Raw genomic sequence first — 57671 nt, forward strand, 5'->3', positions numbered from 1 at the left:
TCGCCGAGGTGCTGTCGGCGCTGCAGCCGATCCGTGGCCGCATGAACCGCCTCGGCGGCGAAGACGGCCTGCCGACCGTGGTGGTCGATTACGCACATACCCCGGACGCGCTGGAACAGGCGCTGGACAGCCTGCACGGCCATCTGCAGGGCACGCTGTTCTGCGTGTTCGGCTGCGGTGGCGAGCGTGATACCGGCAAGCGTCCGCAGATGGCCGCGATCGCCGAGCGCCTGGCCAACCAGGTCATCGTCACCGACGACAACCCGCGTGGCGAGGACGGCGACGTGATCGTGGCCGACATCCTGGCCGGCTTCCAGAACGCCGATGCCGTGACCGTGCAGCGCAGCCGCGCGCGTGCGATCGGCCTGGCGGTGAAGCGTGCCGGTGCCGGCGACATCATCCTGATCGCCGGCAAGGGCCACGAGCCGTACCAGGAAGTGAACGGCGTGCGCCATGACTTCGACGACACCGAAGTGGCGGCAGCTGCCCTGGCGGCCAAGGCCGGTGTTCTAGCCGCACAGGCCGGGGAGGGCGCCGCATGAAGCGCACCCTGCTTTCGCTGATCGCACATTGGGCTGGCGGCGAGATCCACGGCGACGACGTGGCGATCGATGCGGTCAGCCATGACACCCGCAACCTTGGCCCGGGCAGCCTGTACGTGGCGCTGCGTGGCGAACGTTTCGATGGCCATGATTTCGCTGCCGACGCGCTGGCGCGTGGTGCCAGCGCGTTGCTGGTCGAGCGCCTGCTGCCGATCGAACTGCCGCAGGTGCTGGTGGCCGACAGCGAGCTGGCGCTGGCGAAGATCGCCACCGGCATGCAGCGTGACCGCGGCACCGAGGTGTTCGCGATCACCGGCAGCAACGGCAAGACCAGCGTGAAGAGCCTGCTGCTGTCGATCCTGCAGCAGGTGGCACAGCACGCGCACAAGGTGGTCTACGCCAACCCGGGCAACCGCAACAACGAGATCGGCCTGCCGCTGGCGGTGATCGATGCGCCGGAAGATGCCGACTTCGCCGTCTACGAGATGGGCGCCGGCAAGCCGGGCGACATCGCCTACCTGACCGACATCGCCCGCCCGCGCTATGCGCTGGTCAACAACATCGCCCCGGCACACCTGGAACGCATGGGCAGCCTGCTCGGCGTGGCGGTGACCAAGGGCGCGATCTATGCCGCACTGCCGGCCGATGGCGTGGCGGTGATCAACGCCGACGATGCCTACGGCCGCTGGTTCGAACAGCATTTCGTCGGCACCCCGCCGCGTTGCCGCGTGCTGCGCTACGGCCTGGAACATACCGCCGACGTGACCGCGCGCGACATCCGCGCCGGTGCGCAGGGCAGCCAGTTCACCCTGGTTTCGCCAGCCGGCGAAGCACGCGTAGTGCTCGGCCTGCCGGGTCGCCACAACGTCAGCAATGCACTGGCCGCCGCCAGCCTGGCGCTGGCCGCGGGCGTCGACCTGGCGCTGATCGCTGCCGGCCTGGCCGAAGCGCAGCCGGTGCCGGGCCGCCAGATCGCCCATCAGCTGCGCAACGGCGCGGTGCTGGTGGATGACAGCTACAACGCCAATCCCGGCTCGCTGGCTGCGGCCATCGATGCCCTGGCCGCCGCCCCGGAAGAGGGCTGGCTGGTGCTGGGCGACATGCGCGAGCTGGGCCCGGACGCCGAGGCGCTGCATGCGCAGGCCGGCATCCGAGCACGCGCTGCCGGCCTGAAGCGGCTGTATGCGCTGGGTCCGCTCAGCGCCGCTGCTGCGGCCGCCTTCGGTGAAGGCGGTCGCCATTTCGCTACCCATGGTGCGCTGTCACAGGCGCTGCAGGATGAGTTGCACGCTGGTGTGCGCTGCCTGGTCAAGGGTTCCCGTGGCAGTGCCATGGACCTGATCGTCAAAGCGCTGCTGGCGCAAGGAGAGGAATCCCCGCATGTTGTATGAACTGGCTCGATGGTTGCAGCAGTTGGAGAGCCTGTTCGGGCTGTTCAACTACCAGACGTTCCGCGCCATCCTTGCCGCGTTGACGGCGCTGTTCCTGTCGCTGTGGCTCGGCCCGGCGATGATCCGCAAGCTTGCCCAGTTCAAGGGCGGCCAGCCGATCCGCAAGGACGGTCCGCAGACCCATTTCTCCAAGGCCGGTACGCCGACCATGGGCGGTTCGCTGATCCTGCTCACCATCACCCTGTCGGTGCTGATGTGGGCTGACCTGCGCAACCGCTACGTGTGGCTGGTGCTGGCCGTGATGCTGTGCTTCGGCGCCATCGGCTGGTATGACGACTGGATCAAGATCGTCCGCCGTGACCCGAACGGCCTGAAGTCGCGCTGGAAGTACCTGCTGCAGTCGATCTTCGGCCTGGCTGCGGGCCTGTTCCTGTTCTACACGGCCGACGTGCCGGCGGCGCTGACCTTCTACATCCCGATGTTCAAGTCGATCGCGCTACCGCTGGCCGGCATCGGCTTCGTGGCCATCGCCTACTTCTGGATCGTCGGTTTCTCCAATGCGGTGAACCTGACCGACGGCCTGGACGGCCTGGCGATCATGCCGACCGTGCTGGTGGCCTGCGCGCTGGGCGTGTTCGCCTATGCCTCGGGCAACGTGGTGTTCGCCAACTACCTGCAGATCCCGCAGATCCCGGGGGCCGGCGAGCTGGTCATCATCTGCGCGGCCATTGCCGGCGCCGGCCTCGGCTTCCTGTGGTTCAACACCTATCCGGCCATGGTGTTCATGGGCGACATCGGCGCGCTGGCGCTGGGCGCGGTGCTGGGCACGATCGCGGTGATCACCCGCCAGGAACTGGTGCTGGTGATCATGGGCGGCGTGTTCGTCATCGAAACGCTGTCGGTGATGATCCAGGTCGCCTCGTTCAAGCTGACCGGCAAGCGTGTGTTCCGCATGGCGCCGATCCACCACCACTTTGAACTGAAGGGCTGGCCGGAGCCGCGCGTGATCGTGCGCTTCTGGATCATCTCCGTCGTGCTCGTGCTGATCGGCCTGGCCACGTTGAAGGTGCGCTGAGATGAACGACCTGTCCCGCCAGGCAACACGCCTTGAAGCCATCGAAGGCAGCTACGACAAGTGGCTGCTGGGCGCGATCATCGCGCTCACCGGCGTGGGCGTGGTGATGGTGGCGTCCAGCTCGATCGCACTGATGAGCAGTCCGTTCTACTACCTCAACCGCCACCTGATCTTCCTGGCGGTCGGTATCGTGCTGGCGGTCATCGCCGCCCGCACCGAGCTGAAGTCCATCGAGCAGTACAACCAGATGCTGCTGCTGGGCTGCTTCGTGCTGCTGCTGGCAGTGTTCACGCCGGGCCTGGGCAGTACGGTCAACGGTGCGCGCCGCTGGATCAACCTGGGCATCTCCAAGTTCCAGACGGTTGAAGCGGTGAAAGTGCTCTACATCGTCTGGCTGTCCAGCTACCTGGTGCGTTTCCGCGACGAGGTAAATGCGACCTGGCCGGCGATGCTCAAGCCGCTGGGCGTGGCCGGTGCGCTGGTGGTGCTGTTGCTGCTGCAGCCGGACTTCGGTTCGTCCACCCTGCTGCTGGCGATCACCGCCGGCATGCTGGTGCTGGGCGGCGTGAACATGCCGCGCATGTCGATGCCGGTGATCATCGGCCTGGTCGGCATGAGCGCGCTGGCGATCATCGAGCCGTACCGCATGCGCCGCATCACTTCCTTCCTGGACCCGTGGGCCGACCAGCAGGGCGACGGCTACCAGCTGTCCAACGCGCTGATGGCCGTGGGCCGTGGCGAGTGGACCGGCGTCGGCCTCGGCAATTCGGTGCAGAAGCTGTACTACCTGCCCGAAGCGCACACCGACTTCATCTTCTCGGTCACCGCCGAGGAATTCGGCTTCCTGGGCACCTGCGTGATCGTGGCCTTGTACGCGCTGCTGGTCGGCCGCACCTTCTGGCTGGGCATGCGCTGCGTGGAAATGAAGCGCCACTTCTCCGGCTACATCGCCTTCGGCATCGGCCTGTGGATCAGCATGCAGACCTTCGTCTCGATCGGCGTGAACCTGGGCATCCTGCCGACCAAGGGCCTGACCCTGCCGCTGATCTCCTCCGGCGGTTCGTCGGTGCTGATGACCTGCGTGGCGATGGGCCTGCTGCTGCGCGTGTCCTATGAACTCAAGCGCGCCGAGCGCCGCCAGGCCGTGCGCATCGGTGGCGCCGAAGACGTTGCTGCCGAGCCGAGCGACGAGCCGGCCGCGCCGGTGGCCGCCAGCGTACCGATGAGCGCCGAGCCGGTGGCGGCCACTGCGCCGAACGCTGCGCGTGGCACCAGCCGCCTGCAGTCGCGCATCGAACCGACCTTCGGGAGGCTGTCATGAGCAGCGCTTCCAACGCCCGCCCGGTGATGATCCTGGCCGGTGGTACCGGCGGTCATATCTTCCCCGGCCTGGCCGTGGCCCGCGTGCTGCGCGAGCGTGGCGTGCCGGTTACCTGGATGGGCGCCGAAGGCGCGATGGAAACCCGCCTGGTGCCGCAGCACGACATCGCGATCGACACGCTGGCCATCACCGGCCTGCGCGGCAAGGGCAAGCTGGCGTTGCTGGCTGCGCCGTGGCGGCTGATGCGTGCGCTGCGTGCGGCCGGCATGATCATCCGCAAGCGCCAGCCGCGTGCAGTGGTGGCCTTCGGTGGCTTTGCCTCCGGCCCCGGTGGCATGGCCACGCGCCTGCATGGCCTGCCGTTGATCGTGCATGAGCAGAACCGCGCACCGGGCCTGACCAATCGCATCCTGTCGCGCTATGCGCGCCGCCTGCTGACCGGTTTCCCGGGCACCTTCGCCGCGCGCGAAGAGTTCGTCGGCAATCCGGTGCGTGCGGAAATCGCCGCCATCGCACCGCCGGAACAGCGCTTCGCCGACCGCCAAGGCCCGCTGCGCGTGCTGGTGGTGGGTGGCAGCCAGGGGGCACGTGCGCTCAATACCGGCGTGCCGCAGGCCATCGCTGCGCTGGGTGCCGCGGTGCCGGTGCAGGTGCGCCACCAGAGCGGTGAGAAGCTGCACGCCGAAGCGGTCGAGGCGTATGCCAAGGCCGGCGTGCAGGCGGAAATCACGCCGTTCATCGCCGATATGGCCGAGGCGTTCGCCTGGGCCGATCTGGTCGTATGCCGCGCTGGCGCGTCGACCCTGGCCGAGCTGTGCGCGGTCGGTGTCGGCAGTGTGCTGGTGCCATTCCCCGCTGCCGTCGACGATCACCAGACCCGCAATGCGGAGTACCTGGTCGAGCGCGGCGCGGCGGTGTTGCTGAAGCAGGACGGAACGCTGGCCGACGGCATTGCCGCACTGCTGCGCGATCTGTCCGAAAATCCCGCCCGCCGCATGCAGATGGCGCAAGCCGCGCGTGCCCTGGCCAAGGTCGATGCCGCCGAGCGCATCGCCGATATCATTCTTGAGGAAGCTGTATGAAGAAGGCATGCCACCGCGCCTGCCCTGCGCGAGGCCGCGCATGATCCGCCGCCTGCACGACACCAACGACCTGGTGCGCGCGTTCCCGCGCGTGCATTTCGTCGGCATCGGCGGCACCGGCATGAGCGGTATCGCCGAAGTGATGCTGACGCTGGGCTATGAAGTGTCCGGCTCGGACAACGCCGACAACGGCGCGACCCGCCGCCTGGCCAGCCTGGGTGCGCGCATCATGCGCGGCCACTCGGCGGCCAACGTGCTGGGCACCGACTGCGTGGTGGTCTCCAGCGCCATCCGCGAAGACAACCCGGAACTGATGGAAGCGCGCAGCCAGCGCATTCCGATCATGCCGCGCGCAGCCATGCTGGCCGAGCTGATGCGCTTCCGTCGCGGCATCGCGGTGGCAGGCACCCATGGCAAGACCACCACCACCAGCCTGACCGCTGCGGTGCTGAGCGAAGGCGGCCTGGACCCGACGTTCGTTATCGGTGGCCAGCTGCTGGCGGCCGGTGCCAACGCCAAGCTGGGTGGTGGCCAGTGGCTGGTGGCCGAGGCCGACGAAAGCGATGGCAGCTTCCTGCGCCTGAACCCGCTGATGTCGATCATCACCAACATCGATGCGGACCACCTGGAGAACTACGGCAACGATTTTGCCCGCGTGCAGGCGGCGTTCGCCGAGTTCCTGCAGCGCCTGCCGTTCTACGGCCTGGCGGTGCTGTGCATCGACGACCCGGAAGTGGCTGCGCTGGCTGCCAAGACCCCGCGCCATGTGATGAGCTACGGCATGAGCCCGCAGGCCGACGTGCGCGCCGAGAACGTGGTGCAGGAAGGTTCGCGCATGCGCTTCACCCTGCGTCTGCCGCAGGGCACCAGCCAGGAAGTGGTGCTGGCACTGCCGGGCAAGCACAACGTGCTGAACGCACTGGCCGCCGCCGCAGTGGGCTGGCAGCTGGGCGTGGCCCCGGACGCGATCGCCCGCGCGCTGGAAGCATTTGCCGGTGTCGGCCGTCGCTTCAACGATCTGGGCGAAGTGACCACTGCCAGTGGTGCCAAGGTCCGCATCATTGATGACTACGGTCATCACCCGAGCGAGCTGGAGGCCGTGTTCGCCGCCGCCCGTGGTGGCTGGGCCGACAAGCGCCTGGTGGTGGCCTTCCAGCCGCACCGCTACAGCCGTACCCGCGACCAGTTCGACAAGTTCGCGGCGGTGCTGTCCAGCGTCGATGCGCTGGTGCTGAGCGAGGTCTACCCGGCCGGTGAAGAGCCGATTGCCGGTGCCGATTCGCACGCGCTGGCCCGTGCCATCCGTGCGCGCGGCCGCAGCGAGCCGGTGGTGGTGGGCAAGGCTGCCGAACTGGCCAGCGTGCTGCCGGATGTGCTGCAGGACGGTGACCTGCTGCTGATGATGGGGGCGGGCGATATTGGCGCCGTGGCCACCCATATCGCCGTGGAAGGCTTCAAGGGGGAGGGCGAGGCGTGAACACGCTGAACTTCCCGCCGCTGCGCGTGACCGACCCGGCCGGGTTCGGCCGCGTCGCCGTGCTGCTGGGCGGCAGTTCCAGCGAACGTGAAGTGTCGCTGGACTCCGGCCGCAATGTACTGGAGGCGCTGCAGTCGCGCGGTGTCGATGCGTTCGCGGTCGACGGCATTCCGGCGCTGGCCAAGGCGCTGGCCGCCGGCGGCATCGACCGTGTGTTCAACATCCTGCACGGCCACAACGGTGGTGGTGAGGACGGCATCGTGCAGGGCCTGATGGACGCCTTCGGCGTGCCTTACACGGGCTCGGACGTGCTGGGCTCGGCGCTGAGCATGGACAAGATCCGCACCAAGCAGGTGTGGCTGTCGCTGGGCCTGCCGACCCCGCAGTACCGGAAGGTCGATGCGTCCAACGTGCATGCGCTGGCGGCCGAACTGGGCCTGCCGGTGGTGGTGAAGCCGGCCAACGAAGGTTCAAGCGTGGGCATCAGCCGGGTGACCGATGATGCCGGCCTGGATGAGGCGGTGGCGCTGGCCGCGCGCTACGACGGCCAGCTGCTGATGGAGCAGATGGTGGTCGGCGACGAACTGACCGTGGCCATTCTCGGTGACGTCGCGCTGCCGTCGATCCGCATCGTGCCCAAGGGCCAGTGGTACGACTACAACGCCAAGTACATCGCCGAGGACACCCAGTACCTGTGCCCAGGCCTGGACGGTGGCGACGAAGAAGAAATCCGCCGCATCGCGCTGGCTGCGTTCCGCGCTGCCGGTTGCCGTGGCTGGGGCCGCGTGGATGTCATGCGTGATCGCAGCAGCGGCCGTTTCTTCCTGCTGGAAGTGAACACCGCGCCGGGCATGACCAGCCATTCGCTGGTACCCAAGGCGGCCGGCCAGGCCGGCATCAGCTTCGAAGAGCTTGTGTGGCGCGTGCTGGAACAGACCCTGGAGGCCCCGCACGCATGAACGCGGTGCTGCGCATCTTCGTCTGGCTGTTGGCGCTGTCGGTGGTTGCACTGCCGGTGGTGGCCGTGGTCAATGGCTGGGTCGGTGCTGAGCGCTGGCCGCTGGCGAAGTTGCGCGTGCATGGTGAGTTCAAGCGTGTACCGGCCGAACAGCTGCAGCAGGTGCTGCTGCCGTATGCGCGCGCCGGGTTCTTCGCGGTCAAGCTGCAGGATGCCCAGGACGCTCTGGAAAAGCTGCCGTGGGTGGAAAGCGCGCGGGTACGCAAGCAGTGGCCGGATGTGCTGGAAGTGACCCTGGTCGAGCACAAGCCATTCGCGCGCTGGGGCAACGATCGCCTGGTCTCCGAGCAGGGCAAGCTGTTCCCCACGCCGAAGAAGCTGGCCGACCTGGCGCTGCCCGAACTGGACGGTCCGGACAGCCAGACCGAAGAAGTGATGAAGCTGTACAGCGACTCGCGTGCATTGTTCGCACCGGCCGGCGTCGATGTGCGCCGGGTGACGATGGATGCACGCGGCAGCTGGTCGCTGGTGCTGAGCAACGGCACCGAAGTGGTGGTGGGCCGTGACGACGCGCGCTCGCGCATGCAGCGCTTCGTCAAGGTGCTGCCGCAGTTGAACCGCCAGGACGCGCCGATCGAGCGCGCCGACCTCCGTTACACCAATGGTTTCACGCTGAGCTGGGGTACCCCGGCCACGCCGGCGAAAACGCCGGCGACCCCGGCCAGCAGGACGCAGGAAAGGACATGAATCGCAAGGGTGACAAATCGCTGATCGTTGGCCTGGACATCGGCACCTCCAAGGTGGTGGCGCTGGTGGGCGAGTATTCGCCGGGCAACCCGATCGAAGTGATCGGCATCGGCTCGCACGAGTCGCGCGGTTTGAAGCGCGGCGTGGTGGTGGACATCGAATCGACCGTGCAGTCGATCCAGCGCGCGGTGGAAGAAGCCGAGCTGATGGCCGGCTGCGAGATCCGCTCGGTGTACGCCTCGATCTCCGGCAACCACGTGCAGTGCAAGAACTCGCCGGGCATCGTACCGATCCGCGACGGGGAAGTGACCTGGGGCGACCTCGATCGCGTGCTCGATGCGGCCAAGGCGGTGGCGATCCCGGCCGACCAGAAGATCCTGCATGCGATTCCGCGCGAGTACGTGCTGGACGATTCGCAGGAAGGCATCCGCAACCCGGTCGGCATGACCGGCGTGCGCCTGGAGGTGCACGCGCACCTGGTGGTGTGCGCGCAGTCTGCCGCGGCCAACATCAGCAAGTGCGTGCAGCGCTGCGGCCTGCAGGTGGATGACCTGGTGCTGTCGTCGCTGGCCTCCAGCGTGGCCGTACTGACCGCCGACGAGCGCGAGCTGGGCGTGGTGCTGGTCGACATGGGCGCCGGCACCACCGATATCGCCGTGTTCGTGCAGGGCGCGATCTGCCACACCGCGTCGCTGCCGATCGCTGGCGACCACGTGACCAACGACATCGCGCACATGCTGCGCACGCCGACCCCGGAAGCCGAGCAGATCAAGGTGCGCTACGCCTGCGCCCTGGCCCAGCTGGCCACCGCCGAGGAAAGCATCCAGGTGCCGTCGGTGGGCGACCGTCCGCCGCGCCGCATGCCGCGCCATTCGCTGGCGCAGGCGGTGCAGGGCCGTTACGAGGAAATCTTCGAGATGGTGCAGGCCGAACTGCGCCGCTCCGGCTTCGAGGAACTGGTGCGCGCCGGCATGGTGCTGACCGGTGGCGCTTCGAAGATGGAAGGCGTGGTCGAGCTGGCCGAGGAAATGCTGCAGATGCCGGTGCGCGTGGGCATTCCGCAGCACGTCACCGGGCTGGGCGAAGTGGTGGGCAACCCGGTGCACGCCACCGGCGTGGGCCTGCTGCTGATGGGCAGCCAGATCGAGCACCCGCGGCGGCCGTCGCTGCCGACCGGGCGTGCCGGAAGCATGTTCAAGAAACTCAAGACCTGGTTCCGCGGCGAGTTCTGACGCGGAACCCGTAATACCGGGCCTGGCCCGGTCGCAGTACCCGCAGTACCCGCATCACAACGCAACACCGGCAACACACAACCCACACAGCCGCAACGTCGGCATGCAGCAGGACGGCAGGACGCCCGAATGCCCATGCCAGCCAAAGCGGATACAACGAGGACACGGACATGGCGCATTTTGAACTGATCGAAAAGATGGCACCCAATGCGGTGATCAAGGTGGTTGGCGTGGGCGGCGGCGGCGGCAATGCCGTGGCGCACATGGTCAACTCGGCAGTGGATGGCGTGGAATTCATCACCGCCAACACCGACTCGCAGGCCATCAAGAATTGCGGTGCCAAGCTGCAGCTGCAGCTGGGTACCAACGTGACCAAGGGCCTGGGCGCAGGCGCGAACCCGGAGGTCGGCCGCCAGGCCGCGCTGGAAGACCGTGAGCGCATCATGGACGCCCTGCAGGGTGCGGACATGGTGTTCATCACCGCCGGCATGGGCGGCGGCACCGGCACCGGCGCTGCACCGGTGGTGGCGCAGCTGGCCAAGGAAATGGGCATCCTGACCGTGGCCGTGGTCACCAAGCCGTTCCCGTTCGAAGGCCGTCGCCGCATGCAGGTGGCGCTGAAGGGCATCGAGGAACTGAGCCAGCACTGCGACTCGCTGATCACCATCCCGAACGAGAAGCTGATCACCGTGCTGGGCCGCAACGCGACCATGATCCAGGCCTTCCGCGCCGCCAACGACGTGCTGCAGGGCGCCGTGCAGGGCATCGCCGACCTGATCGTGCGTCCGGGCCTGATCAACGTCGACTTCGCCGACGTGCGCACCGTCATGTCCGAAATGGGCCTGGCGATGATGGGTACCGGCACCGCCCGTGGCGATGACCGCGCCCAGGCCGCTGCCGAATCGGCGATCCAGAACCCGCTGCTGGACGACGTGAACCTGGCCGGTGCCAACGGCATCCTGGTCAACATCACCGCCGGCGCCGACTTCACCATGGCCGAGTTCGACGAGATCGGCCGCACCATCGACGGCTTCGCTTCGGAAGACGCGACCGTGGTGGTCGGCACCGTGCTCGACCCGGACATGCAGGACGAAGTGCGCGTGACCGTGGTTGCCACCGGCCTGAACCGCGTGTCGGCCAGCAAGACCCAGCGTCCGGGCGAGCGTGCGCCGATCAAGCTGGTCCGCAACGCCACCACCGGCCAGCCGGAGTTTGGCGACTTCGACAACGGCGGCGACGCCGTGTCCAAGGCCGTGGGCGGCATGGGCCTGGGCCTGCGTCGTGCCAGCAGCGACACCGCTTCCGCTTCTGCGCCGTCGGCTCCGGCCGCCTCGGCTCCGGCGGCCGCTGAACTGCCCAACGATTACCTGGACATCCCGGCGTTCCTGCGCCGCCAGGCGGACTAAGCGGGGCGGCCCGGGGTTGTCCTCCCCGGGTTGCGCCACCATGTCCTGAAAACGCGGGCGCCGGGCCAGGATGGGCCCGGCCGCCCTGCTTCATGTGCGTCCCATTGGCGCGCCGGTGTGTCCTGCCTGCCTTTCAGCCGGGGTAGGGGACCGTGCGTGTTAATCTAATGTGTCACTTCCGGTCCATCCCCCATGATCCAGCAACGCACCCTCAAGAACACGATCCGCGCCACCGGCGTTGGCCTGCACAGCGGTGACAAGGTCTACATGACCCTGCGCCCGGCACCGGTCAACCATGGCATCGTGTTCCGCCGCGTGGACCTGGACCCGGTGGTGGAAGTGCCGGCCAAGGCCGAGCTGGTCACCGAAGTGACCCTGTGCACCGGCCTGACCTGCAACGACGCCAAGATCCAGACCGTCGAACACCTGATGTCGGCGCTGGCCGGCCTGGGCGTTGACAACATCATCGTCGAACTGTCCTCGGCCGAGCTGCCGATCATGGACGGTTCGGCCGGCCCGTTCGTGTTCCTGCTGCAGTCGGCGGGCATCGTGGAACAGGATGCGCCCAAGCGCTTCATCCGCGTGCTGAAGACCGTGGAGGTGACCGAGGGCGACAAGGTGGCCCGCTTCACCCCGTACGAGGGCTACAAGCTGGGCTTCACCATCCAGTTCGACCACCCGATGATCCCGGCCAAGCAGTCGCGCCAGGAAATCGAGTTCTCGACGCTGGCCTACACCAAGGAAATCTCCCGCGCGCGTACCTTCGGCTTCATGCGCGACCTGGAATACATGCGCGAGCGCAACCTGGGCCTGGGCGGTTCGATGGACAACGCCATCGTGCTGGACGAGTTCCGCGTGCTCAACGAAGACGGCCTGCGCTACGCCGACGAATTCGTGCGCCACAAGATCCTCGACGCGATCGGCGACCTCTATCTGGCCGGTGGCCAGGTGCTGGGCGCCTACGAGGGCTTCAAGTCCGGCCATGCGCTCAACAACAAGCTGGTGCGGGCACTGATGGCCGACGCCACCGCCTGGGAATGGGTCAGCTTCGACTCGCCGGCCACGCCGGATCCGGTCGAATACGCCACGCCGGCCTACGCCTGATTCCTGCAGGTTGTTGAATTTAAAGACAAAAGCGCCGCCCGGAAGGGCGGCGTTGTCGTTTCCGCACCCCACATCGCATTCAGCATGCTTGACGGCCATCAAGGCCGGTTCGAGGTCACGGTTTTGTGAACCTGTTGGATCGGAAGCCTGAATTTAACGCGGTTTTAACAACAATCTAACGACAGGCCCCCGGATGGCAGCTAGGATGCGACCCGGCCCCCGAAATGTTTCACGCCGTGGTGACACGCGCGACGGGGAGCGGAGCCGGATGCTCCGTTGTCGTCAGGACCGCTTCTTCGGCTTCGAAGGAACGTCCTGCAGGCAAGCCAAGGCGTCGCGTAGCCCTTTGTGCGTGGCGGCTGAAACTGCGTGGGGGCCATTCCGGTTGTCGATCGCTGGGGAGCGTGAGGGAGTGGTGGACGCAGTCTTGATGGTCACCCTGGTGGCCTTCAGCCCGATGGAACGGGCCGCGTCGAGCAACTGGGCCTCGGCAAGCCGCAACTTGGCATGCCAGACCGGGGATTCGACGAGAAAAACGAGGTGTTCCCCGTCCACATTGGCCAGCCGGCAACGGCTGCGCAGAGGTGGCGGCAACTGGGGGCGCAACTGACGGTCCAGCGCGTCGAGCCACAAGGCACGCCGCAGCGGGTTCCCGCTTTTGTCCGCCATCACCGCATCCAGCGCCGGTTTCGGCACTGACGCGGGGCGAACGCTGGATTTCGGCTCAGACATGAAAACTCACTGATGGCATTCAAAAAGATCGTAATCAAAACGCGTGAAGGACAGGCCAAGTCGTCGCCGATCGCGCGTTTGCGGTTCTATTTCGAGGATCGCCCCCGTGCCCTGCTGGGCAGCGTGCTCGGGGTAGGCTGCATTATCGGCCTTGCTGGCGGCATTGGCGCCAGCGCGCTGAATGATTCCCGGCTGCAGGCCAAGGTCGAGCGCCAGGATGCGGAACTGGCCAAGGTCAAGCGCGATGCGCAGACCCAGGTCAACGCACTGGCGGCCCGCCTCGGCGAGCTGCAGGCGCAGGCCACCCGCCTGAACGCCCTGGGCGAACGGCTGACCCAGATGGGCAAGCTGGAAGACGGCGAATTCGACTTCAACGAGACCCCTGGCCTCGGTGATGGCGATGCCGGCGGCCCGACCAGCGACATCCCGGTCAAGGACGTCAACGCCGACTTACAGGTGCTGGAGCAGCGCTTCGCTGCTTCAGGCCGCCAGCTGTCGGTGATGGAATCGCTGATGTTCGACCACCAGCTGCAGCAGAACGCCGTGCCCTCGCGCATGCCGATCCGCAACAGCTACGTGACCTCCGGCTTCGGCACCCGCGCCGACCCGTTCGGCCGCGGTGCCGCCACCCACAAGGGCATGGACTTCCACGCCAAGGTCGGTGACCCGGTGATGGCCGTGGCCGAGGGCGTGGTCAGCTTCGCCGGTGTGAAGGGCGGCTACGGCAACGTGGTCGACGTCGACCATGGTAATGGCTACGTCACCCGCTACGCGCACAATTCGCGCCTGGTGGTGAAGGCCGGTGACCTGGTCCGTGCGGGCCAGGAAGTGGCCAAGGCCGGTTCCACCGGCCGTTCGACCGGCGCCCACGTGCACTTCGAGGTGTGGGAGAACGGCAACGTGGTCAACCCGCGCAAGTTCCTCGGCGACGGCGGCAACACGCCGGTCGGGCGGGTCAGCCGCGGTTGATCCCAGGCCTGGGGTCAGAGCCCATTCGCCATGGCGAATGGGATCCGACCCCGACCGCGCACGGGGTCGGATCCCTTCCGCAGCGCGGAAGGGCTCTGACCCCATCGCCAAAGGGTTGAAACCTCAGCCGCCCGTCCCAAGCTACAATGGGTGTTGCCATCGACAGGGCGCCAGGCGCCCTGTTTCGTTTGCGGCGGACGGATCCCAAGGGGGAGGCCGGGCGTCGTGTCCATCCAACCCGGTTCCTTCAATGATCAACAGCCTGCTTACCCGCGTATTTGGCAGTCGTAACGAACGACAGCTGCGCCAGCTCAACCGCATCGTCGCCAAGATCAATGCGCTGGAGCCGGAGATCGAGAAGCTTTCCGACGAGCAGCTTCAGGCCAAGACGCCGGAGTTCAAGCAGCGCATCGCCGACGGTGAAGCCCTGGACAAGGTGCTGCCGGAAGCCTTCGCGGTCTGCCGCGAAGCCGGCCGCCGCGTGCTTGGCATGCGCCACTACGACGTGCAGCTGATCGGCGGCATGGTGCTTCACCTGGGCAAGATCGCAGAAATGCGCACCGGTGAAGGCAAGACCCTGGTGGCGACCCTGCCGGTGTACCTCAACGCGCTGGAAGGCAAGGGCGTGCACGTGGTCACCGTGAACGACTACCTGGCCCGCCGCGACGCCGCGCAGATGGGCAAGCTGTACAACTGGCTGGGCCTGAGCGTGGGCGTGGTCTACCCGGGCATGCCGCACAGCGACAAGCGCGAAGCCTATGCCGCCGACATCACCTACGGCACCAACAACGAATTCGGTTTCGACTACCTGCGCGACAACATGGCGCTGTCCAAGGCCGACCGCTACCAGCGCGGCCTGCACTACGCCATCGTCGACGAAGTCGACTCCATCCTGATCGACGAAGCGCGTACCCCGCTGATCATCTCCGGCCCGGCCGATGACTCCCCGGAGCTGTACATCCGCGTCAACCGCGTCGTGCCGAACCTGGTCAAGCAGGAAGCGGAAGACGGCGAAGGCGACTTCTGGGTCGACGAGAAGGGCAAGCAGGTGCACCTGTCCGAAGCAGGCATGGAGCACGCCGAGCAGCTGCTGGTCGAAGCCGGCATCCTCGATGGCGAGACCGAAGGCCTGTACGCGGCGCAGAACCTGACCGTCGTGCACCACCTCAATGCCGCGCTGCGCGCGCACGCCATCTACCAGCGTGACGTGGACTACATCGTGCGCGACGGCGAAGTGGTCATCGTCGACGAATTCACCGGCCGTACCCTGGCCGGCCGCCGCTGGTCCGACGGCCTGCACCAGGCGGTGGAAGCGAAGGAAGGCGTGCCGGTCCAGCGCGAGAACCAGACGCTGGCCAGCATCACCTTCCAGAACCTGTTCCGCATGTACAAGAAGCTGTCCGGCATGACCGGTACGGCCGATACCGAAGCGTTCGAATTCCAGAGCATCTATGGCCTGGAAGTGGTGGTGATTCCGACCAACCGCCCGACCATCCGCAAGGACAGCCCGGACCAGGTGTTCCTCAACCGCAAGGGCAAGTTCAACGCGGTGCTGGCTGACATCGAAGAGTGCGCCAAGCGCGGCCAGCCGGTGCTGGTGGGTACCACCTCGATCGAAACCTCGGAAATGCTGTCCGAGCACCTGAGCAAGGCCGGCGTGAAGCACGAGGTGCTCAACGCCAAGCAGCACGACCGCGAAGCGACCATCGTCGCCAATGCCGGTCGTCCGGCCGCCGTGACCATCGCCACCAACATGGCCGGCCGTGGTACCGACATCGTGCTGGGCGGTTCGCTGGAAGCCGAGATCCACGCCCTGGGCGAGGACGCGACCGACGAGCAGAAGGCCGCGGTCAAGGCCGAATGGCAGAAGCGCCACGATGCGGTGAAGGCTGCCGGCGGCCTGCACATCGTCGGCACCGAGCGCCACGAATCGCGCCGTATCGACAACCAGCTGCGCGGCCGTTCGGGCCGCCAGGGTGACCCGGGTTCGTCCCGCTTCTACCTGTCGCTGGAAGACAACCTGATGCGCATCTTCGCCTCCGACTGGGTGCAGAAGGCCATGCGCATGATGGGCATGAAGGAAGACGACGTCATCGAGGACCGCCTGGTCAGCCGCCAGATCGAAAAGGCGCAGCGCAAGGTCGAGGCCCACAACTTCGACATCCGCAAGAACCTGCTGGACTTCGACGACGTCAACAACGACCAGCGCAAGGTGATCTACGCCCAGCGCGACGAGCTGCTGGACGCCGAGTCGGTGAAGGGCAACGTCGACGGCATCCGCGACGACGTGATCTTCGATGTGGTCGCCCGCTTCGTGCCGCCGAACTCGATCGACGAGCAGTGGGACCTGCGTGGCCTGGAGGCGACCCTGGAGTCGGACTTCGGCCTGCAGATGTCGCTGACCGGCCTGGTCAAGGAACACGAGGAACTGGACGCCGAAGCGATTGCCGCCAAGGTGCAGGAACGCGTGAACCAGCACTTCGCCGAGAAGGAAGCCGGCGTCGGCGAAGAAACCATGCGCGCGCTGGAGAAGCACGTGATGCTGACCGTGCTGGACCAGAGCTGGAAGGAGCACCTGGCGCGCATGGACTACCTGCGCCAGGGCATCTACCTGCGTGGTTACGCGCAGAAGCAGCCGAAGCAGGAATACAAGAAGGAAGCCTTCGAGCTGTTCTCGGACATGCTGGAGAACGTCAAGCGCGAAGTGGTGACCCTGCTGTCGCGCGTGCGCGTGCGCAGCGACGAGGAAGTGCAGGCGCTGGAAGCGGCCGAGCGCCAGCAGGTGGAAGCCCGCCTGCGCCAGTCGCAGTTCCAGCACCAGGACGTGGGTGGCTACAGCGCCGACGAGGAAGCCGCGCAGGTGCAGGCCGCCCAGCAGGGCGTGGCGCAGCTGCAGCGCGACGAGCCGAAGATCGGCCGCAATGATCCGTGCCCGTGCGGCAGTGGCAAGAAGTACAAGCACTGCCACGGCCAGCTGAGCTGATCCCGAAGAGCCCCGCGAAAGCGGGGCTTTTCTTTTCTGGTGAATGATCCTGGCCAGATCCGCGATTGCGCGGGCCGCCCTGTTCTGGGCATGCTTCCCCCATGCCTTCCCCCACCCGATCGATCCATGTCGTGGCCGCCGTCATCACCGACGCCCGGGGCCGCGTGCTGCTCAACCGCCGAACCGAGAACCGCGACATGGCCGGCCTGTGGGAGTTTCCGGGCGGCAAGCGGGAATCCGGCGAGACCTCCGAACAGGCGCTGGTGCGCGAACTGCGGGAGGAGCTGGGCATCGAGGCCGATGTCGGCGAGTGGCTGATGGACGTGCCGCAGCGCTACCCGGACAAGCACCTGACCCTGGAAGTGCGCCATGTGCGCAGCTGGAAGGGCACGCCACGCGGGCGCGAGGGCCAGGCGATCACCTGGGTGGCGCCGGACAAGCTGGGCCGCTATTCGATGCCGCCGGCCGACCTGCCGGTGGTGGCTGCCCTGCGCCAACCCGACCGCTACCTGATCACCCCGGCGCCGGCCGACGATGATGGCGGCGTACAGCAATGGCATGAGCAGCTGCAGCGTGCGGTGGCAGGCGGCCAGCAGCGCATCCAGCTGCGCCTGCCGCCGGCGCATCCGCAGCGGCAGGCGATGGTCGAGCAGGTCGTGCGTGCGCATCGCCGCAGCGGCGTGCAATGGTTGCTCAACCGCGATATCGAACTGGCGCGTGCGTTGGGCGTGGGCGTACACCTGGGCAGCGAACAGCTGCTGGAACTGTCGCAGCGTCCACTCCCCGATGGCCAGCTGGTGGCCGCATCCTGCCACGACCTGCAGCAGCTGCAGGCCGCACAGCAGCTTGGCTGCGACTTCGCGGTGCTTGGCCCGGTGCGGGCCACCGCCAGCCATCCCGATGCCTCGCCGCTGGGTTGGGATGCCTTTGCCGAACTGCGCGCGCAGGTATCGCTGCCGATCTACGCCCTGGGTGGCATGGGCAGCGGCCACATCACCGAAGCACGTCGCCACGGCGGGCAGGGCATCGCCGCCATTCGCGGGTTGTGGCCGGAGTAACGCCGCGTTGGTCGCCGGGCATGGCCCGGCGCTGCCCTGTGGAATGGAAGCAGTAGATCCACGCCATGCGTGGATGGATGCCCGCGATCACAACGTGATCCAGAAACACCCGTACTGCCGCCGCAGCCCAAGCACCGCCGAGGCACGCGCCACGCTGCCCGGCAACGTCTGCTCCAGGCGCAGGCCGACCGGATGGCGCACAGCCGGCGGCTCCGGGTCGGATCCCTGCACAGCAGGGCTCTGACCCTGCTCCTGCAAGGTGTCTGATTCCTGCCGCGGATACACCGGCACCACGTCCACCAGCGGCCGCCGTGCCAGCGATTCCAGCTGGCCGAGAATGCGCTGTGCGCCGGCGTCGGACACCGAGCCCCACAGGTACAGTGAAGACAGCCGATTGACGTCGTTGCTGAGGATGCCGTTGCGCAATGCGTCCACGAGCTCGCTCAGCCGGCGCGGGCAGCGTGCACCCAGCGTATCGCGCGGTGCGGTGTTGCCGGAGGGGGCGGGCGGCGGCAGCCGTGACCGTGCGCCCACGCTGTCACAGGGACGGTCGGTGTAGACACTCTGGCCCTGCGCATCGGTGCAGCGGTTCAGGCGCGAGGACTGCGCGTGGGCAACGTGGGCCATCGCGCATAGCGGCAACAGCACCAGCAGGAGGGAAAGGCGGATCATCAGCGAAGGGTAGCGCTGATCAGGTCCGCATGGCGTGCTTTCAGCCCCGCAGCAGTTTCAGCACTGAAGTGGTCGGCTTGGCCAGGTTCAATGTGTAGAAATGCAGGCCGGGTGCGCCGCCTTCGATCAGGCGCTGGCACAGCCTGGCCACCACTTCGGTGCCGAATGCACGCACCGATTCGGCGTCATCGCCGTAGGCCTGCATCTTGCGGCTGATCCAGCGCGGAATCTCCGCGCCGCACTGTTCGGAGAAGCGGCGCAGCTGGCTGAAGTTGGCGATCGGCATGATGCCCGGCGTGATCGGCACCTGCACGCCGAGCCGGCGCACTTCATCGACGAAGTGGAAGTAGGCATCCGGGTTGAAGAAGTACTGGGTGATCGCCGCATCGGCACCGGCATCGATCTTGGCCTTGAAGTGCTTCAGGTCGGCCAGTGCGTCGGAGGCCTGCGGATGCGTTTCGGGGTACGCACCCACTTCGATATGGAACGCATCGCCGTGCTCGGCGCGGATGAAGTCGATCAGTTCGGCGGCATAGCGCATGTCGCCGGGGAAGCCCATGCCCGAGGGCAGGTCACCGCGCAGCGCGACCAGGCGGCGGCAGCCGATGGCGCGGTACAGCTTGAGCAGTTCGCGGATCTCCTGGCGGGTGCCACCGACGCAGGACAGGTGCGGCGCGGCGTCGAACCCGTGGTGCTGGTTGAGGTGGCGCACGGTCTCGGAGGTATAGCTCAGGGTCGAGCCACCGGCGCCGAAGGTACACGACACGTATTCGGGGGCGTAGTCCTTCAGCTTGGCCGCGGCACGGTCCAGCTGGCTGCGCTGTTCGTCGGTCTTGGGCGGATAGAACTCGAAGCTGATGGCGGTCATGGCGCGGGCGGCGGCGGTCGGTGTGGAACAGTATATCTCTTCATCAAGATAGATGTTTGATGATCGCGTGAGGGCCCGCCATCCCCAGCCTGCGACCGTTCGCCCCGCCGTCCGGCCGCTGCTCCGAAATCGCAACCGGTATGTGTCGGCCGGGCCCACGCTGCTCCCATCCCGGCAACACCCACCCGATGAAGGAGCAGACGATGAAGATCTTCCTGGCACTCTGGTACGCAATGAAGGCGCTGGCCCGGCTGGCGATGATCGGCATGGCGATGGCCGTGCTTGGTTCCGGTTCGGCCCATGCGGCGGCCGCCACCGGCACCGGCAAGGTGCAGGTCGAGGTGGTCGGCAAGGGCCGCCCGCTGCTGATGATCCCCGGCCTCAACAGCAGCGCCGAGGTCTGGCGCGAGACCTGCCTGGCGCTGGAGAACGTGCAGTGCCACCTGGTGCAGCTGCCGGGCTTTGCCGGCGCCGTGCCCGCCGACCCGCGCCCGGCCGAATTCCTGCCGGCCATGCGCGGGCAGCTGCTGGCCTACCTGCATGACCAGCACCTGGGCCCGGTGGTGGTGATCGGACACAGCCTGGGCGGTCTGCTGGGCCTGCAGATGGCCCAGGCCGAGCCGAAGGCGGTAAGCGCGCTGGTGGTGGTTGATGCATTGCCGTTCCTGCCGGCGGCGCGTGACCCGAACGCTACCGCAGACAGCGTGCGGCCGATGGCCGATCAGCTGCGCAAGGGCATGCTCGCCGCCGATGCCGCGCAGTGGCAGGCGCAGCTGAAAGCCGGCCTGCCGGGCATGACGCGCGATCCGCAGCGGCAGGCCGAACTGGGCCGCTGGGGCGACGCCAGCGACCGCCAGACCACGGCTGACGCCATGCATGCGGTGATGACCACCGACCTGCGTGACAGCATCGCTTCGATCAGCGCGCCGACGCTGGTGCTGGGCAGCTGGGCCGGTTACCAGCCGATGGGGGGTACCGAGGAAAGCACCCGCGCGGTGTTCCTGGCCCAGTACGCCAAGCTGCAGGGCGTACAGGTGGCGATGAGCGCGCAGGGGTTCCACTTCCTGATGTGGGATGATCCGCGCTGGCTGCAGGCGCAGCTGCGTCGCTTCCTGGCCGCGCATTCCTGATCGCGGCCCACTTTCCTGCCAACCGCCAAGGCCCCATGGACGCCACCACCTCATCCGGCCGCTTCTGGACGCTCAATGCACTGGCATGGGCTGGCTATGCGATGTATGGGCTTTGGGTCGGGATGCGGATTGGTGGCGGCGTGGTGTTCAGCGGCATCGTGCTGATCACCGTCAGCGTGGCCGCCTGCCTGTGGTTGTGCAGTGGCGCGCTGCGCGCGGTTGCACTACGCCAGCACTGGTGGGAGGGCAGCCTGGGAAGCCTGGTGTTGAAACTGGCTGCCGGTGTGGTGCTCGGCGCCAGCGTCGCGCAGGCGGTAACTGCCGCGCTGCTGCTGCCGGCACTGGCGCTGGGCTGGGTGCAGCTGCCTGGCGGCCACGCGGATTACCAGTGGTCGTCGTTGCTGGTGTACTGGATGAACACCGCACTGTTCCTGCTGATGTGGACGGGCCTGTGGGCAGGTCTGCACGGTCTGCGCCGGGCCCGCCACAGTGAGCTGGCCCGCCTGCGTGCCGAGGCCGAGCGCAGCGCGTTGGAGCGCGATGCTCTTCGCGCACGGCTCAATCCGCACTTCATGTTCAATGCGCTGAACAACCTGCGCGCGCTGATCCTGGAAGATCCCGAGCGTGCGCGCGACATGGTCACGCGCCTGTCGCGCACGCTGCGCCAGGCACTGGCGCACAACCGCAGCGAGCAGGTCAGCCTGGCCGAGGAACTGACGGTGGTGGACGACTATCTGGCCATCGAGGCGATCCACTTCGAGCAGCGCCTGCAGGTAGGCCAGCACATCGATGCCGGCGCCCTGCAGGCACAATTGCCGGCGATGGCGCTGCAGTTGCTGGTTGAAAATGCCATCAAGCACGGCATCGCCAGTCGCCCCGGCGGTGGCGGGATAGAGATCCGGGCCACGTTGGACGACGACGTGCTGCGCCTGCAGGTGGACAACCCGCTGGGCAACGCCAGCGAGCCCACCCACGGGCATGGTGTTGGCCTGGCCTACCTGCGTGCGCAGCTCGGTTCGCGCGGGCGTTTCACCCTGCAGCCGGTCGGCGACCGCATGCAGGCCCTGCTGGAGATTCCGCAATGAGTCGCACACTGCGTGTACTGATCGTCGATGACGCACGGCTGGCACGGCAGGAGCTGCGCACGCTGTTGTCGGCGTTGCCCTGGGTGCAGTGCGTGGGCGAAGCCGACGATGTGCCCGCCGCACGCGAGGCGATCGCCACGCTGGCGCCGGACCTCGTGCTGCTGGACGTGCAGATGCCTTCCGGCAGTGGTTTCGATGTGCTGGACGGCCTGGAGACGGTGCCGGCGGTGGTGTTCGTCACCGCCTATGACACCTATGCCGTGCGCGCGTTCCAGGCCAATGCGCTGGACTATCTGGTGAAGCCGGTGGAAGCGCCCCGGTTGCTGGAGGCGCTGGAGCGGGCACGTCAGCGCGAAGTGGTTTCAGCCGAGGCGCCAGAGTTGCGTGGCACGCTGGGTGCACAGGACCAGGTGTTCGTGCGCGAGGGCGAGCGCTGCTGGTTCGTGGCGGTGTCCGAGATCCGCCGGCTGGTGGTGGATGGCAACTACACGCGGTTGTGGTTCCGCGACCAGAACGCGTTGCTGACCCGCAGCCTGAGCGCGCTGGAAGCACGCCTGCCGCAGGATCTGTTCTTCCGTGCCAACCGCAACACCCTGGTCAACCTGCGCCGCATTCGTGGCGTGACGCCCAGCATCGGCGATGGCTACGACCTGACGTTGGACGACGGCAGTGAAGTGGACGTGTCGCGGCGGCAGGCGCGGGAACTGCGCGAGCGGATGGCGTTGTAGCAGTCGCTACAGCTCGGCACTGACCGGGCTGGTGAGGAAGCCCCACAGCAGGCGCGCCATCATCGCTGGCGAGCGTGCCTGTGAACGCGCATAGGCCAGCAGGGCATCCAGCCGCGGGCGATCGTACAGGTGGCCGGCCAGCAGCACCGCGTGGATGCGACGGGTGTTTGCGGTGTCCTGCAGCGGGTCGCCATCGAGGAGCACAAGGTCGGCGGCCTTGCCGACCTCGACGCTGCCATGTGATGCCTGCAGCTGCAGATGGCGCGCGGCCTGCAGCGTGGCGGCACGCAGTACGTCGGCCCGGCTCATGCCGGCGTGCCGCAGCCACTGCAGTTCATCGTGGTAGCGGAAGCCGCCCAGCCCGGTATCGGTGCCGACCAGCACGGTGACGCCGGCACGATGTGCGGCACCGGTGAGCGCGAGGCCATGCGCGAAGTAGGCCTTCAGCGCGTCTTCGCCGCGCAACCCGGGGTAGCGACTTGCGGTTGCCTCCAGGTCGTCGCGCCAGGCCCAGCGTGACAGTGGATCCAGATAGGCCAGGCGTGGATCGTTGATGAAGGCGGGATCGCGTGCGCGCGCATCCTCCTCCCGGGTGACATGGGTCGGCACGAATGCTGCGCCGCTGGCCTGCATCAGGCCGAACGCTTCGTCGCAGAGCGCGGGCTGGTAACCACTGACCATCCCTTCGGCCAGAGCGGTCGGGTCTTCGCCGTCGAGGGTGCCACCACGCCAGGCGGCTGCATGGTCGAAGCAATGCCGTACGAACAGATGGGCGTGTTCGAAGCTGCGCTGCCCCGCCTGCAAGGCCTCTTCCAGCCGCACCGGCCTGGGCAGGTGTCCAACCAGTGGGCGGTGCAGCTGCCGTGCTTCGGTGGCCAGCCGCTGGTAGGTATCCGCACGCAGCCGGTTGTAGACCTTCAGCGCGTCGACACCTCGCGCGCTGTACGTGCGTGCCCGCAACGCGGCAGCCTCCGGCGAGAGCGACGGGTCCTCGAAATAGAAGCTGGCGACCTGTACGAAGCGTGGTGCGGCCTGCTGCCCGGCGATGGCCTGCGCGGTCCAGCGGCGCTTGTCGGCCACGCAGGCGATCAGCGGGTCGGCAGCCTGCGGGCAGTCCATCATGTCGCGGGTGCCGGTAATGCCATTGGCCAGCATCAGCGGGAACTGCAGTTGCGGTGACAGTTGCAGTGCATGGGTATGCATGTCCCAGAAGCCGGGCACCAGCCAGCGGCCACCGGCATCGAACACGGGCAGCGCCGTGTCGTGTGCATCATTGCCGATGGCGGTGATGATGCCGTTGCGCAGCGTGACGCTGGTCGGCTCGCCGGCAATGCCGTTGTGCACGTCCACCACCCGTACGTTGACGATCACGCGGCTGTTGCCGGGGGCGGGCAAGGGCGGTGCCGGCAGCGGCCAGAGCAGGGCGGCGGTGAACATCAGCGGTGGTGCCAGCAGGAGGGCTGCCAGTACGCGTGGCCAGCGACGACGGCGGGCAGGACGGGGTAACGCGCGTGCTGCATCCATGAGCCGACGGTCCTTGTATTGGGTCGTCAGCAGGGTGCGGCAACATGGGGGCCGATGCCAGTGACCATCGGCATCCCGCCCGCCGCGCCTCCGCGGCGGTTACCCTGTGCAGCAGATTCCTCATCACGCCGCGCCATGTCCATCGTCCTCACCGATTTCGCCCGTCCCCGCCTGTTCCCGCGCGTGCCGCGCGGCAACACCATCCAGGACTGTACTGCCGAGCAGTTCGAAGCCCACCTCAACGCGCATGCGCCGATGAAGGTGCTCGATGGCTACGCACCATTCTGCAAGCTGTTCGTCTATGAGAACTGGACCAGTACGCGCTGCCTGACGGTGCCGATCACCGATGCCAACCGCCACCAGCTGCGCAGTGGCTACGAGGCGCGCAATCGTGACGAGCTGCCGGTGCTGGTGCGCTGGTTCGAAGGTGTGGAATCGCCGCGTGCGAACTACCTGGTGGTGATCCTGTACAGCGCCGAGCAGCTGGCCAAGGAAGGTTCACCGATCGAGGCCGACTGGGGCATCGTCGGCTGCATCTACACCGCCGAGCCGGAAGAAGTGCCGATGGCGCCGATCACGATGATGCGCAATGCGCTGGGGGTGGAGGAGGGGGGCTCCGGCGTGCCGCTGGATCGCGAGGCGTACCGGCGCTCGGTCGCCTTCTGGGAGAGCAACGCCAACTGGCGGCCGTAGCCCGGTCGTGACCATCCACGCATGGCGTGGATCTACAGGCTGATCCGTGCCTGACATGCAGGTTCGAACGGATGGCCTATGATCGGGCAGGCGGACACGCGGAGGGCGGGGCATGGGCATATGGGCAAGGATGATCCCGCTGCTGCTGGCAGGCATGCTGCCGGCTACCGGGGCTCTGGCAGCAACGCCGGTCATGCAGACCGCGTGTTCACCACTGCCCCCCACGTCCTGGCTGCGCGATGTGGGGGTGAGCGCGCTGTCGATGCAGGCCCGCGAAGGCCGTTGCGTAGTGGAGGTGACGGCGGTCGATGGCAAGGCGCTGTTGCGCCAGCAGCAGATGCTGATGGTGCTGGCGCAGAAGGTCTGCGCCGCGCCGGCGGAAGCAACCGTGGATGACGCGCAGGTGTCACTGCAGCTACGCCTGCCGAAGCGCTGCGCAGGGCGCAGCAGCCAGGATCTGTTCGCGGGCGACGAGACGGCCTGGATGCCACCCCGCGGTGTGTCGCCGCGCTACCCGAGGCAGGCCATGCAGGAAGGGCTTTCCGGTCGCAGTCTGCTCAAGGCCGTGGTGGATGCGCAGGGCACCGTCGCTGCAGTGGTTGTCGAAAGATCCAGCGGCCATTCGGTGCTGGATGAAGCGGCGGTTGAGGAACTGCGTGGTTGGCGCTTCACCCGCACCGACGCGAAGAGTGCAGTGCCGGAATTGAGCATCGTGCGCGTACCGATGCGGTATGAGTTTGTGGAGTGACCGCCATCCACGCATGGCGTGGATGTACGGGTAATGCCATCCACGTGTGGCGTGGATGTACGGGTAATGCCATCCACGTGTGGCGTGGATGTACGGACCGCAGTAGAGCCACGCCATGCGTGGCTGCTTGGCCTTCAGACGGCTTTCCACTCCCACCACGGGTAATGGTATTCGCGGTCGATCGCCTGCCAATGCTGGCCGCAGTGCGCACAGGCAACGGTATGGCAATCGCCCCAACCATCCTCGGCCTCCTGCAACGAGATCAGCTGCACCTGCCCTTGTTCGATCAGGCGACGCGGATCGAAGAACGGGTAGCCGGGATTGAGCACACACAGGCAGCCCTTGCGTGCCTGCCAGTAGCGCAATCGTTGCAGCGCGGCCTTGAGATGGGCCTGGTTGCTGATCAGCATGCCGCCGAGCGCGATGCCCTGGCAGCGCTGTTCGATCAGGTCCGCATGCGCGGCCAATGCATCCAGCGAGGACGCGGTGAACAGCCGTGCGACCGTACGCGCGGCGTCGGTGATGCGCTTGCCGTCGCGCGACAGCAGGTCCTGCAGCAGGACGTCGGCCTGGGCATCCTCAAGCCGGGGCGACGGCGTTGCGGACCACGGCCAGCGCATCAACGTGCCTTGCCGATCGCGGCGTAGTGGCCGGCGGTCAGCCGCAGCAGATCGGTGGGTGCCAGTTCCACTTCCAGGCCACGGCGTCCGGCACTGACATGCAGTGCGGGCAGCGCTTCGGCACTGGCATCCAGGAACGTGCGCAGGCGCTTCTTCTGCCCGAGTGGGCTGATGCCACCGACCAGGTAACCGGTCGCGCGCTGTGCGGCATCGGCGGCGGCCATCTCGCACTTCTTGCAGCCGGCTGCTTCGGCCAATGCCTTCAGGTCCAGCTGGCCGGCCACCGGCACGATCGCCACCAGCAGTTCGTGTGCCTCGGTGCTGGCCAGCAGTGTCTTGAACACCTGGGCCGGGTCGAGGCCGAGCTTGTCGACAGCTTCGCCGCCATACGATTCGGCGTGGGCGTCGTGCACGTAGCTGCGCACGGTGTGGGCGATCTTCTCGCGCTTGAGGAGGTTGATGGCCGGGGTCATGGCTGCATCGTAGCGCGCGCTGGGCGCGTTGCCTTGACCGAGGCTACTGCCGGAGAGCATCCACGCATGGCGTGGATCTACCGGGGAGCGGGGCCGAACGATGTCCACGCACGGCGTGGATCTACCGTGGGCGGGCCCAAACGATATCCACGCATGGCGTGGATCTACCGGGTGGCGGGGCTGAACGATATCCACGCATGGCGTGGATCTACCGGGGGCGGGGCCGCGCGATATCCACGCATGACGGGGCGGTAGATCCACGCCATGCGTGGATGCGCGATGCGCGGTGGCACCACGCCAACGCAGAACGGGCGCCCGAAGGCGCCCGTTCCATGTGCTTCCGTTGCTGGGGTCAGAGCCCTTTCCTGCGGAAAGGGATCCGACCCCGGGGCACGGCATCAGTAGCGGTAGTGGTCCGGCTTGAACGGGCCTTCCACCGGCACGCCGATGTAGTCGGCCTGTTCCTGGCTCAGGGTGGTCAGCTTCACGCCGATCTTTTCCAGGTGCAGGCGGGCCACTTCTTCGTCCAGCTTCTTCGGCAGCAGGTAGACCTTCTTCTCGTAGCTGTCCTTGTTCGCCCACAGGTCGATCTGTGCCAGGGTCTGGTTGGCGAAGCTGTTGGACATCACGAAGCTCGGGTGGCCGGTGGCGCAGCCCAGGTTCACCAGGCGGCCTTCGGCCAGCAGGAAGATCGCATTGCCGTTCGGGAAGATGTACTTGTCCACCTGCGGCTTGATGTTGACGTGCTTGATGCCGGCGAACGACACCAGCGCATCGACCTGGATCTCGTTGTCGAAGTGGCCGATGTTGCAGACGATGGCCTGGTCCTTCATCGCGCTCAGGTGCTCGATGCGGATGATGTCCTTGTTGCCGGTGGTGGTGACGTACAGGTCGGCACGGCCCAGGGTCGATTCGATGGTGTTGACTTCGTAGCCTTCCATCGCCGCCTGCAGGGCGCAGATCGGGTCGATCTCGGTGACGATCACGCGCGCGCCGTAGGCACGCAGCGAGGCGGCGCAGCCCTTGCCGACGTCGCCGTAGCCGCAGACCACGGCCACCTTGCCGGCCAGCATCACGTCCATCGCGCGCTTCAGGCCGTCGGCCAGCGACTCGCGGCAGCCGTACAGGTTGTCGAACTTGCTCTTGGTGACCGAGTCGTTGACGTTGATTGCCGGGATCAGCAGGGTGCCGGCCTGGGCCAGCTGGTACAGGCGGTGCACGCCGGTGGTGGTCTCTTCGGAGACGCCCTTCCAGTCCTTGACCACGCGGCCCCAGTAACCCGGGCGTTCCTTGGCGACGCGCTTGAGCAGGTTCTTGATGACCTGTTCTTCGTGCGAGGACGAGGCGGTGTTGACCCAGTCGCTGCCGTTTTCCAGCTCGTAGCCCTTGTGGATCAGCAGGGTCACGTCACCGCCGTCGTCGACCACCAGCTCCGGGCCGGTCAGGGTGCCGTCGGCCAGGGTGAAGGTCAGCGCGTCCAGGGTGCAGTCCCAGTACTCTTCCAGGGTCTCGCCCTTCCAGGCGAAAACCGGCGTGCCGGTGGCGGCGATGGCCGCGGCAGCGTGGTCCTGGGTCGAGAAGATGTTGCACGAGGCCCAGCGCACGTCGGCGCCGATGTCCTTCAGGGTCTCGATCAGCACGGCGGTCTGGATGGTCATGTGCAGCGAGCCGGTCACGCGCACGCCCTTCAGCGGCAGGCTGGCGGCGTGCTTGCGACGGATCGACATCAGGCCCGGCATTTCGTGCTCGGCGATGTCCAGTTCCTTGCGGCCCCAGTCGGCCAGCGTGATATCGCGGATCTTGTAATCACCTTCGGTGGAGAAGGTCTTGGCAACAGCGTTCATTCGTGTGCTCCGGTTGTGGACGAGCGGGTGCTCGCATCTAGCCGGGCGCCGTTGTTACAAAGCCACCTTACCGAGCCTGGCCGGGCCTCGTGGGATCCGGTCGCAGCGCCCCTCGGCAGGGGAGAACCCCCATTATATCGCGGCCCCGGCATGACATCGGGATGACCCAACCATCGGCAGATGGGATCGCGTGCACAGGCTGTTAAGGTCGGTGTTTTCACGCATCACACAGGTGGAACGATGAGCATGCACGCGCGCCGCACTCGGCGCTGGACCGGCCTGGTCCTGTCGATGGGACTGCTGGCGGTGGCCCCGCTGGCCTGGGCGGCGGCCCCGCAGCCTGCGGCGGCACAGTCCCAGGGCGTCAACGGCTACGAGCTGCCTTCGGCCGCGCTGCAGGCGGTGGTCGATGCCCCGCGCGCGCCCTCGCTGTTCCTGTCGCCGCGCCGCGACGTGGCCGCGCTGATGCAGATGCCGTCGCTGCCGTCGATCCAGGTGGTGGCGCAGCCGGAGCTGAAGCTGGCCGGCCTGCGCATCAACCCGCGCACGTTCTCCGACAGCCGCTTCAGCTTCGGCGAGAAGCTGTGGCTGATGAACGTGGCCGACGGCAAGGAGCGGCCGATCAGCGGCCTGCCCGCCAAGCTGTCGATTGCCAGCGTGATGTGGTCGCCGGACCAGAAGTGGCTGGCCTTCAACCAGGTCGACGCCGCCAGTGGCGCCAATGAACTGTGGCTGGTGGACGTGGCCGGTGGCAGTGCCCGCCGCCTGGTCGCCGGCCTGAACACGGTGATCGGCAGCGGCTACCAGTGGCTGCCGGACAGCCGCGGACTGGTGGTGTTCACCCGCCCGGCCAACCTGGGTGCGGCGCCGGCCGCAGACGGCATCCCGACCGGCCCGGCCGTGCAGCAGACCAGCCAGGGCGGCGGCGTGGTGTCGATCCGTACCTACCAGGACCTGCTGAAGAACGAGGCCGATGCGCGCCAGTTCGATTACTACGCCACCACCCAGCCGGTGGAAGTCAGCCTGGATGGCAGCACCCGCGCGATCGGCGCAGCCGGCATCTTCATGGGCTTTGCGGTGTCGCCGGATGGCCGCTTCGTGCTGCGCCAGCCGGTGCAGCGCCCGTACTCCTACGTGGTGCCGGTGGACAGCTTCCCGCGCCGCATCGAAGTGATCGACCGTGCCAGCGGCAAGCTGGTGCACACCGTGGCCGTGCGCCCGCTGGTGGAAGGCCTGCCAACCGGCAACGATGCCGAAGTAACCGGCGTGCGTGACATCCGCTGGCGCGGCGATGCCGATGCCACCCTGGTCTGGGCTGAAGCGCAGGACGGCGGCGACCCGAACAAGGATGCCAAGGTGCGCGATGCGGTGCTGATGCAGGCCGCGCCGTTCGACAGGCCGCCGGTGACCCTGGCCCAGCTCGGCAGCCGCCTGGCCAGCATCAGCTGGGGCCGTGGCGATCTGGCCCTGCTGACCGAATCGTGGTGGAAGACCCGCAAGACCAGGACCTGGCTGATCGCCCCGGACAACGCCAGCGCCGAACCGCGCCTGCTGTGGGACCGCGATGCGCAGGACCGCTATGCCGATCCGGGCCGTCCGCTGTTGTCCAGCGACGAGCGAGGCCGCTCGCTGCTGCAGACCAGCCCGGATGGCAGCAGCCTGTACCTGGCCGGTGCCGGTGCTTCGCCGGAGGGTGACCGCCCGTTCGTGGACCGCTTCGACATTGCCAGTGGCAAGGCCACCCGCCTGTTCCACTCGCAGGCGCCGAGCTACTCGCTGCCGGTGGCGCTGCTGGACGATCAGGGCAGCTCGCTGCTGCTGAGCCGTGAGAGCCCGGACGAGCCGGCCAATTTCTACGTGCAGTCGCTGGCCGATGCCAGCACCGCGCCGCGCGCACTGACCCATTTCGCCCATCCGCTGCCGCAGCTGAAGGGCGTGCAGAAGGAGCAGATCCGCTACAAGCGCAAGGACGGCGTCGACCTGACCGCGACCCTGCTGCTGCCGCCGGGGTACGACCCGAAGCGCGACGGCCCGCGGCCGCTGCTGATGTGGGCCTACCCGGGTGAGTTCAAGAGCGCGGCTGCTGCCAGCCAGGTGACCGATTCGCCGTACCGCTTCAATGCGGTCAGCTACTGGGGCCCGCAGGCGTTCCTGGCCAAGGGCTACGTGGTGCTGGCCAGCCCGTCGATGCCGATCATCGGCGAGGGCGACAAGGAACCGAACGACACCTACATCGAACAGCTGGTGGCCAATGCACAGGCGGCGGTGGATGAAGTGGTGCGCCGTGGCGTGACCGATCGCGATCACATTGCCATTGGCGGCCACTCCTACGGTGCGTTCATGACCGCCAACCTGCTGGCACACACCCGCCTGTTCAAGGCCGGCATCGCACGCAGCGGCGCCTACAACCGCACGCTCACCCCGTTCGGCTTCCAGGCCGAGGAGCGCAACTACTGGCAGGCGCAGGATGTCTACCAGAAGATGGCGCCGTTCAACTACGCCGACAAGATCAAGGATCCGATCCTTTTCATCCACGGCGTGGACGACAACAACTCCGGCACGTTCCCGATCCAGAGCGAGCGCATGTTCGCCGCGGTGAAGGGCCTGGGTGGCACCGCGCGGCTGGTGATGCTGCCCAACGAATCGCACGCCTACCGCGCACGCGAATCGATCATGACGATGCTGGCTGAAAGCGAGCGCTGGCTGGAGCAGACCATCGGCCCGGCCGAGCAGGGCAAGGCGAAGAAGAAGCGCTGATACCTGCATGAGGGCGGCCCCTGCAACAGGGGCCGCTGTGACGCGACGGGGTAGAGTCGACTGGGTAGAGTCGACTGTTAGTCGACTATCGCGCGCAGCGCGGGTTTTCGAAGACCTGACAGGAGAGCAGTCGACTAACAGTCGACTCTACCCAGTCGGAGTTTCCCGCGCATTGATTCCAGTCGGAGTTTCCCGCGCAGTGATTCCAGTCGGCGTTTCCCGCACGGTGGTTCCAGCCGGTGTTTCCCCTCCGGTCACATCCGGCGATGCATGCAGATGAAACCATTTTTGCATCGCAGCACGAGGCCCGATCTGGGATAGGCTTGAGGCCTGGATCCGTTGACCGAGGCCTGTGCGTCGCCGATGAACGAGTACCGCAGCAGCATCGAATTCGCTTCTCCCGATCTTCCCCTTCGCGATGACGTGCGCCGGCTTGGCGCGCTGGTCGGTGACCTGTTGGTCGAACAGGTGTCGGCCGCGTTTCTTGATGACGTCGAGGACGTGCGTACCCGCGCCATCGCCCGCCGCGAGAACCAGGCGCCGCTGTCTGAACTGGCCGACGGCCTGGCCGGGCGCACGCCGCAGCAGGCCGAGACCATGGTGCGGGCGTTCAGCACCTACTTCCAGGTGGTCAACATCGCCGAGCGCGTGCATCGCATCCGCCGCCGCCGCGACTACCAGCGTGCCGGTACCGCAGGGGCGCAGCCCGATGGCCTGCAGGATGCCCTGCAGCACCTGAAGGCGCAGGGCGTGGGCCTGGACGAACTGGCGCAGTGGCTGCCGCGCATCGACATCGAACCGGTGTTCACCGCGCACCCGACCGAAGCGGTGCGCCGCGCGCTGCTGGAGAAAGAGCAGTTGATGGTGGCCAGCCTGGTCGACAACCTCGACGGCCAGCGCACGCCGGGTGAGGCCGCCGCTGATGCCGCGCGCTTCCGCATGGCGCTGACCGCCTCGTGGCAGACCACCGATTCCTCGCCGGTGCGACCCACCGTCGACGACGAACGCGAGCACGTCGGGTTCTATCTGGTGCAGGTGCTGTACCGGGTGATCCCGGTGCTGTACGAATCGCTGCAGCAGGCGCTGCGCGATACCTATGGGGAAGAACTGCCGTTGCCGCGCCTGCTGCGTTTCGGTACGTGGGTGGGCGGCGACATGGACGGCAATCCGAATGTGGATGCCCACACCATCCGCAACACGCTGGATGCGCAGCGGCAGGCCGTGCTGGGGCGCTACCAGAAGGAACTGCTGCGGCTGGCCAGCCTGCTCAGCCAGTCCACCGAGCGGGTGGGTGTCAGTGATGCGCTGCAGGCACGCGTGACGCATTACCAGCAGCTGCTGCCGCAGGTGCAGTCGCGGCCACGCCATGCCGACATGCCGTACCGCCTGCTCAACGACCGCATGCGCGCGCGCCTTCAGGCCACGCTGGATGATGGCGAAGGCAACTACGCTGGCCCGGACGAGCTGATCGAGGATCTGCAGCTGATCCTCGACAGCCTGCGTGCGAACCGCGGCGAGCATGCCGGTGGCTTTGCCGTGCAGCGCCTGCTGTGGCGGGTGAAGACCTTCGGCTTCCATCTGGCGCGGTTGGACGTGCGCCAGGAGTCGAGCGTGCATGCGCGCGCGCTGGGCGCCGTGCTGGGCGGCGAGGAGGCCTGGCAGGCGCTGGATGCATTGGGTCGTGCGCGGCTGCTTGGCCCGCATGCCAGCGGTGAAACGGCATTGCCCAACGGTGACGACGAAGGCAACAAGCGGCTGGATGCGGTATTCGCGGCACTGGCCGATGCACGCGCACGCCATGGCGGTGATGCTCTGGGCAGCTACATCATCTCGATGGCACACGACCGCAGCGATGTGCTGGCGGTGCTGGCGCTGGCACGCCGTGGCGGGCTGGTGGAAGAGAACGGATCAGTGCCGCTGGATATCGCGCCGTTGTTTGAAACGGTGGACGACCTCAAGCGCGGTACCGCCACGCTGCGCGACCTGCTGGCCGACCCGGTGTATCGCGGCCATCTGCGTGCGCGCGGCGACGTGCAGATGGTGATGCTCGGTTATTCGGACAGCAGCAAGGACGGCGGTATCGCCGCCTCGCGCTGGGGCCTGCAGCGCGCGCAGGTGGAACTGCTGGAGGTGGCGGCCGAGGCGGGCATTCGCCTGACCTTCTTCCATGGTCGTGGCGGCTCGATCAGCCGTGGCGGTGGCAAGACCACGCACGCGGTCGATGCGTCGCCGCGCGGCAGCATCGACGGCCGCCTGCGGGTGACCGAGCAGGGCGAGGTGATCCATCGCAAATACGGCATTCGTGCGTTGGCGCTGCGTTCGCTGGAACAGGCCACCGGCGCGGTGCTGCGCGCCAGCTTGCGCCCGCGCGCGGCTGAGCCGCGCGAGGATGACTGGCGGCCGGTGATGGACGTGGTGTCCGCTGCCAGCAGCGAGGTCTACCGTGGCTTCGTCGGCCAGGGCGGCTTCATGGACTACTTCCGCACCGCCACGCCGATCGATGTGATCGAACGGATGACGCTGGGCTCGAGGCCGTCGCGCCGGCTCGGCCAGGACGCCGCGCTGGGCAACCTGCGCGCGATTCCCTGGGTATTCGCCTGGAGCCAGGCGCGGGCGGTCATCCCGGGCTGGTACGGCGTGGGCAGTGGCCTGCAGGCGGCCGTGGATGCCGGCCACGAGGGTACCTTGCGCGAGATGGCGCGCGACTGGCCGTTCTTCCGCACCTTCCTGGACGACATCGCGATGGTGCTGTCCAAGGGCGATATCACCATCGCAGAGCAGTTCTCGAAGCTGTCGGGCGAACTGCACGAACGCTTCTTCCCGCAGGTGCAGCGCGAGCTGGACCTGACCCGGCACTGGTTGCTGGCGCTGATGGACCAGCAGACATTGCTGGACCACGATGCGCGGCTGGCGCTGTCGATCCGCCTGCGCAATCCCTACGTCGATCCGATCAGCGTGCTGCAGGTGGATCTGCTGCAGCGCTGGCGGGCCAGCGGCCGCGAAGACGAGGACCTGCTGCGCGCGCTGGTTGCGTGCGTGAACGGTGTTTCGCAGGGCGTGCAGAACACGGGGTGATGCGTATCCGCCGGGCATGGCCCGGCGCTACCAGACGTTGTGCCGGTAGCGCCGGGCCATGCCCGGCGAACGCGATCATTCCTCCGGCGAAGGCGGGTTCGACGCCAGCAGTTCCAGATGGCGCTGTTCCATTTCCTGGCGCAGCTGGCGGCGGATCTGCGCGGCGGCCTGGCGGCGCTTCTCGTCGGATGTGGCCGGCTGCAGGGGCGGCACCGGCGTCGGCCGGCCTTCCTCGTCCACCGCCACCATCGTGAAGAAGCAGCTGTTGGCGTGGCGCACGCTGCGCTTGAGGATGTCCTCGGCCACCACCTTGATGCCGATCTCCATCGACGAGGTGCCGGTGTAGTTCACCGAGGCCAGGAAGGTGACCAGTTCGCCCACCGCGATGGGCTGGCGGAACATCACCTGGTCCACCGACAGAGTGACCACGTAGCTGCCGGCATAGCGGCTGGCACAGGCGTAGGCCACCTGGTCGAGCAGGCGCAGGATGGCGCCGCCGTGGACCTTGCCGGAGAAATTGGCCATCTCCGGCGACATCAGCACGGTCATGGACAGCTGGTGGGTTTTCAGTTCGGTTGGCATGGGGCGATTGTATCGGGCGCGCATCGCCCTTGTAGAGCCGAGCCCATGCTCGGCTGCTCTTGGTACAGGCAAAAAGAAAGCCGAGCATGGCTCGGCTCTACAGAAAGCAGAAGGGCCGCTTGCGCGGCCCTTCTTGAAGGTCAGCCGACTAACAGTCGGCTCTACCCATCGGCTCTACCAGCCGGCTTTACTTCAGCTTCGCATCGGCGCGCAGGGCGGCGGCGCGGTCGGTCTTCTCCCAGGAGAAGGCCGTGGCGTTGACGGTCTCGCCTTCGCCGTTGAGGTAGCTGAATTCCTTCGGCTTGCGGCCGAAGTGGCCATAGGCCGCGGTCTGCTGGTACATCGGGTGCACCAGGTCCAGCATCTTGATGATGCCGTACGGGCGCAGGTCGAAGTGCTTGCGGATCAGCTTCTCGATCTTGTCGTCGCTGATCTTGCCGGTGCCGAAGGTGGTGACCGAGATCGAGGTCGGTTCAGCCACGCCGATGGCGTAGGAGACCTGCACTTCGCAGCGGTCGGCCAGGCCGGCGGCAACCACGTTCTTGGCGACGTAGCGGGCAGCGTAGGCAGCCGAACGGTCGACCTTGGACGGGTCCTTGCCGGAGAAGGCGCCACCACCGTGACGGGCCCAGCCGCCGTAGGTGTCGACGATGATCTTGCGGCCGGTCAGGCCGCAGTCGCCCACCGGGCCACCGATCTCGAACTTGCCGGTCGGGTTGATGTGGAACTTGGTGCCCTTGTGCAGCCACTTGGCCGGCAGCACCGGCTTGATGATTTCTTCGCGGACGGCCTCGATGAGGTCCTTCTGCTTGATGCCCGGGGCATGCTGGGTCGACAGCACCACGGCGTCGATGGCCGAGACCACGCCGTTTTCATAGCGCAGGGTGACCTGGCTCTTGGCGTCCGGACGCAGCCACGACAGCGGCGAGTTCTTCTTCTTGCGGATCTTGGCCTGCTGCTCGACCAGGCGGTGCGACAGGTGGATCGCGGCCGGCATGTAGCTGTCGGTCTCGTTGGTGGCGTAGCCGAACATCAGACCCTGGTCGCCAGCGCCCATTTCTTCCGGCTTCTTGCGGTCCACGCCCTGGGCGATGTGCGGCGACTGCTTGCCGATCAGGTTCAGCACGCCGCAGGTGGCGCCGTCGAAACCGACGTCGGAGCTGTCGTAGCCGATGTCCGTGATGACCTTGCGGGTCAGGGCTTCCAGGTCGATCCAGGCGCTGGTGGTGATTTCACCGGCAACGATGGCAACACCGGTCTTGACCATGGTCTCGCAGGCCACGCGGGCGCGCTGGTCCTGGGTCAGGATCGCGTCCAGCACCGCATCGGAGATCTGGTCGGCAACCTTGTCCGGATGGCCTTCGGAGACCGACTCGGAGGTGAAGAGATAGCTGGACATCAGGCGTAATATCCCTTGATTCGGATGGAAAGATGGGCGCGCATGATACACGGGGTGCGCCGCCTGTGCATTGTGAACCTGTACCGGTTGCCGGTGGTTAAGCCCGCGTAGGCCCGGCAAGGGCCGTCCTGACGGGATTGGGCCCCAGCCTCGAGGCCCAGTGTTCCACCAGCGTGACAACGGCGGGGTGGCCAGGGGGCCGGTTGCGGCCCCGCCCCGGGCGGGTCGACCGTCATCGTTCTGCCCCAGAACCGCCATCTGGCTGCCGTCTGCCGGGCGCAGGCTGTCGGCCAATCCGGCCGCCGGGCATGAGTGGATCCGCCATGCAGGAACTTGAACAGCGTCTCCAGCAACGCTTTCCCGATTGGTTCCATGGCCGTCGTGGCCAGCTGGCGCGGCCATTGCTGCGCAGCGTCGGGCGCTGGTCGCGGTTGGACCAGATCGAAGCTTTCCTGCAGCGCAGTGCAGGATTGCGCGGATTCGGCTTCGTCGCTGCCGGGCTGGAGTTCATCGATGGCCAGTACCAGGTGGACCCGGCCGCGCTGGCGAAGATCCCGGCCACCGGCCGCCTGCTGATTGTTGCCAATCATCCGTCCGGGGCGCTGGATGCGCTGGCGCTGCTGGACGCGGTCGGCCGCATCCGCCGCGATGTGCGGATCGTGGCCAACGACCTGCTGGGGGCCATCGCGCCGCTGCAGGACCTGCTGCTGCCGGTGCGCATCCTCGGCGGCAAGGCCCAGCGTGGCAGCCTGCACGCCGTGGAGGAGGCGCTGGCGGCCGAGCAGTGCGTGATCGTATTCCCGGCTGGCGAGGTCTCACGCCTCTCGCTGCGCGGCATCCGCGATGGCCGCTGGCAGCGGGGGTTCGTGCGCTTTGCCCGCGCCGCCGGTGCGCCGGTGCTGCCGGTGCGGGTGGAGGCGCGCAACTCGGCGCTGTTCTATGGCGCCTCGACCCTGTTCAAGCCGGCCGGTACCGCGCTGCTGGCGCGCGAGATGTTCACCCGCCGTGGCCGTCCGCTGCGCCTGTGCATCGGTGAGCCGATGCAGCTGGGCAAGGGCGGTGACCCGGGCGCGCAGCTGTTGGCCGTGCGCCGCGCGCTGTATGCGCTGGGCCGTAATGGGGCGGAGGGCGATGCCGCTGCTGTTGCAGGCCCGGAGCCGCTGGCGTCGCCGGTACCACCTTCGCAGGTTGCCGCCGGCATTGCCGCAGCCGCCCAGCTGGGCCAGACCGCTGACGGCAAGCAGATCCTGCTGGCGACCTGCAGCGCCGATTCACCGCTGCTGCTGGAACTGGGCCGCCTGCGCGAGCTGACCTTCCGCCAGGTAGGCGAGGGCACAGGGCGCAGCCGCGACCTGGACGATTACGATCCGCGGTACGAACACATCGTGATCTGGGACGCAGCCGCGCAGCGCATCGCCGGCGCCTACCGGATCATGCGCGGCGCCCAGGCACTGGCCCGGCACGGCCTGTCCGGGCTCTACAGCGCATCGTTGTTCCGCTATTCCGACGACGCCATCACCCACATCGCCGAAGGCCTCGAACTGGGCCGTAGCTTCGTGGTGCCCGATTACTGGGGCAGCCGCAGCCTGGACTACCTATGGCAGGGCATCGGCGCCTACCTGCAGTGCCGGCCGGGCATCCGCTACCTGTTCGGTGCGGTGTCGATCAGTGCGGCGCTGCCGCGCGATGCGCGCGAGCAGCTGGTGGCGTACTACCAGCGCTACTACAGTGGCACCGCCGGTCTGGCCGAGTCGAACCGGCCGTTCCAGTACTTCGCCGCGCCGCCGAGTTTCGGCGAACTGGATGCCGGTGCTGCGTTCGATGTACTGAAAGCCAACCTGGCTGCACTCGGCACCGGCGTGCCCACGCTGTACCGCCAGTACACCGATCTGTGCGAACCGGGGGGCGCACGCTTCCTCGCCTTCGGCGTGGATCCGGACTTCAGCGATTCGATCGATGGCCTGATCGAAGTGGACCTGTGCGCGATCCGGCCGAACAAGCGCAAACGCTACCTGCGCGACGCGGGGACGCCGGCATGAGCACGCTGGCGAACCTGTCGCCACACCGGCGCGCAGTGTTCGTCTCCGACGTGCACCTGGGGTCACGTCACTGCCATGCCACCGAACTGGCACGGTTTCTCTCGCAGCTGCGCTGTGAACGGCTGTATCTGGTCGGCGACATCATCGATCTGTGGTGGATGGCCCATCGCCGTGCCAACTGGCGGCAGTCGCACAGCGAAGTCATCCAGGCCCTGCACGCGCTGCGCCGTGCAGGCACCGAGATCATCTATATCCCCGGCAACCACGATGCCTCGCTGCGCCAGGTGTGCGGGCTGATGCTGCCGGCGATGCAGGTGCGCCGCCGCGCCATCCACGTGACCGCCGACGGCCGCCGGCTGCTGGTCGCGCATGGCGACGACTACGACGGCGTGACCCACTTCGGCGGCCTGCAGGAAAAGTTCGGCGACTGGCTGTACTACCGCATCCTTACCGGCAACCAGGCGCTGAATGCAGTGCGGCGCCGGCTGGGCATGCGCTACTGGTCGCTGTCGGAGTTCCTGAAAAAGCGCAGTGGTGCGGCCGAACGCTACATCGAGCGCTTCGTGCAGGCCGGGCTGGACGACGTGCGCCGGCGTGGCCTGGATGGCATCGTCTGTGGCCATATCCACCGCGCCGCGCTGGTCGAACGCGACGGCCTGGTCTATGCGAACGATGGTGACTGGGTGGAAAGCCTGACCGCGCTGGTCGAAGACCACGACGGCGCGCTGCGCCTGCTGGACCACAACGGGCAGACCCTGGTGGAGCTACCGGGCGCGCGCTTGTCACAGGCGGCGTAACCCGTTTCCGTAGAGTCGACTATCGCGCGTAGCGCGTGGTGTCCGCAGCCTGATGGAAGAGCAGTCGACTAACAGTCGACTCTACAGAAACGGTGTCCGGGAGTGAGACGGCACGCCCGTAAGCCGTTAGCATCGGCCCATGGATTCCCTGACCCAGATCGTACTTGGTGGCGCCGTCGCCGCTGCCATTGCTCCGCCCGGCCATCGCCGTGCGGCACTGCTGGCCGGTGCCGCGCTCGGCACTCTGCCGGACCTCGACGCGCTGTGGCTCGGCTTCACCGCCACCGACCCGGTAGCGAACATGGTCGAGCACCGCAGCTTCAGCCATTCGTTGCTGGTGCTGCCCTGGGTGGCGGCGCTGATCTGGTGGTTGTTCAAGCGCTTTGGAAATGGCCGGGTCGCGCAGTCACCGGTGCGCTGGTTCTGGGCGATCCAGCTGGCGCTGGTGACCCACCCGGTGCTGGATGCGTTCACTGTCTATGGCACCCAGTTGTGGTGGCCGCTGCGGCCACATCCAACCATGGGCTCCAGCGTCTTCATCATCGACCCTGCATACACGGTGTGGCTGCTGCTGGGCTGCGTAGTGGCCTGGTTCGGTCGTGCGCGCCCCTGGGTCGGCAAGGTGCTGGGCGTGTCACTGCTGGTCAGCAGCGCATACCTGGGCTGGGGTCTGGTGGCCAAGGCGCAGGTCGACCGCGTCGCGCAGCAGAGCCTGGCCGCAATGGGCCTGGCCGATGCGCCGCGCTTCTCGGTACCGATGCCGTTCAACACGCTTCTATGGCGGGTAGTGGCGATGACGCCCAATGGCTACGTGGTCGGAGACCGCTCGCTGGTCGCCGATCATGGGCCGATGCAGTTCGAAGGCCATCCCTCCAACGTGCAGGCACTGCGCGAGGCGCAGGCGATTCCGGCGGTGCAGCGACTGCAGTGGTTCAACCGCGGCTTCATGCGTGCGCAGGTCGTTGACGGGCGCCTGGTGCTGAGTGATCTGCGCATGGGCCTGGAACCGGATTACACCTTCAACTTCGCCGTGGCCGAACAGGTGGGCGGGCAGTGGCGGCCGATCGTGCCCGAACAGCTGCGCGTGGACTACAGCAGCCCGGCAGCACGCGCCGACGCCGGGCGCCGGCTGGCCGCGATGTGGCAACGCATCTGGCACGAGCCGGCAGCATCCGCGACTGGCGCTGCGCACCCGTAGATCCACGCCACGCGTGGATGGCGCGAACAACAGCCACGCAGGGCGTGGCTCTACTGCGGCTGGCGGTTGAGCTTGATCGAACGGTTCAGCACCTGGCGCGGCACGTTGGCGATGTCAAAGCCAACGAACGCCAGCAGGAACTGCAGCCCGGAGATCAGCGCGACCATGGCGATCATGATGGTACCCACCGGCGTGGCGACATCGGCCTGGGCCGACCGTACCCAGTGGTACAGCCCGAACAGCCCCCCGAAGGCGAGCAGGCTGCTGCCGGCGATCAGCTCCAGCGACGCGATGCTGAGGTCGCGCAGGAAATAGTTGTAGGCAATGCGCTTGAGCGTGTTGCGCAGGTGCTTGAAGGTGAACTCACCCAGGATGCGACCGATGCGCAGGTTGCTGGTTTCGTCGCCGTAGTGGGCATCCATTGCCACATCCTGCACGACCGCGCGCACGGTGTTCAGTCGGAACAGCATGTCGGTCTCGAAGAAATAGCGGTCGCTGACCGCCTCGAGTTTCAGGTGGCTGGCGACCTTGGCATGGATGGCGGTGTAGCCGTTGGTCGGATCGAACACCTGCCAGTACCCGGACGAAGCCTTGGTCATGAAGGACAGCAGCAGGTTGCCCAGGCGCCGCACCGGGGGCATGCGGCGGATGTGGGTCAGGTTCCAGAACCGGTTGCCCTTGGTGTAGTCGGCATGGCCGTCGGCGATCGGTGTGACGAAGTCCATCAGCAGCGCTGGGTCCATCTGCCCATCGCCATCGACCTTGACCAGAATGTCCATGCCATCGGCGATGGCCGCGCGGTACCCGGTCTTGATCGCGCCGCCGACGCCGAGGTTGTGCTGATGGAACAGCACGGTGATGCGCGGGTCGTTGGCTTCGGCCTGGATCAGGCGGCCGCTGCCGTCGGGGCACGCATCGTCCACGCAGTAGATCGCCGTTACCGCATCATCGATCGCCGCCAGCACGGACAGCACGTGGCGGGTCACTTTGTAGCAGGGGATGATCACGGCGATCCGAGCCGGCGTGGATGCGGATGGCGTAGTGGTGGTCATCGGATTCATGGGGCTGGGTGGGCCAGCAGGGGTTTTGCCGGCAGTTCCACCAGATCCCCCTGCAGCACCCGTGGTGCGTCGCCCTCAGGCGCTACGGTGATGTGGTGGTAGCGGTTGAAGGTGAAGTTGAACTGCTCGTCGGGCAGGGACGGGAAGTAGCGGCGGAAGTAATCCATCTGTGGCAGGTACAGCACATGGTTCACGGCGGGAATGCCAACACCCGGCAGGAGGGCCCCGAACCCACCGGGAGCCACCAGCGCGCCTTCGGTCGTGGTGGCTGAGCCGCGGGCTTGCAGGGAGTGCAGGACGGCAGTGCGGTCCATTGCGAAGATCGGGCCGGCCGGCTGCACGGGATTGAACAGGCCGTTGCCCAGCAGGTTGGCCAGCGCGGCCGTGGCCAGCACCAGGCTCGCGGCGTGAACCGACAACTGCGGGCGCCGCGCGGCGACGGCGAGTGCGGCCAGGCACAGGTAGGGAATGGCATCGGCAGCGCTGTGCAGGCGACTGAACTGGCCTTCACCGAACAGGAACTTGGCCAGGCTGCCGACCATCAGCAGCGCCGCCAGAAGCAGCAGGCGCCAGCGCTGCAGGCGCACGCCGCAGTGCACCAGGATCATCGCGCAGGCGATGTTGAGCAACAGGCCGAAGGCCAGCAGTGCGCGAGCGGGGGGCACCATCGACAGGGTGGTCAGTTTGCCAACCACGGCAGGCACAGGCAGGAAGATCCAGCAGGCGATGAATAGCAGGCCGGCGGCCAGGATCAGCAGGGAGCTGCGATGGCTTTTCGCCCATTCACGCAGCCGTGCGCCATCGGCCAGCACCAGCGTGAACAGCGGCAGCAGGCTGCCCAGCACCGCGATTTCGCAATCGTTGGATGCCTTGAACAACGGCAGTGGGGCGAACCGGTAGGTCATCAGGTTCGGGAAGAGGTGCGCGAGCAGGCTGGTCAGGCCGACACCGCCACCGGCGCTCTGGCGCTGGCCGGGGTACACCGTGTTGCGGACGATCGGGATGATGTCGTGGAAGTAGCCGACGAACACCGCCAGTGCGATCGCGCCTGCGATGGCGGCATCGACCAGACGTACAACGGTGATGGCATCGCGCCGTACCGCCAGCACCAGCACTGCCAGGGCCAGCACCGAGGAAATGATGAAAGGCGGGTAGGACACCGCGATCAGCCATGCCGCCAGTGCATAGGCGCAGGCCACGATGCGCAGCGCGCGATGGCCGATGCCCAGCCATGCCACCGCAGCCCAGGGTGCCAGCGCGAAGGCACCGGCATTACTGGTCCACCAGACCTGCACGAACGGCGCGAAGAACAGCGTGGTCGAAACCAGTACTGCGGCTAGTGCCGGCATCCGCAGTTGGCGCAGGAGCAGGGCCCATCCGCTCAGGAAGGCCATGGCCATGAACATGAAGAAGAACGAATAGGCGTTCGCTGCAGGCAGCATGAAGAACGCCCAGTGGTACGGCTTGAACAGCAGCCCCCAGTCCTGCAGCGGCAGCGCCTGGAAGGTGCGCAGTGACTCGTGGTATGCCGAGTGCGCATTGAACTGCCCGAAGTCGTTGTTGACCGCGATCTGGATGTACGGCGTGAACACCATCCATTCGTCGGTGCGGATGTAGCGGGCGGTACCGAGCAGCGGCTGCTGCGGGGTCAGGCCGAGGTACTCGTAGGCCAGCGAGTAGGAAGAAGGCGTCAGTGCGAGCGCGACATACAGGATGCACAGCAGCGTCATGATCCCGGCAAGCAGGCGAACCTGGCCAGGGCGAAGTCCGCCCGTCTGGCCCGGGTCCTGGGCAGGGAAAGGCGTTCGGCCGTTGTCGTTCATCATGCTCCCGCAGGTCAGGTCCATCCGCGCGCGACAGGCTCACGCACCGATGCTCTGCTGCCGCACGGGGAGAGGCCCCGGCACGCGCCGTTCCGAGGCCGGGACTGCGGGATTCTAGCCGGTTGCCGCCGGAGCCGCAGGCCACCCTGTGGCGACGGCCGGCCTCAATACACCGTCGCGCGGCCCTGCACGAACGAATAGAAGAACACCGCGTTCGGATCGTTCTGCACCAGCCGGAATTCACGGCGCATGCCTTCCACGGTTTCCTCGTCCACCGAGCCGGCCTGCAGCAACTGGTCTGCCGCCGACAGCAGCAGCTGTTCCCAGAACGCGATCATTGTCTTGCGACGCGCCGGTTCACGGTTGTCCAGGTGGATGGTCTTGATCTCGGTGTGCACGTCGCGGAAGCCACCGGCCAGCAGCAGGTTGCCCAGCTTGGCGCCGACGAACGGGTCGCCCCCATGGTCGTACTGGAAATCGTTGAAGGCCATCCAGTAGCGCCAGATATGCGGCGAATACGGGTCGAGCAGGAACGAGGCGTTCATCACCTCGGTGATGTAGACCGGCGACCCCGGGGCCAGCACACGACGCACTTCACTCAACACGCGTGCCGGTGACGGAACGTGTTCCAGCACCCAGCACAGGAACGCCGAATCGAAGCTGCGCGCCTCGAAGGGCAGTTCGCCGGCGTCAGCCTGTTGCAGGGTGTAGCGGTCGCTGCACCATGGTGTGCGCGACAGGTTCTCGCGTGCAGTCTCCAGCTGGGTCTCGCTCAGGTCCACGCCGGTCACGTGCAGTTCCGGGAAGCGGCGCAGCAGGATCTCGGTCTGCGCACCCACGCCGCTGCCGACTTCCAGCAGGCGTCGCGCGCCGCTGTAGTCGATCTGGCCGAAGATGCTCGATTCCAGCAGGCGCGCCTGGGTCATCAGGCGCTGCTGCTCGGTGCCGGAGAACCCGTGCAGGTAGGTCGGGGAGGAGATCGGCGGGGTCATGACGGCGGGCTCTTGTAGCGTCGAGCTGGCTCGACTGTTTGGAAACGCGGGGCTGGCGGCTCAGGCCGCCGAAGGCAGCGCCGGTTCCCCGGCGATCAGGCGGTCGAAGTACTCGGTGGTCAGTGCGATCTGGCTCTGCGGATCTTCGGCACGGTTGACCACTGCGCGGAAAGCGGCGTTCTCTGGCCGGTCCTTGGCATACCAGCCCAGGTGCTTGCGCGCGATGCGCACGCCCTGCGGCTCGCCATAGAACGCATGCAGTGCGTGCAGGTGGCCAAGCAGGATGTCGCGTACTTCCGCCAGTGACGGTGGTGGAAGTTCCTCGCCGGTGGCCAGGTAGTGCGCCACTTCGCGGAAGATCCACGGCCGGCCCTGCGCCGAGCGGCCGATCATCACCGCGTCCACGCCGGTTTCCTTCAGGACGCAGGCGGCCTTCTGCGGCGAATCGATATCGCCGTTGGCGATCACCGGAATGCGCAGCGCGGCCTTGATCTCGGCGATGGTGCCGTACTCGGCCTGGCCGGTGTAGTGCTGGTCGCGGGTGCGGCCATGCACCGCCAGCGCCGCGATGCCGCTGTCCTCGGCGATGCGCGCGATCAGCGGGCCATTGCGATGGTCGCAGTCCCAGCCGGTGCGGATCTTCAGCGTGACCGGCACGTCCACCGCGTTGACCACGGCTTCGAGGATGCGAGCCACCAGCTGCTCGTCGCGCATCAGCGCCGAACCCGCCCAGGCGTTGCACACCTTCTTGGCCGGGCAGCCCATGTTGATGTCGATGATCTGCGCGCCGTGGTCGACGTTGTAGCGCGCGGCCTCGGCCAGCTGCTGCGGTTCGGTGCCGGCGATCTGCACACTGACCGGTGCCGGCTCGCCGTCATGGTCCATGCGGTGGATCGACTTGCGCGTGTTCCAGAAGCGCGGGTCGCTGATGGTCATTTCCGAGGCGGCCAAACCCGCGCCCAGCCGTTTGCACAGCAGGCGGAAGGGCTTGTCGGTGACGCCGGCCATGGGCGCCAGCACGACGTTGGGGGCAATGGTGTACGGGCCGATCTGCATGCGCCCATTGTAGGGCGCGGGCGGCGGCACGGTTGTGTCGGCGGCCTCCGGGTTCAGGCCGATCGGCATCGACCTCATGCCGTACCGGCATCAGCAGATGCTTGATGGTTGCTTCCACCGCCCCCAAGGGCGGGTGATGGTGGGCTGCTTGGTGAAGGCCAATGCCGCCGGGCTGTGGATGTGGCGAGACGGGGTGGAGTCGACTGTCAGTCGACTATCGCGCGAAGCGCGGGGTTTCCGCGGCCTGGCCGGAAAGCAGTCGACTACCAGTCGACTCTACCCGGTCGCGCTGCCCCCGGCTGCCAGGCCCGGCGTTGCCCAGGCTTGGGAATGCCTCCAGCCTGGGGAGAATCGATTATCAGTCGACCAGGCTGCGATGGCACTGCCTGCGGTCGTCCCTGATGGCCCCGCGCTCAGCGCGGCGGATCGATCTGCAACCCGGCGCCGAGACGGTCCAATGCCACATCCACGCGCGGCAACAGCTGCCGGCCCTGTGGCCACAACAGGCGCAAGGGCAGGCCGCGGCAGTCCAGCGTTGGCAGGATCGAAACCAGGCTGCCGCGTGCCAGCGCGTCATCGACCAGCCAGGTGGCCAGCTGGGCGATGCCAAAGCCGGCCTCGACCGCCGCCACCTGCGCTTCGGCACTACCGACCACCAGGCGTGCGCGGGCCTGCAGCCATGCGCTGCGATTCCCGGCGTCAGCCACCTGCCACGACCCGATGCTGCCGTCGGCGCGGCCGAACATCACGCCGTCGTGGTCGGCCAGTTCGGAGGTCGAACGGGGCAGGCCGTGCCGTTCCAGATAGGCCGGCGACGCGCAGAAGCACAGGCGCTCGTAGCCGAGCAGGCGGCTGCCCAGGGTCGCTGGCAGCGGCTCGGGGCCACCGATGCGCACAGCCAGATCGATGCCGTCCTCGGCCAGGTCGATGAAGCGGTCGCCGAAGGTCACCTGCGGCCGCAGGTGCGGGAACGCATCGGCCAGCTGCAGCAGCAACGGCCAGACTTTGAGGCGCCCGAAGGTGGCCGGCGCATCCACGCGCAGACGCCCCACGGGCGCCCCGCCATGTGCGGCCAGCACTGATTCGGCATCAGCCAGTTCGGCCAGCACCCGCACGCAGGTGCGATGGAATCCTTCACCGGCTTCGGTCAGGCGCAATCGCCGGGTGCTGCGTTCGAACAATCTGGCTCCCAGCCGTGCCTCGAGCCGTGCGATGGTCTTGCCGACCGCCGAACTGGTTACATGCAGACGCTCGGCGGCAGCGGTGAAGCTGCCGGCGTCAGCGGTGGCGACGAAGGCCTCGATGCCACGCAGGCGTTCGGTGGGGAGCATGGGAAATTTTGTCTTGAATAGGTGGAAAACATAGCAGTAATCGGAACTGCGGGAATAAATAGTCTGGCGGCTCCAGTTCTGGTGCTCCTCCATGTCCTCCCCCGATTCTCCCGTGGTCGCTGGCCACGCCAATGTGCGCCGACAGCTTTCGGTCGCCCTGCTGGCGGTGTCCGCTTTCGTCATCGTTACCACCGAGTTCCTGATCGTCGGCCTGCTGCCGGCACTGGCCCACGACCTTGGCCTGGGCATTGCCCGTGCCGGGCAACTGGTCACCCTGTTCGCGTTCACCGTGATGCTGGCCGGGCCACCGTTGACCGCGCTGCTCGCGCACGTCGACCGACGCCGCCTGTTCGTGGCCATCCTGCTGCTGTTCGCCGGCTCCAACGCGCTGGCCGCGATGTCCACGCAGCCATGGCTGCTGGCGCTGGCACGGGTGCTGCCGGCGCTGGCGCTGCCGGTGTTCTGGGGCACGGCCAGCGAGACCGCTGCACTGCTGGCACCTGCGGAGCAGGGGGGGCGTGCGGTGGCACGGGTCTATCTGGGCATCACCGCCGCGATGCTGTTCGGCATTCCGGTGGGCACGTTGGCTGCCGATGCCATCGGTTGGCGCGGCAGCTTCTGGTTGCTGGCAGCGTTGTCACTGCTGATGGCCGCTGCACTGGCGTTGTGGATGCCCGATACCGTTGCCGGGCCACGGTGCGCGCTGCGCGAACAGGCACGCGTGCTGCGCCAGCCCTGGCTGCAGGGCAATGTGCTGTTGTCGGTGCTGGTGTTCACCGCCATGTTCGCTGCCTATACCTATCTGGCCGATGTACTGGAACGGCTGCTGTGGGTTCCTGCCGCACAGGTGGGGTGGTGGCTGATGGGCTTCGGTGCGGTTGGATTGATCGGCAACGCGTTGGGGGGCCGCTGGGTAGATCGCGCGCCACTGGGTGCGACCTTGGCGTTCTGTGGCGTATTGGCGCTGGGCATGCTGGGCAGCGTCGGGCTGGCCGGGCTGGCCGGGCAGGGAGCATTCGCGCTCATCGCGCTGGCGGTATGGGGCGTGGCCCACACCGCGCTGTTTCCGCTGTGCCAGGTGCGGGTGATGCGTGCAGCGCCGCAGGCACAGGCGCTGGCCGGAACCTTGAATGTCTCGGCGGCCAATGCAGGCATCGGCCTGGGGGCGCTGTTGGGAGGCGGCGCCATCGAACGCTTCGGCCTCGCTTCGCTGGGCGCTGTGGCCGCAGCCGTGGCGTTGCTGGCGATTGCCGCAGGCCTGTTGCTGCGACGGCTTGCCCGGTCTCGTGCATCCACGCATGGCGTGGATCTACCCCATTGAACATACCGCCGTGGTGCTTGCAGTAGATCCATGCCAAGCGTGGATGGAAGACCCACAAAAAAGCCCGGGCATCTGCATGCCCGGGCTTCTTCATCCACGCACGGCGTGGATTTACTTTGCTTCGGAATCGGCCGGGGTGAAGCGCGGCATTGCTGCAGCGGCGCCTTCCTTCTCGGTCGAACGGCCGGCGAACTGGTTGGCGAAGCGCACATGGCGGGCAAACGGGGCGTCGGCCACCTGCGCCAGCGACGCGGCCAGCGCACCGTTGAAGGCGTCACCGGCACCGGTGGTGTCGATGGCCTGCACCTGCTCGGCACCCACGCGGTAGTACGGCTGGGTATCGCCGCGCAGGTTCTCGTCGGCATGCGAGACGAACACGCCCACCGAACCCAGGGTCACCACCACCGTGCCGTTGCCGACCAGCTTGCGGCACAGCGCATGCAGGCTGGCGCCATCCAGCGCGGCGACGTCGTTGGCATCCACGCGCTCGCCGACATGGCGGCCGAGCAGGGCGGCGAACTCGGTCTCGTTCGGGGTGATCACATCGGCCAGCTTCAGCAGGCCGATGGTCGAGGGGGCATCGGCCGGTGCGGTGTTGAGCACCGTGGTGACGCCGGCCTCGCGGGCCGTGGCCAGCGCTGCTTCAATGGTCTGCACCGGCGATTCCAGCTGCACCAGCACCACCTTGGCGCCGGTCAGCAGCGCCTGCTGCTGCTGCAGGAAGTCGGTGCTGAGCGCGGCGTTGGCGCCCGGGCCGATCACGATGGTGTTGCGGCCGCGCGCGTCCACATAGATGCCGGCAGTGCCGGTCGGCTCGCTGCTGGCCTCGGCGATCAGGCCGAAGCCATCCTGCGCGGCCAGCTCGCGCGCGGTGGTGCCACCGGCGTCATCGCCCAGCGCGCACACGAAGTGCGTCTCGGCGCCGGCACGGCAGGCGGCCACGGCCTGGTTGAAGCCCTTGCCACCCGGGCCGGTGCTGTAGCGGCCGGCAATGGTCGCACCCGGTGCCGGCAGCGACTCGCACCGCCACACGTGATCGACATTGAAGGAACCGACGACAACGACACTGCTGCTCATAGGGAATCTTTTCTCAACCAAGGGTTCAACTGAAGTGCGTCAGCACGCCGGCGATGGTCGCCGTCATGAAGGTGGCAATGGTACCGCCCAGCACCGCGCGCAGGCCGAACTTGGCCAGGTCGTGGCGACGTTCCGGAGCCAGGCCACCGATGCCGCCGATCTGGATCGCGATCGAGCTGAAGTTGGCGAAGCCGCACAGCGCGTAGGTGGCGATCAGGCGACCTTCGTCGGACAGGGTCACGCCAGCCACCTGGCCGTTCACGATCTGCGACAGCTCGGTGTAGGCCACGAACTCGTTGATCACGACCTTCTGGCCGATCAGCGAACCGACGGTGGTGGCATCGGCCCACGGGGTGCCGATCACCCAGGCGATCGGGGCCAGCACGTAACCGAAGATGGTCGACAGGTTGGTCGGCTTGCCGATCATCGCCGCCAGGCCGGTGACATCGCCGATCCAGGTCAGCGGGGCGTTCAGCAGCGCGATCAGGGCGATGAAGGCCAGCAGCATCGCGCCGATGTTCAGCGCCAGCTTCAGGCCGTCACCGGCACCGGCGGCGGCCGCGTCGATGATGTTGCTGGAGGTCTTCTCCACTTCCATCTTCACCGTGCCGCGGGTCAGCGGGGTGCCGGTTTCCGGAATCAGCAGCTTGGCCACGACCAGGGTGGCCGGCGCGGCCATGATGCTGGCTGCCAGCAGGTGCTTGGCGTAGAACGCCTGCTGCACCGGGTCGCCGCCGCCGAGCATGCCCACGTAGGCCGCCAGCACGCCGCCGGCGATGTGCGCCATGCCGCCGATCATCATGGTCAGCAGCTCGGACTGGGTCATCTTGGCGATGTACGGGCGCACCGTCAGCGGCGCCTCGGTCTGGCCGATGAAGACGCTGGCGCAGACACTGGTGGTTTCCGCACCGGACACACGCATCACCTTGGTGATCGCCCACGCCATCACGCGCACGATCGCCTGCATGATGTTCAGGTGGTACATCACGCCCATCAGCGCCGAGAAGAAGATGATGGTCGGCAGCACCTGGAAGGCGAAGATGAAGCCGTAGTTCTTGGTGTCCATCAACGAGCCGAAGATGAAACCGGAACCCTCGTTGACGAAGCTCAGCACCTTGACGAAGCCGTGGCCCAGCGCATCGAACACGTCGCGCCCGCCCGGCACCAGGATCACCAGCGCCGCGAAGGCGATCTGCAGGGTGATACCGGTGGCAACCAGCTTCCAGTCAACCGCGCGCTTGTTATTGGAAAACAACCAGGTGATGCCGATCAGCACCGCCAACCCGAACAGGCCGAAGCCGATCCTGCCCAAACCTTCGACCATGTGAGTGACTCCCCTGGGGCGTCGCGAAAAACGGGAAGCCTAGTGCAGGGCCGGGGCCGGGGCAAGGAAAAGCAGCGTGCGCGCACCCATCGGTACCGATCAGGCCAGCAACGGCAAGGGCTTGCGGCCGGCGGCGACAGGTAGAATGGGGATCGATCCCGGCCCGGATGCGGGCCCGCAGCAGGAGATTCGCATGCAATACCGTCGCCTGGGCTCCACCGGCCTGCCGGTTTCCGCCCTTTCCTTCGGCGCCTGGGTGACCTTCGGTGACCAGATCCCGCGCGATGAGGCCCGCAACCTGGTGGCCGCCGCCTGGGATCATGGCGTCAACTTCTTCGACAACGCCGAGGGCTACGCCAACGGCCGCGCCGAACAGGTGATGGGCGATGTGATCAGTGACCTGCGCCTGCCGCGCGACGGCTTCTGCGTGTCCAGCAAGGTGTTCTTCGGTAGCGCCAAGGACCCGCGGCCGACCCAGCGCGGCCTGTCGCGCAAGCATGTGACCGATGCCTGCCATGCCGCGCTCAAGCGCCTGCGGGTGGATTACCTGGACCTTTACTACTGCCACCGCCCGGATCCGGACGCGCCGATCGCCGAGACCGTGCACGCCATGGATACCCTGGTGCGGCAGGGCAAGATCCTCTACTGGGGCACTTCGGAGTGGTCGGCGATACAGATCCAGCAGGCGCTGGATTTCGCCGAAGGGCACAACCTGCAGGGCCCGTCGATGGAGCAGCCGCAGTACAACCTGCTGCACCGCGAGCGGGTGGAGGTCGAGTACGCACCGCTGTACGCCCGCGCTGGGCTGGGCACCACCATCTTCTCGCCGCTGGCCTCGGGCCTGCTGACCGGCAAGTACGATCAGGGCATTCCGGCCGATGCGCGGCTGGGCCGGGAAGGCATGGAATGGCTGCAGGACCTGGTGCTGGGCACCGACGCCGAGGCCCGCCTGGGCCAGGTGCGCCGCTTCAGCGAAGTCGCACGCGCGCTGGGCCAGGCCCCGGCCACGCTGGCCATCGCCTGGTGCCTGCGCAACCCGAATGTCTCCAGCGTGATCCTCGGCGCCAGCCGGGTCAGCCAGCTGCTGCAGAACCTGCAGGCGCTGGAGGTGCTGGAACAGGTCGATGCGGCCGGCTGGGCCGAGGTCGAAGCCGTCTTCGGCTGAACCCCGGGGCCGACCGGGCCTGGGGGGCTCGGTCGGGCCGGCTCGGGCGAGGGGTCGGGATCGGGATTGGGATCGGGATCGGGATCGGGATCGGGGTCGGGGTCCGGCTCGGTAGAGTCGACTGTTAGTCGACTGCTTCGAATAGTCGACTGCTTCGAATAACCGATTGCTTCGAGCAACAGCAGTCGACTGACAGCCGACTCTACAAATCTGAGCCGTCGTTCAATTGACAAAATCTATCGAATTTGCGAATTCGATCATTAATCTCATCAATCAAATTGAGAATGGTTGTTGATTGTCAACTGAGAATCATTATCATTTAACTCGTCCCTCGCACGAGTCCAGATGCTCATGAATGCTCAACCTGTACTGCTGCGCCCCGAAACGCTGACCCTCCGCGATCGTCCGGTCCGCGTCGTTCCGCCGGAAGAGGTCATCGACAGCGAAGCCCTGCTCAAGGGCCGTCGTGAAATCCTGATCCAGCACGGCGACCGCTTCTATCGCCTGCGGCACACCAGCAACGACAAGCTGATCCTGACCAAGTAATCGCGGTCTGGTCGCCCGCCTCCCTCCCTCCTGCCGGCTGCGCCGACAGGGTGGGCGACCCGTCCGCTCCCGCTCTCTCCCCCTCGGTCTACCGCGTGCACCTTCCGGGTGTGCCGGTAACCGGGGGTTCCCCTGCCTGACCGAACGAACCCGATGACCCGCCATACCGCCCTTTGCCTTGCTGTCTGGATGGCGCTGCCGCTGTCCGCCCACGCTGCCAGCGCCGCGCCCGATGCGCGCGAATTCGATCGCGTGCAGGTCACCGCCACGCGCACCGAACGCGCGGTCAGCGACGTCGCCGCTACGGTCGACGTGATCGACCGCGAGCAGATGGACCGGCACCTGGTGCAGGACATCAAGGATCTGCTGCGCTACGAGCCGGGCCTGTCGGTCAGCCGCAGCGCCGCGCGCTTCGGCCTGGGCAGCATCCGTATCCGTGGCCTGGACGGCAACCGCGTGCGGGTGCAGACCGATGGCATCGCGATGCCGACCAGCTTCAACATTGGTTCGTTCTCCAACGCCAACCGCAACTTCACCGATCTGGACACGCTCAAGCGCGTGGAGATCGTGCGCGGCCCGGCCAGCTCGCTGTACGGTTCCGATGCGCTGGGCGGCGTGGTCGCCTTCGTCACCAAGGATCCAGCCGATTACCTGAAGGATGGCAAGGACAGCTACGTCGGCCTGAAGTTCGGCTACGACGGTGAATGGAAGGGCCTGCTCGGCGGTGTCACCACCGCGTTCGGCGGCGAACACTGGAGCGGCATGGTCAACATCAACCATCGCCAGGGCCAGGAAACCGACAACAAGGGTGACGTGCGCAGCAACGACAACACCCGCACCGCCGCCAACCCGCAGGACCGCGACGGTCGCAGCGGCCTGGCCAAGCTGGTCTATGCGCCGAGCGAGGACCAGCGCTTCCGCCTGACCGTGGAAGGCAACGAAGACAAGACCGAGACCAACGTGCTGTCTTCGGTTGATCGCACCACCACCACCGGCATGAAGGCGCGCGACAAGCAGAACCGCACCCGCGTGTCCTTCGCGCATGAAATGGATGCGCTGGACAAGGCCTTCGCCGACAGCCTGCACTGGCAGGTCTACACCCAGCACAGCGAGACCACCCAGGTCACCGACGAGGACCGCGCCAACCGCAGCCGTCGCCACCGCGAGTTCAATTTCGACCAGCGCGTCTACGGCCTGCAGGCGCAGTTCAACAAGGCCTTCAGCACCGGCAGCGTCGAGCACGCGCTGACCTATGGCTTCGAGGGTGCACGCACCGAGATCCGCCAGAAGCGCGATGGTTTCCAGGTACTGGCCAACGGCCAGACCAGCACCACCATCCTGCCCGATGCGTTCCCGGTACGCGATTTCCCGATCAGCAAGACCACCGAGCTGGGCCTGTATGCGCAGGATGAGATGCGCATGGCTGGCGGCAAGCTGTCGCTGGTGCCGGGCGTGCGCGTGGACCGCTACGAGCTGAAGCCGGAAGTGGACAACATCTTCGCCGAGGACAATCCCGGCGTGCCGGTGGCCAAGCTGACCAAGACCAGCGTCTCGCCCAAGCTCGGCATGGTGTATCGCTTCACCGACGAATGGTCGCTGTTTGCCGGTTACTCGCACGGCTTCCGCTCGCCGCCGTACAACGACGTCAATCTCGGCTTCACCAACTTCGCCTTCGGCTACACCGCCATTCCCAATCCGGACCTGAAGCCGGAAACCAGTGATGGCATGGAACTGGGCCTGCGCTTCCTGTCGCCGGCTGCCTACGTCAGCGTCAGCGGCTACTACAACGAGTACAAGGACTTCATCGAGTCGCAGTCGCTGGTCGGCACCAATGCGCAGGGCCTGATGGTGTTCCAGTCGCGCAACATCGCCGACGCCCGCATCTACGGTGCCGAACTGAAGGCCGGCGTCGACTTCGGCCAGATCAGCCCGACCCTGCAGGGCTGGGCGCTGCGCAGTTCCGTGGCCTGGTCGCGCGGCGACAACAAGACCGAGGACACGCCGCTGGATTCGGTCGATCCGCTGCGTGGCACCGTCGGCCTGATGTACGACACCGATACCTGGGGTGTTGAGCTGGCCGGCACCTTCGTCAAGCGCAAGGACCGCGTCGCCTCGGCCACGGTGTACCGCCCGGCCGGCTACGGTGTGGCCGACCTGATGGCGCACTGGAACTTCGCCCCGGGCGCCACCTTCAACGTAGGCGTGTTCAACCTTGGCGACAAGCGCTACATCGATTGGTCCAACGTCGGGTCGACGCTGTCGCCGACCAGCCGCGTGCTGGATCGCTACACCAGCCCGGGCCGTACCTTCTCCGCCAGCCTTGCCGTTTCCTGGTGACCTCATGAGCCGAGCATTGTCCGCACGCAGGAATGACTCCATCGCCGCGCCACACCGCGCGGCATGGCCGACCCCGGCACAGCTGGCCACGCTTGGCACCGTGTTGTGTCTCTACCACGCCGACGGCAACGAGCTTGGCGGCTGGCGCCAGGCGGTGCGCGTGCATGCCTGCCAGGGCGTGGACAGCGAGGGCCTGCGCGAAAGCCTGTGCTTCCTTGACGGCCGTGGCCGCTGCGTGTGGCGCCTGTACCTGCTGCCGGACAGCGATTTCCTGGCCTGGGACCGGTTGGTGGCCGCGCTGCCCCCGGGCCCGCAGCACGACAGCGACGGCAGTGTCGGTGAACGCCTGTGGCGGCGCCTGGCCGGTCATCTCGGCGGCCAGCGCTGGCGCCTGTGCGCGCTGCGCCTGCATGCCGCCGATGATGGCCGCACCCTGGCGGCCAGCCTGTCGACGCTGTCGTCGCTGGGCGCGGCCACCGCACGCCGCATCGCCCGCCTGGAAGGCGCCGAGGGCGAGCTTGCCATCGACGACTGCTGCTGTGCCGATGCCGCGCGCCGGCCGGCACCACGGATTCCCGGCGACCTGCCGCTGATCCGCCTCTGATCTGTTTCTGATGGAACGCCCGACGGCCATGGATGGCCTCTCAACGAACCTGCAACCCCCGAAGGAAGACCCCGATGAAATTCCAGACAGCCAGCGTCCTGCTGTTGCTCGCCGCCAGCGGCGTGGCCAGCGCGCAGCCCTCCGACATCGCCCGCGACCACGACAGCATCCTGGCCATGCAGGGCGAGTACACCGTGGATTTCGCCTTCGACGAAACCGTGCTGCTGAAGCCGGGCTACGAGCGCGCGCCGGCGATGCGCAGCGGCGGCAATGAAATGGTCATCGTGGTCGAGGACACCCCGAAGCGCATCGTGCTGCAACACCTGCTGCTGGACGAGAAGAGCGGCCACATCACCAAGCACTGGCGCCAGGACTGGGTCTACGAGGCCCCGAACCGTTTCGAGTTCAGTGCCGACCAGACCTGGCGGGTACGCAACATCCCGGCGGCGGAGAACCAGGGCGCCTGGACCCAGTGCGTGTATGAAGTGAGCGATGCACCACGCTACTGCGGCACCGGCAAATGGACCTACACCAACAACGTGCCGAGCTGGACCAGCGACCTGAGCTGGCGCCCGCTGCCGCGCCGTGAGTACACCAAGCGCAGCGACTACAACGCGCTGGCCGTGATCAACCGCCATACGCTGACCCCGAACGGCTGGACCCACGAGCAGTTCAACACCAAGGTGCAGCGCAACGCCGACGGCACCCAGGTGGAGATCGCCCGCGAGTTCGGCTTCAACGACTACGTGAAGACCACCGAGATCGACTTCACCCCGGCGCGCGACTACTGGAAGGCCACCGCCGGCTACTGGGCCAAGGTCCGCCAGCGCTGGGACGGTTTCCTGACCCAGGCCCCGGGCGTGCACCTGAAGACCAAGATCGACGGCATGGCGATGATCATTCCGCTGTTCACCCAGGCCGAAGAGATCCAGTCCGGCAAGAAGGTGAAGGACAAGCAGATCGACGAAGTGTTCGCCAAGTACGTGGAAAAGGCGCCGAAGGAAGGTTGATCGGCGCCGCGGTCCTGGTGGGTGCCGGGTTTGTCCGGCACCGCATCCACGCATGGCGTGGATCTACCGGACAGCAGTAGATCCACGCCATGCGTGGATGCCAGGTTCAGGGCGCCTTCCCACCCAAGGTGGTCAGGTCCAGACCCGCGTCCTGGAAGGCACGCAGGGTGGCCTGCAGGCTCGCCTCGTCATCGCGGGTACGGACGCCCATGACAGCTTCGTGGCAACGCACCCGATCCGTGCTGCAGGCGCTTCGGTCCGGCAGCAGCAGCGCGGTCTGCGCCACCAGGATCGCCATGTGCGCCACTTCCTTCCTTGGCTTCGGTTGGCCCTGGTAGAACCGATTGAATTCCGCACGCAGGTCGGCCACCACGTCAGCATCGCTGCGCGTGCGTGACACGCCGGCCGGAACCAGATAGGACTGATGGCCCTCGTGGAAGGCGCGCGCCTCGTCGGCCAGCATCGTTTCCAGTACGAAGGCCTGTACCGGATCCGGGACATGGCCCGCCGCAGTGCGGGCGCATGCGGGTAGCAGCGCGGCGAGCAGCGGGACGCCGACGAAAACGACGCGCAAACAGAATCCATGTTTCATTTCTACTCCTTGAACATCAGAAACGCCGCCGCCACGATCAACCCGAACGCCGCGTAGTGGTTCCACTGATGTTGCTGCCGAGCAGAAGCAACACCGGGTACAAGCAGGCGGCGAACGACGTGCCGGGCATCCGGGTGATCTCGTGGGGTTGGGGCGCGCAGCACAGCGCTGGCGCCCCCGGGTGCGTGTCACGGCCGCGTCAGGCCTCGCGCAGGGCAAGGGCCGGAGAGGTGTGCAGGATGCGCCGGGTACCCCACCAGCCCGCCAGCAGGCTCAACCCGATGCCGACCACGCCGCCGATCAGCAGGCCCGGCCACGGCGGCAGCAACGGCAGCTCGAACACCTTCTGCGAGACCGCCACGCCGATGGCTGCGGCCGCACCCACCGCAAGCAATGCCGCCAGCGTGCCCAGTGCGCCGAATTCGACGAGTACGGCTCCGCGCAGCTGGCGACGGGTCGCTCCCAGCGTGCGCAGCACCGCGCTGTCGTAGCGGCGCTCGCCCGCCGTGGCCTGCAGCGCGGCCAGCAGCACCAGCACACCAGCCAGCAGGCTGAACACCATCACCAGCTGCACCGCCTGCGCCACCCGCTCCATGACATCCCGCACCTGCGAGATCACCGCATCCACATCCAGCAGAGACAGGTTCGGCTGCGCACGCACCAGCTCGCCCAGCCCGGCCGCCTTGCCGGCCGGCAGGTGGAATGCCGACAGCAGGTTGTGCGGGGTGTCACCCACGGCGTGGGGGTTCAACAGCACGAAGAAGTTGGGCCGGAAGGTGTTCCAGTCCGCCTTGCGCACGCTGGTGACGGTGAATTCGCGCTCCTGCTCGCCCACCGCAATGGTGATGCGGTCGCCGGGATACACGCCGTAGCGTTTGGCCCAGCCGATTTCCACCGAGGCTTCCGGTGCGGTGCTGTCGGTTTTCCAGAACGCGCCATTGACCAGCGTATTGGCCGGCGGGAACGTGCTGCGCCAGCTGAAATTCAGTGGCCGGTTCTCGTCATCGTCATCGCGCTGGCCGCCTTGCGCCGGTTGCCCGTCCTGACCGGGCTCGCGGTCCACGCGCAGCGGCGGCTTGCCGTTGATGGCGATCAGGCGCCCGGTGGCCATCGGTTCGATGCT

Annotated in this window: 47 protein-coding genes, 1 pseudogene and 1 riboswitch (2 of these 49 cut by a window edge); of the genes and pseudogenes, 30 read left to right on the plus strand and 18 right to left on the minus strand. The window is 67.1% G+C overall.

Features of this window, described 5'->3' with window-relative positions; all coding sequences use genetic code 11:
* The 11 genes and pseudogenes from AC5P88_RS01495 to lpxC all read left to right on the plus strand — a co-directional run.
* On the plus strand, positions 1–542 hold the final stretch of the coding sequence (locus AC5P88_RS01495; protein WP_106549215.1) for a UDP-N-acetylmuramoyl-L-alanyl-D-glutamate--2,6-diaminopimelate ligase. 967 nt of this gene lie to the left of the window's left edge; 542 of the gene's 1509 nt are visible here — the last part of the coding sequence; its start codon lies beyond the left edge, outside the window; it ends in the stop codon at positions 540–542.
* Positions 539–1933, plus strand: a complete 1395-nt coding sequence (locus AC5P88_RS01500; RefSeq protein WP_106549216.1) for a UDP-N-acetylmuramoyl-tripeptide--D-alanyl-D-alanine ligase — start codon at positions 539–541, stop codon at positions 1931–1933. The genes AC5P88_RS01495 and AC5P88_RS01500 overlap by 4 nt, the downstream gene beginning before the upstream one ends.
* Complete coding sequence (gene mraY, locus AC5P88_RS01505; protein WP_010481929.1) at positions 1923–3008, plus strand: phospho-N-acetylmuramoyl-pentapeptide-transferase; 1086 nt, start codon at positions 1923–1925, stop codon at positions 3006–3008. Before AC5P88_RS01500 ends, mraY begins: the two co-directional genes overlap by 11 nt.
* Position 3009: 1 nt before the next feature.
* Positions 3010–4329, plus strand: a complete 1320-nt coding sequence (gene ftsW / locus AC5P88_RS01510; RefSeq protein WP_111111021.1) for a putative lipid II flippase FtsW — start codon at positions 3010–3012, stop codon at positions 4327–4329.
* On the plus strand, positions 4326–5411 hold the full coding sequence (gene murG / locus AC5P88_RS01515) for an undecaprenyldiphospho-muramoylpentapeptide beta-N-acetylglucosaminyltransferase (RefSeq protein ID WP_164146639.1): 1086 nt from the start codon (positions 4326–4328) through the stop codon (positions 5409–5411). The genes ftsW and murG overlap by 4 nt, the downstream gene beginning before the upstream one ends.
* 40 nt (positions 5412–5451) lie before the next feature.
* Positions 5452–6888: a UDP-N-acetylmuramate--L-alanine ligase gene (gene murC, locus AC5P88_RS01520; protein ID WP_099553609.1), complete on the plus strand. Its 1437-nt coding sequence runs from the start codon at positions 5452–5454 to the stop codon at positions 6886–6888.
* Complete coding sequence (locus AC5P88_RS01525) at positions 6885–7847, plus strand: D-alanine--D-alanine ligase (RefSeq protein ID WP_495224097.1); 963 nt, start codon at positions 6885–6887, stop codon at positions 7845–7847. The genes murC and AC5P88_RS01525 overlap by 4 nt, the downstream gene beginning before the upstream one ends.
* Positions 7844–8521: pseudogene (locus AC5P88_RS01530) on the plus strand (cell division protein FtsQ/DivIB); the annotation flags it as partial. The gene AC5P88_RS01525 and the pseudogene AC5P88_RS01530, both read left to right, overlap by 4 nt.
* 68 nt (positions 8522–8589) lie before the next feature.
* Positions 8590–9825, plus strand: coding sequence for a cell division protein FtsA (ftsA, locus tag AC5P88_RS01535; RefSeq protein ID WP_005408083.1), 1236 nt, complete (start codon positions 8590–8592; stop codon positions 9823–9825).
* A gap of 170 nt (positions 9826–9995) precedes the next feature.
* Positions 9996–11231: a cell division protein FtsZ gene (ftsZ, locus tag AC5P88_RS01540; protein ID WP_049428898.1), complete on the plus strand. Its 1236-nt coding sequence runs from the start codon at positions 9996–9998 to the stop codon at positions 11229–11231.
* A gap of 192 nt (positions 11232–11423) precedes the next feature.
* A complete protein-coding gene (gene lpxC, locus AC5P88_RS01545; protein WP_004143722.1) occupies positions 11424–12335 on the plus strand; it encodes a UDP-3-O-acyl-N-acetylglucosamine deacetylase in 912 nt (303 codons plus the stop codon).
* A 282-nt stretch (positions 12336–12617) separates the two neighbouring features.
* Here the strand turns inward: lpxC and AC5P88_RS01550 are convergent, their stop codons facing one another.
* Positions 12618–13067, minus strand: coding sequence for a DciA family protein (locus AC5P88_RS01550; protein ID WP_032956682.1), 450 nt, complete (start codon positions 13065–13067; stop codon positions 12618–12620).
* Positions 13068–13079: 12 nt separating this feature from the next.
* Between AC5P88_RS01550 and AC5P88_RS01555 the strand changes: the two genes are divergently transcribed.
* From AC5P88_RS01555 to AC5P88_RS01565, 3 genes are all read left to right on the plus strand, one after another.
* The gene (locus AC5P88_RS01555; protein WP_033834438.1) at positions 13080–14036 is read left to right on the plus strand and encodes a M23 family metallopeptidase; all 957 of its coding nucleotides are present in this window, start codon (positions 13080–13082) and stop codon (positions 14034–14036) included.
* A 250-nt stretch (positions 14037–14286) separates the two neighbouring features.
* Positions 14287–17019 carry a preprotein translocase subunit SecA gene (gene secA / locus AC5P88_RS01560; protein WP_106549222.1) on the plus strand — a complete coding sequence of 911 codons (2733 nt, stop codon included), beginning with the start codon at positions 14287–14289 and terminating at the stop codon, positions 17017–17019.
* Positions 17020–17120: 101 nt separating this feature from the next.
* Entirely contained in the window at positions 17121–18077 is a 957-nt protein-coding gene (locus AC5P88_RS01565) for a Nudix family hydrolase (RefSeq protein WP_495224098.1), read from the plus strand.
* Between the two features lie 87 nt (positions 18078–18164).
* Here the strand turns inward: AC5P88_RS01565 and AC5P88_RS01570 are convergent, their stop codons facing one another.
* Together AC5P88_RS01570 and metF are read right to left on the minus strand one after the other, a co-directional pair.
* Entirely contained in the window at positions 18165–18749 is a 585-nt protein-coding gene (locus AC5P88_RS01570; protein WP_495224099.1) for a DUF4124 domain-containing protein, read from the minus strand.
* A gap of 40 nt (positions 18750–18789) precedes the next feature.
* A complete protein-coding gene (gene metF, locus AC5P88_RS01575; protein ID WP_106549225.1) occupies positions 18790–19617 on the minus strand; it encodes a methylenetetrahydrofolate reductase [NAD(P)H] in 828 nt (275 codons plus the stop codon).
* A gap of 203 nt (positions 19618–19820) precedes the next feature.
* Between metF and AC5P88_RS01580 the strand changes: the two genes are divergently transcribed.
* From AC5P88_RS01580 to AC5P88_RS01590, 3 genes are read left to right on the plus strand one after another with little or no spacing between them, the layout of a single operon-like run.
* A complete protein-coding gene (locus AC5P88_RS01580) occupies positions 19821–20747 on the plus strand; it encodes an alpha/beta fold hydrolase (protein WP_495224101.1) in 927 nt (308 codons plus the stop codon).
* Positions 20748–20782: 35 nt separating this feature from the next.
* Positions 20783–21832 (plus strand): sensor histidine kinase, encoded by a 1050-nt coding sequence (locus AC5P88_RS01585; RefSeq protein ID WP_111111005.1) that lies wholly within the window; start codon positions 20783–20785, stop codon positions 21830–21832.
* Positions 21829–22560: a LytR/AlgR family response regulator transcription factor gene (locus AC5P88_RS01590; protein ID WP_111111003.1), complete on the plus strand. Its 732-nt coding sequence runs from the start codon at positions 21829–21831 to the stop codon at positions 22558–22560. The genes AC5P88_RS01585 and AC5P88_RS01590 overlap by 4 nt, the downstream gene beginning before the upstream one ends.
* A 6-nt stretch (positions 22561–22566) precedes the next feature.
* Here the strand turns inward: AC5P88_RS01590 and AC5P88_RS01595 are convergent, their stop codons facing one another.
* Complete coding sequence (locus AC5P88_RS01595) at positions 22567–24084, minus strand: amidohydrolase family protein (protein WP_495224102.1); 1518 nt, start codon at positions 24082–24084, stop codon at positions 22567–22569.
* 135 nt (positions 24085–24219) lie between these two features.
* On the opposite strand from AC5P88_RS01595, the gene AC5P88_RS01600 reads away from it, so the two are divergent.
* Both AC5P88_RS01600 and AC5P88_RS01605 read left to right on the plus strand, forming a co-directional pair.
* Entirely contained in the window at positions 24220–24777 is a 558-nt protein-coding gene (locus tag AC5P88_RS01600; protein ID WP_495224103.1) for a DUF3228 family protein, read from the plus strand.
* A 193-nt stretch (positions 24778–24970) separates the two neighbouring features.
* Positions 24971–25525, plus strand: a complete 555-nt coding sequence (locus tag AC5P88_RS01605) for an energy transducer TonB (protein ID WP_495224104.1) — start codon at positions 24971–24973, stop codon at positions 25523–25525.
* Positions 25526–25659: 134 nt separating this feature from the next.
* Here the strand turns inward: AC5P88_RS01605 and AC5P88_RS01610 are convergent, their stop codons facing one another.
* The 3 genes from AC5P88_RS01610 to ahcY form a co-directional block, all read right to left on the minus strand.
* On the minus strand, positions 25660–26145 hold the full coding sequence (locus AC5P88_RS01610) for a hypothetical protein (RefSeq protein ID WP_495224105.1): 486 nt from the start codon (positions 26143–26145) through the stop codon (positions 25660–25662).
* Complete coding sequence (gene ybaK, locus AC5P88_RS01615; RefSeq protein ID WP_106549233.1) at positions 26145–26618, minus strand: Cys-tRNA(Pro) deacylase; 474 nt, start codon at positions 26616–26618, stop codon at positions 26145–26147. Before ybaK ends, AC5P88_RS01610 begins: the two co-directional genes overlap by 1 nt.
* Before the next feature lie 398 nt (positions 26619–27016).
* The gene (gene ahcY, locus AC5P88_RS01620; protein ID WP_049451423.1) at positions 27017–28462 is read right to left on the minus strand and encodes an adenosylhomocysteinase; all 1446 of its coding nucleotides are present in this window, start codon (positions 28460–28462) and stop codon (positions 27017–27019) included.
* Positions 28463–28498: 36 nt separating this feature from the next.
* A riboswitch (S-adenosyl-L-homocysteine riboswitch) is annotated at positions 28499–28582 on the minus strand.
* A 120-nt stretch (positions 28583–28702) separates the two neighbouring features.
* Here ahcY and AC5P88_RS01625 point away from each other — a divergent pair.
* Together AC5P88_RS01625 and ppc are read left to right on the plus strand one after the other, a co-directional pair.
* The gene (locus AC5P88_RS01625; protein ID WP_106549234.1) at positions 28703–31219 is read left to right on the plus strand and encodes a S9 family peptidase; all 2517 of its coding nucleotides are present in this window, start codon (positions 28703–28705) and stop codon (positions 31217–31219) included.
* A gap of 363 nt (positions 31220–31582) precedes the next feature.
* A complete protein-coding gene (gene ppc / locus AC5P88_RS01630) occupies positions 31583–34294 on the plus strand; it encodes a phosphoenolpyruvate carboxylase (protein WP_495224152.1) in 2712 nt (903 codons plus the stop codon).
* 75 nt (positions 34295–34369) lie between these two features.
* Here the strand turns inward: ppc and AC5P88_RS01635 are convergent, their stop codons facing one another.
* Together AC5P88_RS01635 and metK are read right to left on the minus strand one after the other, a co-directional pair.
* Positions 34370–34876 (minus strand): acyl-CoA thioesterase, encoded by a 507-nt coding sequence (locus AC5P88_RS01635; RefSeq protein WP_106549236.1) that lies wholly within the window; start codon positions 34874–34876, stop codon positions 34370–34372.
* A gap of 187 nt (positions 34877–35063) precedes the next feature.
* Positions 35064–36275 (minus strand): methionine adenosyltransferase, encoded by a 1212-nt coding sequence (metK, locus tag AC5P88_RS01640; protein ID WP_010481882.1) that lies wholly within the window; start codon positions 36273–36275, stop codon positions 35064–35066.
* A gap of 323 nt (positions 36276–36598) precedes the next feature.
* Here metK and olsF point away from each other — a divergent pair, with 323 nt between their 5' ends.
* From olsF to AC5P88_RS01655, 3 genes are all read left to right on the plus strand, one after another.
* A complete protein-coding gene (gene olsF / locus AC5P88_RS01645; RefSeq protein ID WP_495224106.1) occupies positions 36599–38314 on the plus strand; it encodes a bifunctional ornithine lipid synthase OlsF in 1716 nt (571 codons plus the stop codon).
* Positions 38311–39111, plus strand: coding sequence for a UDP-2,3-diacylglucosamine diphosphatase (locus AC5P88_RS01650; protein ID WP_111110983.1), 801 nt, complete (start codon positions 38311–38313; stop codon positions 39109–39111). Before olsF ends, AC5P88_RS01650 begins: the two co-directional genes overlap by 4 nt.
* Before the next feature lie 139 nt (positions 39112–39250).
* Positions 39251–40309 (plus strand): metal-dependent hydrolase, encoded by a 1059-nt coding sequence (locus tag AC5P88_RS01655; RefSeq protein ID WP_495224107.1) that lies wholly within the window; start codon positions 39251–39253, stop codon positions 40307–40309.
* 50 nt (positions 40310–40359) lie between these two features.
* Here AC5P88_RS01655 and AC5P88_RS01660 read toward each other — a convergent pair whose 3' ends face one another.
* From AC5P88_RS01660 to AC5P88_RS01680, 5 genes are all read right to left on the minus strand, one after another.
* Entirely contained in the window at positions 40360–41370 is a 1011-nt protein-coding gene (locus AC5P88_RS01660) for a glycosyltransferase family 2 protein (protein WP_495224108.1), read from the minus strand.
* Positions 41367–43100, minus strand: coding sequence for a DUF7657 domain-containing protein (locus AC5P88_RS01665; RefSeq protein ID WP_495224109.1), 1734 nt, complete (start codon positions 43098–43100; stop codon positions 41367–41369). The genes AC5P88_RS01660 and AC5P88_RS01665 overlap by 4 nt, the downstream gene beginning before the upstream one ends.
* 257 nt (positions 43101–43357) lie before the next feature.
* Positions 43358–44185 (minus strand): class I SAM-dependent methyltransferase, encoded by an 828-nt coding sequence (locus tag AC5P88_RS01670; RefSeq protein ID WP_049428873.1) that lies wholly within the window; start codon positions 44183–44185, stop codon positions 43358–43360.
* Positions 44186–44245: 60 nt separating this feature from the next.
* A complete protein-coding gene (gene dusB / locus AC5P88_RS01675; protein WP_111111071.1) occupies positions 44246–45241 on the minus strand; it encodes a tRNA dihydrouridine synthase DusB in 996 nt (331 codons plus the stop codon).
* A 413-nt stretch (positions 45242–45654) separates the two neighbouring features.
* Positions 45655–46572 carry a LysR family transcriptional regulator gene (locus AC5P88_RS01680; RefSeq protein ID WP_495224110.1) on the minus strand — a complete coding sequence of 306 codons (918 nt, stop codon included), beginning with the start codon at positions 46570–46572 and terminating at the stop codon, positions 45655–45657.
* Between the two features lie 91 nt (positions 46573–46663).
* On the opposite strand from AC5P88_RS01680, the gene AC5P88_RS01685 reads away from it, so the two are divergent.
* Complete coding sequence (locus AC5P88_RS01685; protein WP_495224111.1) at positions 46664–47893, plus strand: MFS transporter; 1230 nt, start codon at positions 46664–46666, stop codon at positions 47891–47893.
* 111 nt (positions 47894–48004) lie between these two features.
* Here the strand turns inward: AC5P88_RS01685 and AC5P88_RS01690 are convergent, their stop codons facing one another.
* On the minus strand, positions 48005–48970 hold the full coding sequence (locus AC5P88_RS01690) for a ribokinase (RefSeq protein ID WP_106550137.1): 966 nt from the start codon (positions 48968–48970) through the stop codon (positions 48005–48007).
* 25 nt (positions 48971–48995) lie between these two features.
* Positions 48996–50294 (minus strand): NupC/NupG family nucleoside CNT transporter, encoded by a 1299-nt coding sequence (locus tag AC5P88_RS01695; RefSeq protein WP_106550136.1) that lies wholly within the window; start codon positions 50292–50294, stop codon positions 48996–48998.
* Between the two features lie 193 nt (positions 50295–50487).
* On the opposite strand from AC5P88_RS01695, the gene AC5P88_RS01700 reads away from it, so the two are divergent.
* From AC5P88_RS01700 to AC5P88_RS01720, 5 genes are all read left to right on the plus strand, one after another.
* Positions 50488–51459, plus strand: coding sequence for an aldo/keto reductase (locus tag AC5P88_RS01700; RefSeq protein ID WP_106550144.1), 972 nt, complete (start codon positions 50488–50490; stop codon positions 51457–51459).
* Positions 51460–51810: 351 nt separating this feature from the next.
* Positions 51811–52005, plus strand: a complete 195-nt coding sequence (hemP, locus tag AC5P88_RS01705) for a hemin uptake protein HemP (RefSeq protein ID WP_005412278.1) — start codon at positions 51811–51813, stop codon at positions 52003–52005.
* Between the two features lie 153 nt (positions 52006–52158).
* Positions 52159–54342 (plus strand): TonB-dependent hemoglobin/transferrin/lactoferrin family receptor, encoded by a 2184-nt coding sequence (locus tag AC5P88_RS01710; RefSeq protein WP_495224114.1) that lies wholly within the window; start codon positions 52159–52161, stop codon positions 54340–54342.
* A 4-nt stretch (positions 54343–54346) separates the two neighbouring features.
* On the plus strand, positions 54347–54946 hold the full coding sequence (locus AC5P88_RS01715) for a ChuX/HutX family heme-like substrate-binding protein (protein ID WP_106550134.1): 600 nt from the start codon (positions 54347–54349) through the stop codon (positions 54944–54946).
* Positions 54947–55020: 74 nt separating this feature from the next.
* A complete protein-coding gene (locus AC5P88_RS01720) occupies positions 55021–55956 on the plus strand; it encodes a DUF6607 family protein (protein WP_495224115.1) in 936 nt (311 codons plus the stop codon).
* A 106-nt stretch (positions 55957–56062) separates the two neighbouring features.
* On the opposite strand, the gene AC5P88_RS01725 is transcribed toward AC5P88_RS01720, so the two are convergent.
* Complete coding sequence (locus tag AC5P88_RS01725) at positions 56063–56548, minus strand: hypothetical protein (RefSeq protein WP_495224116.1); 486 nt, start codon at positions 56546–56548, stop codon at positions 56063–56065.
* 199 nt (positions 56549–56747) lie between these two features.
* Positions 56748–57671, minus strand: the 3' end of a protein-coding gene (locus AC5P88_RS01730) for an ABC transporter permease (protein ID WP_495224117.1). The gene runs 1590 nt beyond the window's last position; the window shows 924 of its 2514 coding nt (coding positions 1591–2514); its start codon lies beyond the right edge, outside the window — the gene reads right to left on this strand; its stop codon occupies positions 56748–56750.

It is taken from the genome of Stenotrophomonas sp. YJH_SMC_8 (assembly GCF_059371315.1).

Excerpts from the sequence above, each read along its gene's own strand:
- AC5P88_RS01500 (WP_106549216.1), top strand. The coding sequence starts at position 539 with ATGAAGCGCACCCTGCTTTCGCTGATCGCACATTGGGCTGGCGGCGAG.
- mraY (WP_010481929.1), top strand. The coding sequence starts at position 1,923 with ATGTTGTATGAACTGGCTCGATGGTTGCAGCAGTTGGAGAGCCTGTTC.
- ftsW (WP_111111021.1), top strand. The coding sequence starts at position 3,010 with ATGAACGACCTGTCCCGCCAGGCAACACGCCTTGAAGCCATCGAAGGC.
- murG (WP_164146639.1), top strand. The coding sequence starts at position 4,326 with ATGAGCAGCGCTTCCAACGCCCGCCCGGTGATGATCCTGGCCGGTGGT.
- murC (WP_099553609.1), top strand. The coding sequence starts at position 5,452 with ATGATCCGCCGCCTGCACGACACCAACGACCTGGTGCGCGCGTTCCCG.
- ftsA (WP_005408083.1), top strand. The coding sequence starts at position 8,590 with ATGAATCGCAAGGGTGACAAATCGCTGATCGTTGGCCTGGACATCGGC.
- ftsZ (WP_049428898.1), top strand. The coding sequence starts at position 9,996 with ATGGCGCATTTTGAACTGATCGAAAAGATGGCACCCAATGCGGTGATC.
- lpxC (WP_004143722.1), top strand. The coding sequence starts at position 11,424 with ATGATCCAGCAACGCACCCTCAAGAACACGATCCGCGCCACCGGCGTT.
- AC5P88_RS01550 (WP_032956682.1), bottom strand. The coding sequence starts at position 13,067 with ATGTCTGAGCCGAAATCCAGCGTTCGCCCCGCGTCAGTGCCGAAACCG.
- AC5P88_RS01555 (WP_033834438.1), top strand. The coding sequence starts at position 13,080 with ATGGCATTCAAAAAGATCGTAATCAAAACGCGTGAAGGACAGGCCAAG.
- secA (WP_106549222.1), top strand. The coding sequence starts at position 14,287 with ATGATCAACAGCCTGCTTACCCGCGTATTTGGCAGTCGTAACGAACGA.
- AC5P88_RS01565 (WP_495224098.1), top strand. The coding sequence starts at position 17,121 with ATGCCTTCCCCCACCCGATCGATCCATGTCGTGGCCGCCGTCATCACC.
- AC5P88_RS01570 (WP_495224099.1), bottom strand. The coding sequence starts at position 18,749 with ATGATCCGCCTTTCCCTCCTGCTGGTGCTGTTGCCGCTATGCGCGATG.
- metF (WP_106549225.1), bottom strand. The coding sequence starts at position 19,617 with ATGACCGCCATCAGCTTCGAGTTCTATCCGCCCAAGACCGACGAACAG.
- AC5P88_RS01580 (WP_495224101.1), top strand. The coding sequence starts at position 19,821 with ATGAAGATCTTCCTGGCACTCTGGTACGCAATGAAGGCGCTGGCCCGG.
- AC5P88_RS01585 (WP_111111005.1), top strand. The coding sequence starts at position 20,783 with ATGGACGCCACCACCTCATCCGGCCGCTTCTGGACGCTCAATGCACTG.
- AC5P88_RS01590 (WP_111111003.1), top strand. The coding sequence starts at position 21,829 with ATGAGTCGCACACTGCGTGTACTGATCGTCGATGACGCACGGCTGGCA.
- AC5P88_RS01595 (WP_495224102.1), bottom strand. The coding sequence starts at position 24,084 with ATGGATGCAGCACGCGCGTTACCCCGTCCTGCCCGCCGTCGTCGCTGG.
- AC5P88_RS01600 (WP_495224103.1), top strand. The coding sequence starts at position 24,220 with ATGTCCATCGTCCTCACCGATTTCGCCCGTCCCCGCCTGTTCCCGCGC.
- AC5P88_RS01605 (WP_495224104.1), top strand. The coding sequence starts at position 24,971 with ATGCAGACCGCGTGTTCACCACTGCCCCCCACGTCCTGGCTGCGCGAT.
- AC5P88_RS01610 (WP_495224105.1), bottom strand. The coding sequence starts at position 26,145 with ATGCGCTGGCCGTGGTCCGCAACGCCGTCGCCCCGGCTTGAGGATGCC.
- ybaK (WP_106549233.1), bottom strand. The coding sequence starts at position 26,618 with ATGACCCCGGCCATCAACCTCCTCAAGCGCGAGAAGATCGCCCACACC.
- ahcY (WP_049451423.1), bottom strand. The coding sequence starts at position 28,462 with ATGAACGCTGTTGCCAAGACCTTCTCCACCGAAGGTGATTACAAGATC.
- AC5P88_RS01625 (WP_106549234.1), top strand. The coding sequence starts at position 28,703 with ATGAGCATGCACGCGCGCCGCACTCGGCGCTGGACCGGCCTGGTCCTG.
- ppc (WP_495224152.1), top strand. The coding sequence starts at position 31,583 with ATGAACGAGTACCGCAGCAGCATCGAATTCGCTTCTCCCGATCTTCCC.
- AC5P88_RS01635 (WP_106549236.1), bottom strand. The coding sequence starts at position 34,876 with ATGCCAACCGAACTGAAAACCCACCAGCTGTCCATGACCGTGCTGATG.
- metK (WP_010481882.1), bottom strand. The coding sequence starts at position 36,275 with ATGTCCAGCTATCTCTTCACCTCCGAGTCGGTCTCCGAAGGCCATCCG.
- olsF (WP_495224106.1), top strand. The coding sequence starts at position 36,599 with ATGCAGGAACTTGAACAGCGTCTCCAGCAACGCTTTCCCGATTGGTTC.
- AC5P88_RS01650 (WP_111110983.1), top strand. The coding sequence starts at position 38,311 with ATGAGCACGCTGGCGAACCTGTCGCCACACCGGCGCGCAGTGTTCGTC.
- AC5P88_RS01655 (WP_495224107.1), top strand. The coding sequence starts at position 39,251 with ATGGATTCCCTGACCCAGATCGTACTTGGTGGCGCCGTCGCCGCTGCC.
- AC5P88_RS01660 (WP_495224108.1), bottom strand. The coding sequence starts at position 41,370 with ATGAATCCGATGACCACCACTACGCCATCCGCATCCACGCCGGCTCGG.
- AC5P88_RS01665 (WP_495224109.1), bottom strand. The coding sequence starts at position 43,100 with ATGACGCTGCTGTGCATCCTGTATGTCGCGCTCGCACTGACGCCTTCT.
- AC5P88_RS01670 (WP_049428873.1), bottom strand. The coding sequence starts at position 44,185 with ATGACCCCGCCGATCTCCTCCCCGACCTACCTGCACGGGTTCTCCGGC.
- dusB (WP_111111071.1), bottom strand. The coding sequence starts at position 45,241 with ATGCAGATCGGCCCGTACACCATTGCCCCCAACGTCGTGCTGGCGCCC.
- AC5P88_RS01680 (WP_495224110.1), bottom strand. The coding sequence starts at position 46,572 with ATGCTCCCCACCGAACGCCTGCGTGGCATCGAGGCCTTCGTCGCCACC.
- AC5P88_RS01685 (WP_495224111.1), top strand. The coding sequence starts at position 46,664 with ATGTCCTCCCCCGATTCTCCCGTGGTCGCTGGCCACGCCAATGTGCGC.
- AC5P88_RS01690 (WP_106550137.1), bottom strand. The coding sequence starts at position 48,970 with ATGAGCAGCAGTGTCGTTGTCGTCGGTTCCTTCAATGTCGATCACGTG.
- AC5P88_RS01695 (WP_106550136.1), bottom strand. The coding sequence starts at position 50,294 with ATGGTCGAAGGTTTGGGCAGGATCGGCTTCGGCCTGTTCGGGTTGGCG.
- AC5P88_RS01700 (WP_106550144.1), top strand. The coding sequence starts at position 50,488 with ATGCAATACCGTCGCCTGGGCTCCACCGGCCTGCCGGTTTCCGCCCTT.
- hemP (WP_005412278.1), top strand. The coding sequence starts at position 51,811 with ATGAATGCTCAACCTGTACTGCTGCGCCCCGAAACGCTGACCCTCCGC.
- AC5P88_RS01710 (WP_495224114.1), top strand. The coding sequence starts at position 52,159 with ATGACCCGCCATACCGCCCTTTGCCTTGCTGTCTGGATGGCGCTGCCG.
- AC5P88_RS01715 (WP_106550134.1), top strand. The coding sequence starts at position 54,347 with ATGAGCCGAGCATTGTCCGCACGCAGGAATGACTCCATCGCCGCGCCA.
- AC5P88_RS01720 (WP_495224115.1), top strand. The coding sequence starts at position 55,021 with ATGAAATTCCAGACAGCCAGCGTCCTGCTGTTGCTCGCCGCCAGCGGC.
- AC5P88_RS01725 (WP_495224116.1), bottom strand. The coding sequence starts at position 56,548 with ATGAAACATGGATTCTGTTTGCGCGTCGTTTTCGTCGGCGTCCCGCTG.